This is a genomic window from Streptomyces rhizosphaerihabitans (genome assembly GCF_025399795.1).
Lineage (GTDB): Bacteria > Actinomycetota > Actinomycetes > Streptomycetales > Streptomycetaceae > Streptomyces > Streptomyces rhizosphaerihabitans.
Genome location: NZ_JAODTZ010000008.1, coordinates 57,672 through 114,898, shown reverse-complemented (window position 1 = coordinate 114,898; position 57,227 = coordinate 57,672). Strand labels below are relative to the sequence as shown.

The 57,227-nt window shown below is 67.6% G+C and carries 52 protein-coding genes (1 of these 52 only partly in view); 25 read left to right on the top strand and 27 right to left on the bottom strand.

All coding sequences use genetic code 11. The features are described 5' to 3' along the window. Positions 1-1,800, bottom strand: partial view of a phosphomethylpyrimidine synthase ThiC gene (gene thiC / locus N4G66_RS10640; protein WP_261703769.1) — the 5' portion only. Its footprint begins 21 nt before the window's first position; 1,800 of the gene's 1,821 nt are visible here — the first part of the coding sequence; its start codon is at positions 1,798-1,800; its stop codon lies beyond the left edge, outside the window. Between the two features lie 220 nt (positions 1,801-2,020). Between thiC and N4G66_RS10635 the strand changes: the two genes are divergently transcribed. Then, positions 2,021-3,532 (top strand): YibE/F family protein, encoded by a 1,512-nt coding sequence (locus N4G66_RS10635; protein ID WP_261703768.1) that lies wholly within the window; start codon positions 2,021-2,023, stop codon positions 3,530-3,532. Between the two features lie 82 nt (positions 3,533-3,614). Here the strand turns inward: N4G66_RS10635 and N4G66_RS10630 are convergent, their stop codons facing one another. The 4 genes from N4G66_RS10630 to N4G66_RS10615 all read right to left on the bottom strand — a co-directional run bounded on the left by N4G66_RS10630 (position 3,615) and on the right by N4G66_RS10615 (position 6,128). After that, positions 3,615-4,052, bottom strand: coding sequence for an SsgA family sporulation/cell division regulator (locus tag N4G66_RS10630; RefSeq protein ID WP_261703767.1), 438 nt, complete (start codon positions 4,050-4,052; stop codon positions 3,615-3,617). Between the two features lie 100 nt (positions 4,053-4,152). Next, positions 4,153-4,890, bottom strand: a complete 738-nt coding sequence (locus N4G66_RS10625; RefSeq protein ID WP_391858796.1) for an IclR family transcriptional regulator — start codon at positions 4,888-4,890, stop codon at positions 4,153-4,155. Between the two features lie 544 nt (positions 4,891-5,434). Continuing rightward, positions 5,435-5,647, bottom strand: coding sequence for a DUF5326 family protein (locus N4G66_RS10620; protein WP_261703766.1), 213 nt, complete (start codon positions 5,645-5,647; stop codon positions 5,435-5,437). A gap of 163 nt (positions 5,648-5,810) precedes the next feature. Next, complete coding sequence (locus N4G66_RS10615; protein WP_261703765.1) at positions 5,811-6,128, bottom strand: cupin domain-containing protein; 318 nt, start codon at positions 6,126-6,128, stop codon at positions 5,811-5,813. A gap of 81 nt (positions 6,129-6,209) precedes the next feature. Here N4G66_RS10615 and N4G66_RS10610 point away from each other — a divergent pair, with 81 nt between their 5' ends. The 5 genes from N4G66_RS10610 (at position 6,210) to N4G66_RS10590 (ending at position 10,073) form a co-directional block, all read left to right on the top strand. After that, complete coding sequence (locus tag N4G66_RS10610) at positions 6,210-6,587, top strand: phage holin family protein (RefSeq protein WP_261703764.1); 378 nt, start codon at positions 6,210-6,212, stop codon at positions 6,585-6,587. Between the two features lie 9 nt (positions 6,588-6,596). Continuing rightward, positions 6,597-7,088, top strand: coding sequence for a low molecular weight protein-tyrosine-phosphatase (locus N4G66_RS10605; RefSeq protein WP_261703763.1), 492 nt, complete (start codon positions 6,597-6,599; stop codon positions 7,086-7,088). Continuing rightward, positions 7,085-8,284, top strand: a complete 1,200-nt coding sequence (locus N4G66_RS10600; RefSeq protein ID WP_261703762.1) for a cystathionine gamma-lyase — start codon at positions 7,085-7,087, stop codon at positions 8,282-8,284. The genes N4G66_RS10605 and N4G66_RS10600 overlap by 4 nt, the downstream gene beginning before the upstream one ends. Positions 8,285-8,501: 217 nt before the next feature. Then, positions 8,502-9,407 (top strand): LysR family transcriptional regulator, encoded by a 906-nt coding sequence (locus N4G66_RS10595; protein WP_261703761.1) that lies wholly within the window; start codon positions 8,502-8,504, stop codon positions 9,405-9,407. A 183-nt stretch (positions 9,408-9,590) separates the two neighbouring features. Next, positions 9,591-10,073: an NUDIX domain-containing protein gene (locus N4G66_RS10590; protein WP_261703760.1), complete on the top strand. Its 483-nt coding sequence runs from the start codon at positions 9,591-9,593 to the stop codon at positions 10,071-10,073. A gap of 22 nt (positions 10,074-10,095) precedes the next feature. On the opposite strand, the gene N4G66_RS10585 is transcribed toward N4G66_RS10590, so the two are convergent. Both N4G66_RS10585 and N4G66_RS10580 read right to left on the bottom strand, forming a co-directional pair. After that, the gene (locus N4G66_RS10585; protein ID WP_315903630.1) at positions 10,096-11,883 is read right to left on the bottom strand and encodes a globin domain-containing protein; all 1,788 of its coding nucleotides are present in this window, start codon (positions 11,881-11,883) and stop codon (positions 10,096-10,098) included. 429 nt (positions 11,884-12,312) lie between these two features. Then, positions 12,313-12,945, bottom strand: a complete 633-nt coding sequence (locus N4G66_RS10580; RefSeq protein WP_261703758.1) for an HAD family hydrolase — start codon at positions 12,943-12,945, stop codon at positions 12,313-12,315. Positions 12,946-13,103: 158 nt separating this feature from the next. Between N4G66_RS10580 and N4G66_RS10575 the strand changes: the two genes are divergently transcribed. Beyond that, the gene (locus N4G66_RS10575) at positions 13,104-13,970 is read left to right on the top strand and encodes a GNAT family N-acetyltransferase (protein ID WP_261703757.1); all 867 of its coding nucleotides are present in this window, start codon (positions 13,104-13,106) and stop codon (positions 13,968-13,970) included. Between the two features lie 105 nt (positions 13,971-14,075). Here the strand turns inward: N4G66_RS10575 and N4G66_RS10570 are convergent, their stop codons facing one another. Continuing rightward, positions 14,076-14,498 carry a GlcG/HbpS family heme-binding protein gene (locus N4G66_RS10570; RefSeq protein WP_261703756.1) on the bottom strand — a complete coding sequence of 141 codons (423 nt, stop codon included), beginning with the start codon at positions 14,496-14,498 and terminating at the stop codon, positions 14,076-14,078. Between the two features lie 104 nt (positions 14,499-14,602). Then, positions 14,603-15,811: an MFS transporter gene (locus N4G66_RS10565; protein WP_261703755.1), complete on the bottom strand. Its 1,209-nt coding sequence runs from the start codon at positions 15,809-15,811 to the stop codon at positions 14,603-14,605. A 142-nt stretch (positions 15,812-15,953) separates the two neighbouring features. Between N4G66_RS10565 and N4G66_RS10560 the strand changes: the two genes are divergently transcribed. Next, complete coding sequence (locus N4G66_RS10560) at positions 15,954-16,442, top strand: MarR family winged helix-turn-helix transcriptional regulator (RefSeq protein WP_261703754.1); 489 nt, start codon at positions 15,954-15,956, stop codon at positions 16,440-16,442. Between the two features lie 9 nt (positions 16,443-16,451). Then, positions 16,452-16,904: a GNAT family N-acetyltransferase gene (locus N4G66_RS10555; RefSeq protein WP_261703753.1), complete on the top strand. Its 453-nt coding sequence runs from the start codon at positions 16,452-16,454 to the stop codon at positions 16,902-16,904. An 82-nt stretch (positions 16,905-16,986) separates the two neighbouring features. Here the strand turns inward: N4G66_RS10555 and N4G66_RS10550 are convergent, their stop codons facing one another. Then, positions 16,987-18,372, bottom strand: coding sequence for a serine hydrolase domain-containing protein (locus N4G66_RS10550; RefSeq protein ID WP_261703752.1), 1,386 nt, complete (start codon positions 18,370-18,372; stop codon positions 16,987-16,989). Positions 18,373-18,444: 72 nt separating this feature from the next. Beyond that, positions 18,445-19,914: a replicative DNA helicase gene (gene dnaB / locus N4G66_RS10545; RefSeq protein ID WP_261703751.1), complete on the bottom strand. Its 1,470-nt coding sequence runs from the start codon at positions 19,912-19,914 to the stop codon at positions 18,445-18,447. Positions 19,915-20,373: 459 nt separating this feature from the next. On the opposite strand from dnaB, the gene N4G66_RS10540 reads away from it, so the two are divergent. Continuing rightward, on the top strand, positions 20,374-21,711 hold the full coding sequence (locus tag N4G66_RS10540; protein ID WP_261703750.1) for an MATE family efflux transporter: 1,338 nt from the start codon (positions 20,374-20,376) through the stop codon (positions 21,709-21,711). Positions 21,712-21,916: 205 nt separating this feature from the next. On the opposite strand, the gene rplI is transcribed toward N4G66_RS10540, so the two are convergent. From rplI to rpsF, 4 genes are all read right to left on the bottom strand, one after another. Continuing rightward, positions 21,917-22,363: a 50S ribosomal protein L9 gene (gene rplI, locus N4G66_RS10535; protein WP_261703749.1), complete on the bottom strand. Its 447-nt coding sequence runs from the start codon at positions 22,361-22,363 to the stop codon at positions 21,917-21,919. Positions 22,364-22,381: 18 nt separating this feature from the next. Beyond that, positions 22,382-22,618 (bottom strand): 30S ribosomal protein S18, encoded by a 237-nt coding sequence (gene rpsR, locus N4G66_RS10530; RefSeq protein ID WP_003949403.1) that lies wholly within the window; start codon positions 22,616-22,618, stop codon positions 22,382-22,384. A gap of 57 nt (positions 22,619-22,675) precedes the next feature. Further along, positions 22,676-23,284 carry a single-stranded DNA-binding protein gene (locus tag N4G66_RS10525; protein ID WP_261703748.1) on the bottom strand — a complete coding sequence of 203 codons (609 nt, stop codon included), beginning with the start codon at positions 23,282-23,284 and terminating at the stop codon, positions 22,676-22,678. A 77-nt stretch (positions 23,285-23,361) separates the two neighbouring features. Further along, positions 23,362-23,652 carry a 30S ribosomal protein S6 gene (gene rpsF, locus N4G66_RS10520; protein ID WP_261703747.1) on the bottom strand — a complete coding sequence of 97 codons (291 nt, stop codon included), beginning with the start codon at positions 23,650-23,652 and terminating at the stop codon, positions 23,362-23,364. Between the two features lie 286 nt (positions 23,653-23,938). On the opposite strand from rpsF, the gene N4G66_RS10515 reads away from it, so the two are divergent. The 3 genes from N4G66_RS10515 (at position 23,939) to N4G66_RS10505 (ending at position 26,695) form a co-directional block, all read left to right on the top strand. Continuing rightward, entirely contained in the window at positions 23,939-24,250 is a 312-nt protein-coding gene (locus tag N4G66_RS10515; protein WP_261703746.1) for a hypothetical protein, read from the top strand. 163 nt (positions 24,251-24,413) lie between these two features. After that, entirely contained in the window at positions 24,414-25,535 is a 1,122-nt protein-coding gene (gene femX, locus N4G66_RS10510) for a peptidoglycan bridge formation glycyltransferase FemX (RefSeq protein WP_261703745.1), read from the top strand. A gap of 128 nt (positions 25,536-25,663) precedes the next feature. After that, positions 25,664-26,695, top strand: coding sequence for an alanine racemase (locus N4G66_RS10505; protein WP_261703744.1), 1,032 nt, complete (start codon positions 25,664-25,666; stop codon positions 26,693-26,695). Between the two features lie 90 nt (positions 26,696-26,785). Here the strand turns inward: N4G66_RS10505 and N4G66_RS10500 are convergent, their stop codons facing one another. Both N4G66_RS10500 and N4G66_RS10495 read right to left on the bottom strand, forming a co-directional pair. Further along, on the bottom strand, positions 26,786-28,291 hold the full coding sequence (locus tag N4G66_RS10500; protein WP_261703743.1) for a glycosyltransferase family 87 protein: 1,506 nt from the start codon (positions 28,289-28,291) through the stop codon (positions 26,786-26,788). 118 nt (positions 28,292-28,409) lie between these two features. Continuing rightward, positions 28,410-31,136, bottom strand: coding sequence for a transglycosylase domain-containing protein (locus N4G66_RS10495; RefSeq protein ID WP_261703742.1), 2,727 nt, complete (start codon positions 31,134-31,136; stop codon positions 28,410-28,412). 374 nt (positions 31,137-31,510) lie between these two features. Between N4G66_RS10495 and N4G66_RS10490 the strand changes: the two genes are divergently transcribed. The 4 genes from N4G66_RS10490 (at position 31,511) to N4G66_RS10475 (ending at position 35,266) form a co-directional block, all read left to right on the top strand. Further along, complete coding sequence (locus N4G66_RS10490; protein WP_261703741.1) at positions 31,511-32,194, top strand: PadR family transcriptional regulator; 684 nt, start codon at positions 31,511-31,513, stop codon at positions 32,192-32,194. 43 nt (positions 32,195-32,237) lie between these two features. Beyond that, a complete protein-coding gene (locus tag N4G66_RS10485; protein ID WP_261703740.1) occupies positions 32,238-33,320 on the top strand; it encodes an inositol-3-phosphate synthase in 1,083 nt (360 codons plus the stop codon). 78 nt (positions 33,321-33,398) lie between these two features. Further along, entirely contained in the window at positions 33,399-34,661 is a 1,263-nt protein-coding gene (locus tag N4G66_RS10480) for an MFS transporter (protein ID WP_261703739.1), read from the top strand. 119 nt (positions 34,662-34,780) lie between these two features. Next, positions 34,781-35,266 carry an LppU/SCO3897 family protein gene (locus N4G66_RS10475; RefSeq protein WP_261703738.1) on the top strand — a complete coding sequence of 162 codons (486 nt, stop codon included), beginning with the start codon at positions 34,781-34,783 and terminating at the stop codon, positions 35,264-35,266. 101 nt (positions 35,267-35,367) lie between these two features. On the opposite strand, the gene N4G66_RS10470 is transcribed toward N4G66_RS10475, so the two are convergent. Further along, positions 35,368-36,834 (bottom strand): CCA tRNA nucleotidyltransferase, encoded by a 1,467-nt coding sequence (locus tag N4G66_RS10470; protein WP_261703737.1) that lies wholly within the window; start codon positions 36,832-36,834, stop codon positions 35,368-35,370. A 222-nt stretch (positions 36,835-37,056) separates the two neighbouring features. Between N4G66_RS10470 and N4G66_RS10465 the strand changes: the two genes are divergently transcribed. From N4G66_RS10465 to trxA, 7 genes are all read left to right on the top strand, one after another. Then, positions 37,057-39,477 (top strand): DUF6049 family protein, encoded by a 2,421-nt coding sequence (locus tag N4G66_RS10465; RefSeq protein WP_261703736.1) that lies wholly within the window; start codon positions 37,057-37,059, stop codon positions 39,475-39,477. A gap of 46 nt (positions 39,478-39,523) precedes the next feature. Further along, positions 39,524-41,758, top strand: a complete 2,235-nt coding sequence (gene murJ, locus N4G66_RS10460) for a murein biosynthesis integral membrane protein MurJ (RefSeq protein ID WP_261703735.1) — start codon at positions 39,524-39,526, stop codon at positions 41,756-41,758. 118 nt (positions 41,759-41,876) lie between these two features. Continuing rightward, on the top strand, positions 41,877-43,565 hold the full coding sequence (locus N4G66_RS10455; RefSeq protein ID WP_261703734.1) for a protein kinase family protein: 1,689 nt from the start codon (positions 41,877-41,879) through the stop codon (positions 43,563-43,565). 67 nt (positions 43,566-43,632) lie between these two features. Further along, positions 43,633-44,364 carry an RNA polymerase sigma factor SigM gene (sigM, locus tag N4G66_RS10450; protein ID WP_261703733.1) on the top strand — a complete coding sequence of 244 codons (732 nt, stop codon included), beginning with the start codon at positions 43,633-43,635 and terminating at the stop codon, positions 44,362-44,364. Further along, positions 44,361-45,269 (top strand): hypothetical protein, encoded by a 909-nt coding sequence (locus N4G66_RS10445; protein WP_261703732.1) that lies wholly within the window; start codon positions 44,361-44,363, stop codon positions 45,267-45,269. Before sigM ends, N4G66_RS10445 begins: the two co-directional genes overlap by 4 nt. A gap of 249 nt (positions 45,270-45,518) precedes the next feature. Next, complete coding sequence (gene trxB / locus N4G66_RS10440; protein ID WP_261703731.1) at positions 45,519-46,484, top strand: thioredoxin-disulfide reductase; 966 nt, start codon at positions 45,519-45,521, stop codon at positions 46,482-46,484. A gap of 43 nt (positions 46,485-46,527) precedes the next feature. Next, positions 46,528-46,860 carry a thioredoxin gene (trxA, locus tag N4G66_RS10435; RefSeq protein ID WP_007383275.1) on the top strand — a complete coding sequence of 111 codons (333 nt, stop codon included), beginning with the start codon at positions 46,528-46,530 and terminating at the stop codon, positions 46,858-46,860. A gap of 127 nt (positions 46,861-46,987) precedes the next feature. On the opposite strand, the gene N4G66_RS10430 is transcribed toward trxA, so the two are convergent. The 9 genes from N4G66_RS10430 to rpmH form a co-directional block, all read right to left on the bottom strand. Further along, on the bottom strand, positions 46,988-47,605 hold the full coding sequence (locus N4G66_RS10430; RefSeq protein ID WP_261703730.1) for a GNAT family N-acetyltransferase: 618 nt from the start codon (positions 47,603-47,605) through the stop codon (positions 46,988-46,990). Between the two features lie 329 nt (positions 47,606-47,934). Then, positions 47,935-49,029, bottom strand: a complete 1,095-nt coding sequence (locus N4G66_RS10425; RefSeq protein WP_261703729.1) for a ParB/RepB/Spo0J family partition protein — start codon at positions 49,027-49,029, stop codon at positions 47,935-47,937. Next, on the bottom strand, positions 49,026-50,099 hold the full coding sequence (locus N4G66_RS10420; RefSeq protein ID WP_261703871.1) for a ParA family protein: 1,074 nt from the start codon (positions 50,097-50,099) through the stop codon (positions 49,026-49,028). The genes N4G66_RS10425 and N4G66_RS10420 overlap by 4 nt, the downstream gene beginning before the upstream one ends. 362 nt (positions 50,100-50,461) lie before the next feature. Further along, positions 50,462-51,178, bottom strand: a complete 717-nt coding sequence (rsmG, locus tag N4G66_RS10415; protein WP_261703728.1) for a 16S rRNA (guanine(527)-N(7))-methyltransferase RsmG — start codon at positions 51,176-51,178, stop codon at positions 50,462-50,464. A 128-nt stretch (positions 51,179-51,306) separates the two neighbouring features. Continuing rightward, positions 51,307-51,816 (bottom strand): Jag family protein, encoded by a 510-nt coding sequence (locus N4G66_RS10410; protein WP_261703727.1) that lies wholly within the window; start codon positions 51,814-51,816, stop codon positions 51,307-51,309. 15 nt (positions 51,817-51,831) lie between these two features. Then, positions 51,832-53,136, bottom strand: coding sequence for a membrane protein insertase YidC (gene yidC, locus N4G66_RS10405; RefSeq protein ID WP_261703726.1), 1,305 nt, complete (start codon positions 53,134-53,136; stop codon positions 51,832-51,834). 3 nt (positions 53,137-53,139) lie between these two features. Then, positions 53,140-53,493, bottom strand: a complete 354-nt coding sequence (yidD, locus tag N4G66_RS10400) for a membrane protein insertion efficiency factor YidD (RefSeq protein WP_261703725.1) — start codon at positions 53,491-53,493, stop codon at positions 53,140-53,142. Next, complete coding sequence (gene rnpA / locus N4G66_RS10395; protein WP_078942937.1) at positions 53,490-53,861, bottom strand: ribonuclease P protein component; 372 nt, start codon at positions 53,859-53,861, stop codon at positions 53,490-53,492. Before rnpA ends, yidD begins: the two co-directional genes overlap by 4 nt. Positions 53,862-53,882: 21 nt before the next feature. Then, positions 53,883-54,020, bottom strand: coding sequence for a 50S ribosomal protein L34 (gene rpmH / locus N4G66_RS10390; RefSeq protein WP_006381191.1), 138 nt, complete (start codon positions 54,018-54,020; stop codon positions 53,883-53,885). A gap of 398 nt (positions 54,021-54,418) precedes the next feature. Between rpmH and dnaA the strand changes: the two genes are divergently transcribed. After that, positions 54,419-56,422 (top strand): chromosomal replication initiator protein DnaA, encoded by a 2,004-nt coding sequence (gene dnaA, locus N4G66_RS45630; protein WP_315903629.1) that lies wholly within the window; start codon positions 54,419-54,421, stop codon positions 56,420-56,422. Positions 56,423-57,227: the final 805 nt, after the last annotated feature.

Genomic DNA, 57,227 nt, shown 5'->3' with positions numbered 1-57,227 from the left:
CACGCGGTTGCCCGCCTCGGCGAACTCCCGGGACTTCTGAAGCATGCCTTCGGAGATCTCCTCGGCGGAGGCGCCGTCGGACACGTCACCGCCGAACCGCTCGTTGATGCTCTGGCTGATCTTCATCGAGCAGAACTTCGGCCCGCACATGGAGCAGAAGTGGGCCGTCTTGGCGGGTTCGGCCGGCAGCGTCTGGTCGTGGAACTCCCGTGCTGTGTCCGGATCGAGAGCCAGGTTGAACTGGTCCTCCCACCGGAACTCGAAGCGGGCGTCGGAGAGGGCGTCATCCCAGTCCTGTGCACCCGGGTGCCCCTTGGCGAGGTCGGCTGCGTGGGCTGCGATCTTGTAGGTGATGACGCCGGTCTTGACGTCGTCACGATCGGGCAGGCCCAAGTGTTCCTTGGGCGTGACGTAGCAGAGCATGGCCGTGCCCCACCAGGCGATCATCGCGGCACCGATGCCGGAAGTGATGTGGTCGTACGCCGGCGCGACGTCCGTCGTCAGCGGGCCGAGCGTATAGAACGGAGCTTCATCACAGATCTCCTGCTGAAGGTCGATGTTCTCCTTGATCTTGTGCATCGGGACATGTCCCGGGCCTTCGATCATCGTCTGTACTTGAAAACGCTTCGCGATCGTGTTGAGTTCCCCGAGCGTCCTCAACTCCGCGAATTGTGCAGCGTCGTTGGCGTCCGCGATGGAGCCGGGCCGCAGACCGTCGCCGAGCGAGTAGGTGACGTCGTACGCGGCGAGGATCTCGCAGAGCTCCTCGAAGTTCTCGTACAGGAACGACTCCTTGTGGTGCGCGAGGCACCAGGCCGCCATGATCGAGCCGCCACGCGAGACGATGCCCGTCTTGCGGTTCGCGGTGAGCGGCACGTAGGCCAGGCGGACGCCCGCGTGGACCGTCATGTAGTCCACGCCCTGCTCGGCCTGCTCGATGACCGTGTCCTTGTAGATCTCCCAGGTCAGCTCCTCGGCACGGCCGTCGACCTTCTCCAGCGCCTGATAGAGCGGCACCGTGCCGATGGGGACGGGGGAGTTGCGCAGCACCCATTCGCGCGTGGTGTGGATGTTGCGTCCGGTCGACAGGTCCATGACCGTGTCGGCGCCCCAGCGGGTCGCCCAGGTCATCTTCTCGACCTCCTCCTCGATGGAGGAAGTGACCGCGGAATTGCCGATGTTGGCGTTGACCTTCACCAGGAACCGCTTGCCGATGATCATCGGCTCGATCTCCGGGTGGTTGACGTTCACGGGCAGCACCGCCCGGCCTGCGGCGATCTCCTCCCGTACGACCTCGGGGTCGACGTTCTCTCGGATCGCCACGAACTCCATCTCGGGTGTGATCTCGCCGCGTCGCGCGTACGCGAGCTGGGTGACCGCCTGCCCGGCGCGCCCCCGGCGCGGCTGGCGCGGCCGCCCGGGAAAGACAGCGTCGAGGTTGCGCAACCCCCCGCGCGGGGATGTGTGCTTGATCCCGTCGTCCTCGGGGCGGACGGGACGGCCCGCGTACTCCTCGGTGTCTCCGCGGGCGATGATCCAGCTCTCGCGCAGCGGGGCCAGCCCCCTGCGCACCTCGGTGTCGATGGTCGGATCGGTGTACGGGCCGGAGGTGTCGTACAGCGTCACGGACTGACCGTTGGTGAGGTGCACCTGGCGAACCGGCACCCGCAGATCGGGACGCGTACCCCCGACGTACGCCTTGTGCCAGCCGATGGACTTCCCGGCCTCGCCGTTGGGGGACGGCGACGAAGCCCCGTCCGTCTGGCTGGAGGCAGGCGTGCGTACGTCCTTGTTGGTCATGAGACCTACTCCCTACGCCGGCATTACCCGGTAACAGGTTCAGCGGTCGACGCAGCGGCTTCCGTTCGTCGACGTTTCATGTGAAACATCGCGAAGACGGAGGTCAGCGCCCTCTCAGCCCGGTGCTCCGAGCTCCCGCGTGTGCAAAGGTGCCTCCACGCTAGCGTCATATTTGGCGCGGTGAACAGAGGGCCCTTGCCGTTCTTGCGATGATCGGGCGGTGACAACCACCCAGCAGCACCCGTTCCCGCCGCCCGAGCCGCCGCGCCGCCCGGGCTCCGACGACGGCCACGGGCATGGCTCCGGCAACGGACACGGCCATGGGCCGGGTGGCGGTGCCGGTCCCGGACCGGGCAGTGATCACCACCGTCCCGGCGGCGGACACGGGCCGGATCCCGCCGGTGGACCCGGCGAGGGTCCGAGCGTCGGACACGGGCACTCGCACAGCCACGGTCCCGCCGCGCCGGTCTCCAAGCATCTGCGCAAGGTCATCGCCGCGGTACTCATCCCCTTCGCGGCCGCGGTCGCGGTGGGTCTCGTGGTGCTGTGGCCCGGCGGCGCGCCTTCCCACCAGCGCACCGGTGTCGGATTCGACCGGCAGACCCAGCAGGCGACGGTCACCAGGATCGACCAGGTGGACTGCAAGTCCGTGAACGCCTCGGCGGAGACCCCGACAGGCGACACCTCCACCGCCGAGGGCTCCTCCGCCCAGCAGCAGGCGGCGGGTGAATGCAAGAAGGCGACGGTCCGGATCGACACCGGTAAGGACAAGGGCCGTACGTTCATCGAGATCGTTCAGCCGGATCAGTCACGGCAGTTGCACCGGAGCGAGAAGGTCGTCGTCGCGTACGAGCCCTCCGCCCCCAAGGACCTCCAGTACTCGGTCACGGACGCGAACCGGAAGCTGCCCCTGGCACTGCTGGCCCTGATCTTCGCCGTGGTCGTCGTGGTGATCGGCCGGATGCGCGGCGTCATGGCGCTGGTCGCCCTGGCCATCAGTTTCATGATCCTGAACTTCTTCATCCTGCCCGCGATCCTGCAGGGCTCGAACCCGCTGCTCGTGGCCGTTGTCGGGTCCAGCGCGATCATGCTGATCGCGCTCTACATGTGCCATGGCCTGTCGGCCCGGACATCCGTGGCGGTGGTCGGCACCCTGCTCTCACTGGTGCTGATCGGCCTCCTCGGCTCGGTCTTCATCGACTGGGCCGTACTGACCGGCAACACCGACGACAGCACCGGCCTGATCCACGGTCTGTACCCGTCCATCGACATGAGCGGTCTGCTGCTGGCCGGAGTCATCATCGGCTCGCTCGGCGTCCTCGACGACGTGACGGTGACGCAGACGTCCGCGGTCTGGGAACTGCACGAGGCCAATCCCACGATGGGCTGGCGTGGCCTGTACCGCGCGGGCATCCGTATCGGCCGCGACCACATCGCGTCGGTCGTCAACACGCTCGTCCTGGCCTACGCGGGCGCCGCGCTGCCGCTGCTGCTGCTCTTCTCGATCGCGCAGAGCAGCGTGGGCACCGTTGCCAACAGCGAACTGGTCGCCGAGGAGATCGTGCGCACCCTGGTCGGATCGATCGGTCTGGTCGCCGCGGTGCCGGTGACGACCGCGCTGGCCGCCCTGGTGGTCGCCGCGGACCGTGACGGGGCCGAACCCCTCCCCGTGGAGCCCGCGGCTGCCAGGACGCCGGCACGGAGCGGGAAGGGACGCCGGCGCAAGCACTGAGCCACCCGCCGAAAGAGCTGAAACCATCCTGCAACGACGCCCCTTGTGAGGAAGCGTTACTCCGCTCTGGGCTGCCGGGGCTTCAGCCCGCGCTCTGCTCCTCCGCGAGGATGCGGTCGAGCGCTTCGTCGAGGGATGTGTCGAAACCCGCGAGGGAGCGCTCCTGCCCGAGCGGCACCAACTTGTCCGTCCGGTCGAGAAACGCGACGAGCGGCGCGGCCCCGGACCGGAACAGCGCGTGATCGCCACCGACCTGAAGCCGGATCAGCACCTCGCCGAAGGCCTCCGGGTCGGCCGGAGCGATGTGCACATCGCCGTCACCGCACGGCCTGCCGACTCCGTCGATCAGCAGCTCCCGCCCGAACACCCAGGTCACAGGTGCGTCGCCGGGCAAGTGGAAGGTCAGGCGCACGGCATACGGATCACCGGTCTCGTATCGCAGCTCGACCGGAATGCGGAAGGACAGCTCCTCGGACACGAGGAAGCTCATCATGACCTCTGCCTGCACCGACTCGCGCATCGCCTACCCCGTCGTTTGCCATCGACTGGCCAGGAATCATCCCCCTGACGCTGCTGGAAATCTTGCTCAACGTGCATGCCGCATTACAAGGAGTGAGTTTTCAGATACTGATAGAGATGGCGAGTGTTCCTAGCAGCCTGCCGACTTCACTCTGCAACTTCCGTGCCGCGGGCAGCAGTCGGTCGGCCTGGTGGGAAGGGAGGGAGAGCGCCACGGCCGCTGCCGAACTGCCCGCGGTGATCGGGATCGCGGCACAGACCGTGCCCAGCGCGTACTCCTGCCGCTCGGTCACCGGTTCCATCCGCCCCGCCCGTTCCAGGCGCCGCAGCAGACGGTCCTTGTCACGTACCGTGTACGGAGTGATCGGCTGCACCGGGTAGCGGTCGAGGTGGTCGCGCCGGGACTCGTCGTCCAGCTGAGCCAGCAGACACTGGCCGATCGCGTGGGCGTGCCCGGTCTCACGGAAGTCGGCCCACTCCTCGGCCGCGGGGTTCGCCGGGGTGTCGGCGACACACATGACCTCGATCTCGCCGTCACGGTAGACCGCGTAGTACACGGGTGCTCCCAGCGCATCGCGCCAGTGCACGAGTGTGTCCCTCACCGTGCTGCGACGTTTCTGCTGGGCGCCGCTGCTGCTCAGCCGCTCGGCGGCCTCTCCGAGGAAGAACAGCCCTCTGTCCCGGCGCAGATAGCCCTCGTGAACCAGGGTGCGCAGCAGGTGATAGGCGGTCGGCAACGCGAGTCCCGCCTCCCGGGCGAGCTGCTTGGCGGGCGCGCCCTGCTCACGCGAGGCGACGGCCTCCAGCAGACGCATCGCCCGCTGGACCGAGCCGATCAGAGTGGTGGGGTGAGAGCCCAGAGGGGCGGCCTCGGGCTCCGCGGGAGGGGTGCGGGCTAGCCGTGCCCTCCCCGCGACCGGGGAGGCCGAACCGCGGGCGACCGACGGCCTGGTGTGCCCATCCGCCGGCGAGGTGCGCCGAGTGGGCGCCTCCGCCGTCGGAGTACGCGGGGGCGTCGGCTCCCTGAGTGGAGCCGGCGAGGTGCGTGGAAGGGACGGCTCCCCCGGCGAGGTGCGCGGCTGGACCGGTGGAACGCGTGCCGCCGCGGGCGTGCCCGATCTCCGGAAGGGTGGAGCGACTGATGGTGCGGGTGCGGTGTCAACCGTGGCCAAGGAGCACTCCGAAGCGCGAGGAGGACCGCCCGTGCGGGGAAACACGGGAGGGGGCTGTGCGCTGCCCGCGGGGTCGACCCCGCGTCGAGTTCCGGACTCTAACCGCCAGTCACCGCTCGCATACGGCCTCGCCGGAAAACTTCCCCCGGCCGAGGGAACCTTGGGTTCCCTTTCCCCCTTCGCCGTTACCTGTCGCTCACCCTCTCGCGCCTCACCAGTCGCTGCGCGAGGAGGAACTCGACATGAACTTCCGCACGATGTAGATCAGCCCGCCGACCAGCGCGACGAAGATGAGCAGCTTGAAGAGCAGGCCGATGAGGAAGCCGACGACGCTCGCTATCAGAGTGCCGAACACCACCAGGGCGATGACCGGCACCGCGACCCACTTCACCCACCACGGCATACCGTTGAAGATCTCTCGCATCGCCCTGTCCTTACCTCTCCTCGCCCGTGGCCCCGACACCGGGACACTGATTCCGGGTTCTCTGATGTCTCGCATCCGATGCTAGGCCGGAGAGGGACAGTGCGGTGGCCTCGCATCCCTTGTCCTCCCCTGACCGTCCCCCTAGGGAACCCTGAGACGCGGGTCAGCTCTCGGGCGGAGAGAACACCACCAGGACCCGCAGATCCTCCGTGATGTGGTGGAACTTGTGGGCGACCCCTGCGGGTACGTAGACGACGCTGCCCCGTGCCACCTGAGTGGTCTCCAGGCCGACCGTGATCGACGCACGCCCGCTCACCACGAAGTACACCTCGTCCTGGGCGTGCGGCTTCTGCGGGTCGAGGCCGCCCGCGTCGAGCGCGTACAGCCCGACCGACATGTTCCGCTCACGCAGAAACTGCAGGTAGGCGCCGTCGTTGGCGGCGCGTTCCGCCTCCAGTTCGTCCAGCCGGAATGCCTTCATCGCCCTCGTCCGCTCTTGTGCACCACAGGCTGTGTCCACAGCCCCTTCTTGCCAGTCGATCTCTCTGCCACGATCAGACACATGAAGAATTTCGTAGTCAAGACACTCGCCAACGCGGGGGCCCTGGCCGTCGCCGTCTGGCTGCTCGACAAGATCACCCTGACGGGCGACAGCACGGGCAAGAAGATAGGCACGCTCCTCCTCGTCGCACTGGTCTTCGGACTGGTGAACGTCCTGGTCAAGCCGGTCGTGAAGGTACTGACCTTCCCGCTCTTCATCCTCACGCTCGGCCTGGTCACCCTTTTGGTGAACGCCTTGATGCTGCTGCTCACCTCGTGGCTCGCCGACAAACTCGACCTGAGCTTCCACGTGGAGGGCTTCTGGACCGCCGTCCTGGGGGGCCTGATCATCTCCGTCGTCTCCTGGGCGCTCAATGTCGTCCTGCCCGACAACGACTGAGAGAGTCCCATGACCTACCGCGTCTGCTTCGTCTGCACCGGCAACATCTGCCGCTCGCCGATGGCCGAGTCCGTGTTCCGTGCCCAGGTGGCGGAGGCCGGACTCGGCGAACTGGTCGAGGTCGACAGCGCGGGCACGGACGGCTGGCACGAGGGCGACGGCGCCGACGAGCGCACCGTCGCCGTGCTGGAAGCGGGCGGCTACGAAAGCCACCACGCGGCCCGGCGGTTCCAGGCCGCGTGGTTCTCCCGTCTCGATCTCGTCATCGCCCTCGACACCGGACACCTCAAGGCCCTGCGTCGCCTCGCGACCAGTGCCGAGGACGCGGGGAAGGTCCGGCTGTTGCGCTCGTACGACCCGGCCGCGGGCGACGCCCTGGACGTCCCCGATCCGTATTACGGACATATGGACGGCTTCGAGGAATGTCTTGAGATGGTGGAGGCGGCGAGCCCCGGTCTGCTCGCCGCGGTACGAGAGCAAGTGGGAGGAAGAGCGGCATGACGTCAGGGGATTTCGTCACGGCGAGCGGTGCGGGCACGGGCCCCGCGGGAGAGAGTGAGGGCACGCGGGCGACGGTGCCGGGCGACGGCACACGGGCGGTGCGTGCCGGGCTGCCCGAGCCCGTCAAGTACGAGCCGACTCTTCCCGGCCCGGTCTTCGCCGCGCACTTCCATCTGCCCGGTGAGCCCACCGGTCCGTACACCTACGGCCGCGACGAGAACCCGACCTGGACGCTCCTGGAGCGCGCCATCGGCGAGCTGGAGGCACCCGGGCAGGACTCGGTCGAAACGCTCTCCTTCCCCTCCGGCATGGCCGCCATCTCCGCGGTGCTCTTCTCGCAGTTGCGGGCCGGCGACATCGTCGTCCTGCCCGACGACGGCTATCAGGTGCTGCCGCTGGTGCGCGAGCAGCTGACCGCGTACGGCATCGAAGTGCGCACCGCCCCCACCGCCGGCGATGCCCAGCTGGAGGTTCTCGACGGCGCGAAGCTGTTGTGGATCGAGACGCCGTCCAACCCGGGTCTCGACGTCTGCGACCTGCGACGCCTCGTCGCCGCCGCACACGCGCAGGGCACGCTCGTCGCCGTGGACAACACGCTGGCCACCCCGCTCGGACAGCGACCGCTGGAGCTGGGTGCCGACTTCTCCGTGGCCAGCGGTACCAAGATGCTCACCGGACACGGCGACATCCTCCTGGGGTACGTCACCGGGCGGGACGCCGCTCTGATGGCTCCCGTACGACGTTGGCGCAAGGTCGTCGGCGCCATCCCCGGCCCGATGGAGGCCTGGCTCGCCCACCGCTCGCTCGCCACGCTCCAGCTGAGGGCCGACCGGCAGACCGCCACCGCGAGGACGATCGCCGAGGCCCTGCGGGAGCGGCCCGAGGTGACCGGGCTGCGCTACCCGGGACTGCCCGACGATCCCTCGTACAAGATCGCCTCGCAGCAGATGCGTCGCTTCGGATGCGTTGTCTCCTTCACGCTGCCCACACGCGCGCGTGCCGAGCGTTTTCTCGACGCGCTGCGTCTGGTGGACGACGCCACCAGTTTCGGCGGGGTACGGTCCACGGCCGAGCGGCGCGGCCGGTGGGGTGGGGACTCGGTGCCGGAAGGCTTCATCCGCTTCTCCGCCGGCGCCGAGGACCCCGAGGACCTGGTGGCGGACGTGCTGCGGGCCCTCGACGTATCCGCGGAGTGAAGTGGTCGTGGCTCCGGGATCAGTACCCCCAGCTACGTATTACGGACGGTCCGAGCCTCCCCCCTCGTGGCTCGGACCGTCCCGGTTCCGCGCGCAAAGAACCGCGCGAACAAGGCTAGTTGACTCTGTGTCAGTGTCCAATCACAGTAGCGACAGAGACCTATCGACTTATTTATAGTTAGGGCTCGCGCGGGGGTGCTGAAAGGGGAGGGGCAGCATGGACTTGGCCTTGCTGCGCACTTTTGTGACGGTGCACCGGGCCGGTTCCTTCACTCGTGCCGCCGCGCTGCTCGGCCTGTCCCAGCCGGCCGTCACCTCACAGATACGCACGCTGGAGCGCCAGTTGGGGCGGCCTCTGTTTCTGCGCCAGGCGCGCGGGGTGACCCCCACGACCATCGGTGACGAGCTCGCCCACAAGGCGGCGCCGCATCTCGACGCCTTGGTGGAAATAGCCGAGACCGGTCTCGACGAGGACTCGTCCGTTCGCACCCTGCATCTAGCGGGTCCGCCGGAGTTCACTGCGGAACGCGCGTTGCCCGCTCTCACGGAGCTGACCGGTGACGACGGCCAGGGCTTCGCGCTGCGGGCCTCCTTCGGCAACGCGGAGGAGACGATGGAGGGGCTCGCCGCCGGACATCATGATCTGGCCATGACGACGGCCCAACCACGCGGTGCGCTGCTCACCGCGACTCCGCTCTGCGACGAGGAACATGTCCTGGTCGCCGCTCCACGCTGGGCCGCCGAAATCGGTCCGGGCAAACTCCGCCGCAAGGGCGCCCACGCTCTCGAGGACTTCCCCATCGTCGAGGTCCACGAGTCGCTGCCGCTCGTAGCCCGCTACTGGGCCTCGGTCTTCGACTGCCGCCCGGCCACCTCCGGCACGGTTGTCGTCCCGGATCTGCGGGCGGTCCTCGCCTGCGCCTCCGCCGGCGCCGGCCTGGCCGTCCTGCCCAGATATCTCTGCTCCGACGCCATCGAACGCGGAGACGTCGTGGCGCTCCTCGACCCCGCGGTGCCACCGCTGCGTACGTACTTCCTCGTCGTCCGGACCGGAACGCTGGCGATGCCGCACATCGCCCGAGCGCACGAATGGCTGCTGCGCGCGGCCGTCGGCTGGAGCTGAGACCCGCGCGGACCGGGAACGGGCACACCAGGCAGAAGCACCCGCTGCCGAGGACCGAACGGCGGCGGTTCGGGCGAAGTCCGTCCCTCATTTATCGGGGTCCAGGACGGGCTTCGGGAGCTTTCGCGCGGAATCGCGGCCGCGCGATGTTTCACGTGGAACCAGCCGGGCCACATTTCTCCCATGACCGTCCGACCCGTGGTCAAGCGCACCGCCCGCGCCGTTCTGCTCGATGGTGACGACCTGATCTTGATCAAGCGCACCAAGCCCGGCGTCGATCCCTACTGGCTCACACCGGGTGGCGGGGTCGAACCGGAGGACACGACTGTCGTCGAAGCACTCCATCGCGAGGTACATGAAGAGCTCGGCGCCAAGATCGTCGATGTGGTGCCCTGCTTCGTCGACACGGTCGAGCACATCGGCGACGACGGCGGCGCGACCGGCGTGAAGGTCCAGCACTTCTTCGTCTGCCGGCTGGAGTCCATGGATCCTGCCCTGCGGCACGGTCCGGAGGTGGACAAGCCGTGCGGTGAGTACGAGATCGTCCGCGTCCCGTTCACCCGGGTCGGGATCGCCTCCGTACATCTCGTACCGCTGTCACTGAGGCACTACCTCGACGGGAACATCGAGGGCGTACGGGCCATGCACGCACCCGACCTGGGCTGACGCGGACAGCAGCCGCCGCAGGTCAGTCGCCTGTCGTGACGAGTTCTTCCACCGAGTCGTGGCGGATGCGGTCCGACGGAATGCCTATGTCCCTGAGTGCGTCGACAGCGCTGCGGATCATGCCGGGCGGCCCCGAGAGATATGCGTCGTACTCGTTCCACGGCCCGTACTCGCGTACGGCGTCCGGCAGCTGGAGATGGGCCCGCCGGTCGACGACGGGGCGCACCGAGAGCCAGGGGTGGCTCCGCTGGAGCCGCAGCATGGTGTCGATGTCGTAGAGGTCGTGGTCGGTACGCGCTCCGTAGAAGACCTCGACGGGGCGGCGCTCTCCGTGTTCGGCGACGTCCTCGACCAGTGCCTTGATGGGGGCGATGCCGGTGCCGCCGCCCAGACAGAGCAGGCCGCTGTCGGTGGTGTGGTCGACGGTCATCGAGCCGGACGGCGGCCCGAGCCGGATGACATCGCCGGGCCGAGCGCGGTGCACCAGCGCGTTGGAGACCCAGCCCGCCGGAACCGCCTTCACGTGGAGCGTCAGCAGCCCGTCCGAGCGGGGCGCCGAGGCGAAGGAGTAGTGCCGCCAGATCCGTGGCCACCATGGCGTCTCCAGACTTGTGTACTGCCCGGCGAGAAACGGGTACGGCTGGTCGGGCCGGAGCGTGACGACCGCGACGTCCGGCGTCCTCAGGTCGTGGGACACCACCTCGGCGAACCACCAGGCCGGAGCACGCAGCTCGTCGGCGGCAGCCGCGTCGATCATGACCTGGGAGATCGTCGTGTACGTGCGGACCCAGGCCGCTTCCGTCTCGGCGTCCCAGACCGCCGAGGCATACCGGCCGAGCGAGCCGATGAGGCACTCGCCGACGGCCGGGTAGTGCTCGGGCCGGGTGCCGTACTTGCGGTGTCCCCGGCCGAGGTTCTGCAGATACGCGACGAGGACCTCGGTGTTGTCGATGTGTTCGGCCGCGGTCAGCAGTGCCTTGAGCAGCCGGTCCCGCTGGGCGTCCATCGCGGCGGGGAAAAGCGGGCGCAGTTCCGGGTGGCGCACGAAGAGCAGAGCGTAGAAGTAGGAGGTGACCTTGTCGGCGATGTGAGCGACCTCGGCCATGGTCCGACGGATCAGCACGGCGTCGGGGGACGCCTCGGGGGCGGGAACGGGCTGGCGGCCCGTCACAAGCGGCTCAGGGCCGACGTCAGGCCGCGGAGGACCGTGGTGGGACTGCGGGGACCTGTACTCGGGCGCGGAGGCCCCTGAGAGCCGCAGAGAGCCGAACTCCGTCTGTCCGGGGCTCGATCGAGGCCGTACGGCCTCGTGGGCGGGCTCCGGCTCGAAGTGCCGCATCTCGGACGGCGCCGGCGGAAGAAAACGAGTCACGGGCAGTACCGGCTCGTTCGGCAGGGGCTCGGGAGGCCGCATTCCAGGGGGCGCGGCCTCGTACGGGCGTATCTCCCTGGATGTTGTCCCGCGAGTACCCGTCTCCGTGGGGGCTGTCCCGTGCGGCACCGGTACCGCCCCGCGAGGAGCCATGGGTGCTTCGGCGACCGGAGATATTCGTTCCTGCTGGGATGTTCGCTGTCCGGCCTGCTCGGGGGTTCCCTGTCCGGAGGCCGCTCGCTCAGGGACGGCTTGGCCCGGTTGCCCCTGCGCCGTGACCGACCGGCCCACCGGCCGCATCGCGGCCAGTCTCCGACCGTCCGACGGCCCTTGGTCTCCGACAGAAGTCGGCGGCTCATTGTGCGGCGTGAACCAGCCGCCCCCGTCGTTGCCGCCTGAAGTGCCGTTGTCGGCCGACGTGGTGGTCGGAGCGTCCATGGTCTGCCTCGCCTCGAACATCTTTCGGTCGGTCTGCGCACCTCCTCGGTCGGAAGATGCCTGCTTTCCCCCGCAGCCGGTTTGCCCCTCTTCCCGGTTCAGTCCTCGTCGGCCCCAATGCGGCCACGTTGAAGCCGGAAACACACCCCGTACGAACATGTGAGGCGAGAACGTGGCATTGGCCGCAGCGCCCTCATCGAGCATCGCACTCCGGGCCAACGCTCAGCCGCATACCGGAAAATGCGGGTTTTCGATCTTCCCGTCCCGTTAGGCTGCTATGGCCTGCGTTGCCATTCGCCCGTACGGGCGGGACCTATCCGCATCTCGGCCGACGCGAACCGGAGTCGACCGTACCGGCAGCAGCTCTCGGCACAAGTGCTCTCTTCCCTCAACGCGAAAGAGTGAAAGACCAGCTCAGCGAATCCTCAATTACCGCGTGCGACATGCCAATCGATAGGCAGCACACAGGTCCCGTCCCACGTAGGAGTGAGTGGCGAGGCTGCGCAGATGCCGGTCCGCATTGACCGCGACGGACACCGGCACAACGCCGAAAAGATCCTTGTCCGAGAGGGAGTCACCATAGGCGACACAGTCGGCTCGACTCACTCCGAACTCTTCACAGAGCCGGTCCGCGATCTGCACCTTTGCCGCGGCGCTGAGAACGCCCGCCGGGTCCAACGGCTCCGCGAACGGGACGGCGGGAAAGAGCGAGCCATGGGCCGCATGCGCTCCCCACGACATCAGGCGCTCCACAAAGAACGAGGGCGACAGCGAGACGACGGCGCAGTAGTCGCCGTTTCGCCGTATCTCCCGCCAGACGTCTTCGATCCCTGACATCCATGGCGCTCCGTCGAAAGCCGCCGTCACATGCGCCTCGGTGAGTTCCGTCCAGAGGGCATGCACCTGCGCCGCATACTCCGGAGGTCCTATGCGCCCTCCGGAGATGGCCTTTTCGAGCGCCATGGTTTCGGCTTCCAGCCCAAGCTGCCGGGAAAGCTCCAACGGCGCGGTACTGCCGTGGATCAACGTCCCGTCGAGATCGAAGAGATGAAGTCTCGCCATGTCCGTCGAGGCTACTGGGAGGACCGACGCTCAGGGCCGAGGTTTCACGTGAAACAGCTGTCCGCTCAATGCTGCCGGCGCAGAACATGGCCAAAAGCCGACAGCACTGCCGGGAAAGCGGTGGACGGCAGGGGCCCGTGTCGGACAGCCTGACCTCCGTGTCGACACCTTCCCTCACCGCTCTGCCCGTTCGTCGTCTGACGCCTCGCGACCTCGCCGCCTGCGCCGACTTGTCCCAGGACCGGGGCTGGCCCCGCGAGGAGCACAAGTGGGGTCTACTGCTCGCCGCGGGGACCGGATACGGGATCGACGACCCCGCCGGCGGTCTCGTCACCGCGTGCGTGGTGACCGAATACGGACCGCGCGAGCGCCCCGAACTGGGTGCGATCGGCATGGTCCTCGTCGCCGAGCGGCACGCCCGCCAGGGTGTCGGCCGCCGTCTGATGCGGCACGTCGTCGAGGAGATGGGCACCACCCCGCTGACCCTGCACGCGACCGTGTACGGGCGCCCGCTCTACGAGGAGTTGGGATTCAAGGTCACCGGCCGGGCCGAGATGGTCCGGGGCGTGTTCGCTCCCGGCGGCCCTGAGCCCGAGGTCCTCACCCGGCCGGCGACGGCGGAGGACCTCGCCCCCATCCTCCGGTTGGACGAAGAGATCTTCGGCGCTGACCGCACACACATGATCACGCGGCTGCCCGCCTTCGCGGACCAACTGCGTGTGGCCGAGGAGAACGGCCGGCTCATCGGCTACGCGGCCGCCTGGCCCAACATGACCAACCAGGTCGTGGGCCCACTGATCGCCCAGGACACAAGGACGGCGAAGGCTCTCGTCTCCTCGCTCGCCGCCCGCACCGACCGTCCACTGCGCACCGACGTCGACGTGCGCCACGAAGAACTGCTGATCTGGCTGAAGGAACGTGGGCTGACCTCCGTCGGCTTCAACACGGTCATGACGTATGGGGTCCCTGAACTGCCCGGCGACTGGACCCGCCGCTTCGCGCCGCTGACCGTGGCCGCCGGTTAGCTAAGGTTCCGACGTCTTCCACAGAGAAGTGCCGGCCCCCCGAGACACAGGGGGTCGACACTTCTGGACTGTCGTACGTCGGGCAGGGGCCGCGACTGCCGAGCGTCAGACGAGCGATTCGACAGCGGCGACGGCGAAGCCGTGGTCCTGGTCGGGCATACCGCCACCGACCCCGATCGCACCGATCAGACGGCCGTCGCGGTGGACCGGAACGCCGCCCGCGATGAACAGCAGGGGGCGGTCGAGTGCGGTCGGCAGGGTGTGGAAGAGGCCGCCTGGCTGCACGGCGTCGACGAGATCGGCAGTGGCCGAGTTCAGCTGGAGTGCCGTGTACGCCTTGCGCGTGCTGGTCTCTCCCGATATCAGCACCGCCTGGTCGTCGCGCCGGAAGGCGAGCAGGTGGCCGCCCGCGTCGAGGACGGTGGCGCTGATCCGAACGCCGGCGGCTTCGGCGGCCCGACGGGCCGCGGTGACGAGAACCTCGGCGTCCTCGATGGTCAGGGGGGCAACGGCGGTGGTGCTGCTCATCAGAGCTTCTCCTTGTGGGGGGGGTGTGCTGTGTCGAAGTGGGGACGTGCTGGATTGGGGCGCTGCGGGAACAGCCCTTGGTCCCGCAGCGGACCTGATCCCGTTCAGTGGTGGACGGCGGTCCGCTGTTGGGCGGGGACACTCCCGGCGACCACGGCACTGGGCTGAGCCGTGCGGCGCTCCAGAGCGGCCGAGAGGACGGCCAGGACGAGTGCGCTCGCGGCGAGAGCCGCACCGACCCAGTTGGGAGCGGTGTAGCCGAGACCGGCCGCGATGACGACGCCACCGAGCCAGGCCGAGAGGGCATTGCCGAGGTTGAAGGCGCCGATGTTCACGGCCGAGGCCAGAGTGGGGGCGCCATGCGCCTGGTCGAGAACACGCTTCTGCAGAGGAGGCACGGTCGCGAAGCCCAGACCGCCGATCAGGGCGATCGTGGCGGCCGCCAGGATCTTGTTGTGCGCGGTGACGGTGAAGAGGGCGAGCACGACGGCGAGGCCGCCCAGAGACACGTACAGCATCGGCATCAGCGCGCGGTCGGCGAACTTGCCGCCGATCAGGTTCCCGCCCACCATGCCGAGGCCGAAGAGGACCAGCAGCCACGTGACGGATCCGTCGGCGAAACCGGCAACGTGCGTCATCATCGGCGCGATGTACGTGACGGCCGCGAAGACACCGCCGAAACCGAGCACGGTCATCCCCATCGCGAGCAGGACCTGGACGTTCTTGAAGACGGCCAGTTCGTGGCGCAGATGCACTCCCTCGGGCTTCGGCATCTCCGGGACCAGCTTGGCGATGCCCAGCAGCCCGATGACTCCGAGCGCGGCGACTCCCGCGAACGTGACGCGCCAGCCCGCGGACTGTCCGATCAGCGTGCCCAGCGGGACACCGACGACATTGGCGATCGTGAGCCCGCTGAACATCATCGCGATGGCGCTGGCCTTCTTCTCCGGTGCGACCAGCTCGGCGGCGGCCACCGACCCGATGCCGAAGAAGGCACCGTGCGCGAGGGAGGCGACCACCCGGCCCGCGAACATCAGCCAGAAGACCGGAGCGACGGCGGAGATCAGATTGCCGAGGACGAACAGACCCATCAGCACCATGAGCATCCTCTTGCGGGACACCTTCGTGCCGAGCGCGGTCATGATCGGCGCTCCGATCACCACACCGAGGGCATAGCCGGTCACCAGCAGTCCGGCCGTGGGGATGGAGACCCCGAAGTCGCCGGCGACCTCGGGCAGGACGCCCATGATCACGAACTCGGTCGTTCCGATTCCGAAGGCCCCGATCGCGAGGGCCAGAAGCGCGAGAGGCATGGTGGGGTACACCTTCCAGAAGATTGCAAGAGCGCTTTGCCTGCGTTCACAATAGTTGCAGACGCGGGTTATATGCAACAGCGGGCTATTGCGTCCGTGCTCTATCCTGGTTCTCAGCCGCTCCGGGACGGAGGAAGACGCCATGACAGCCACGGACCCCGCGCTCACCGCCCTCGCTCAGGGCTGGTGCGCCCTCTCCTTGCTGCACGGGAGGATCGAGGCCCATATCGAGCGGGCCCTGCAGGCCGAGCACGGGCTCAGCGTGCGCGAGTACTCCCTGCTCGACGTGCTCAGCCGACAGCACGACGGCGACGGCGGTCATCTCCAGATGAAGCAGGTCGCCGACGCGGTCGTACTCAGCCAGAGCGCCACCACGCGGCTGGTCACCCGCCTCGAGGACCGAGGCCTGCTCGCCCGCTATCTCTGCCCGACCGACCGACGCGGCATCTACACGAATGTCAGCGAGGCAGGACTGAAGCTCCTCGCCGAGGCGCGGCCCACCAATGACGCCGCTCTGCGCGAGGCACTCGACGACGCGGCCGAGAACCCTGAACTGGCACCGCTGGTCCGGGTCGTGGAGTCGGCGAGTGTGCCCGTGCACGCCATACCCTCGGTGGGCGCTCCCTCGTAGAGTGCGCTCATGGCAGATCTTGAGATACGAGCCGCGGTCGCCGACGACGTGTCCGCCATTGTCGCGATGCTGGCCGACGACCCGCTGGGTGCCCAACGGGAATCGCCCGACGATCTGACCCCGTACCTGGGCGCCCTGGACCGTCTCAGCCGTGACCCGAACCAGCACCTGGTCGTCGCCGTACGCGAAGGCCGCGTTGTCGGCACCCTGCAGCTCACCGTGATTCCCGGACTGTCCCGCAGAGGAGCGACGCGCTCCGTCATCGAGGGCGTACGCGTCCACGCCGACGAGCGCGGCGGTGGTCTCGGGACGGAGCTCATCGAGTGGGCGGTCGCGGAATCCCGCCGCCAGGGCTGCCAGTTGGTCCAGTTGACCTCCGACGCCTCCCGCACCGACGCCCATCGCTTCTACGAGCGGCTCGGCTTCCAGGCCTCACACGTCGGCTTCAAGCTCCCGCTCTGACACAGGCCACGTTCACCCCGCGCGGCGGGTACAGCCTGCCTGCGGCCTGTTTCACGTGAAACAGGCCGCCTTCCGTTGGCTCCTACTGAACTCCTCGCCAGCCTTCAGGGTCCACCCCACCGGGCACAGGAGCCTGCTCGCCGTACGGCTGCCGCGTGAACACGAACGACCCGAGGTCCAGATGGCTCACCGCGCCGTCAGGCCGTCGTACGGGCCGCAGAAGCTCGCCTGCGTAGTAACCGTCGAGCCCCGTCCACGTCCCGTCGCCGTTCGCCCGGAAGCGGGCACCGCGGCCGACACCCGAGAGCGGGCCCAGCACCAGCCCCCCACCGGCCGGCAACCGCAGCCCAAAGGCCTGAGTCCCCCAGTACCACTGACCCGCCAACTCCAAGACGTCCTGGTCGACTTCAGCCATCGGGCGCCAGGGTTCGGGGATCCGCGGCTCCGCCTCCGCGACGATCCGCACCAGATCGGCGGCCACGGTGAACACCGGCGGCCCCGAGGTGCAGTTGGACAGCACCACCGCCGCCACGTCGTCCTCCACACTGATCACCAATCCGGCGAGGAAGCCCGGCAGGGAACCGGAGTGACCTACGAGGGTTCGGCCGTCACGGTGCACGATCTGCAGGGCGAGCCCGTAAGAGGAGCCCGAGGCCAGTTCCGCGGCTTCGGGAGGCGCGGCAGGGGCGCGCATCTCCCTGACGGACTCCGCACTCAGCACCCGATCGTCACCCTGGGCGAGAAAGACGGCGAAGCGGGCCAAGTCCCCCGAGGTGGACCAGAGCTGCCCTGCCGGAGCCATCCGCCCGAGGTCCTCTGCGGGCTCGGGCATCATCGCGTCCGCCCATGGATGGACCGCCCATCCCCCCGCGTGGGGCGCCTGCGCGCGACCGCTCGTACGGTGCAGGCCGAGCGGCTCGAGGACCTCGCGGCGCAGCACTTCCTCCCAAGGTGCGCCTCGCAGTTCCTCGACGAGTGCTCCGAGCAATGTGTAGCCGGGGTTCGAGTAGTGGTGACGGCGTCCGACCGGATGCCGGAAGGGCTGCTCGCCCAGCACGTCGGCCAGTTCGGGACGCAGCGAGCCTGGTGTGCGCTCCCACCACGGCGCGGGTGACTCGGCGGCCAACCCTCCGGTGTGGGCGAGCAGTTGGGAGATGGTGACCTCCCCCGCGCCGGTGCCGGGCACATACTTCTCCAGCGGGTCGCCGAGGTCCAGGATGCCCTCGTCGCGCAGCCGCAGCACGAGAACGGCGGTGAAGGTCTTGGTGATGGAGCCGATCCGGTACTGGACGTTCTCGTCCGGTCCGTGACCGTCGACCGAGGTCCGCGCCCCGTTCCATACCGCTTTCCCGCCCCGGACCACCGCCGCCACGAGAGACGGCGCCCGCCCCTCGCTCTGCGCGACGGCAATGCGGTGCAGCAGGGCCCGGCGCGTGCCGGGAAGCAGATCAGCGTGGGGTGTCGTCATGGCACCAGTCCACCCGCCCTGGCACCGAACGTCGAGCGGATTGATCCGAAGCGTGCCCCGCAGGACGCCGGATCAGGTCTGTGCCATGTCCACGAAGCGCGAGTAATGACCCTGGAAGGCCACCGTGATCGTGGCCGTCGGGCCGTTACGGTGCTTGCCGACGATGATGTCGGCCTCGCCGGCGCGGGGGGACTCCTTCTCGTACGCGTCCTCGCGGTGGAGCAGGATGACCATGTCCGCGTCCTGCTCGATCGACCCGGACTCACGCAGGTCGGAGACCATGGGCTTCTTGTCCGTGCGCTGCTCGGGGCCACGGTTGAGCTGTGACAGCGCGATCACCGGCAGTTCCAGCTCCTTGGCCAGCAGCTTCAGGTTTCGCGACATGTCGGAGACCTCCTGCTGACGGCTCTCGGACCGCTTGCCGCCCGACTGCATCAGCTGCAGATAGTCGATGATGACGAGCTTCAGATCGGCGCGCTGCTTGAGGCGGCGGCACTTGGCACGGATCTCCATCATCGACAGGTTCGGGGAGTCGTCGATGTAGAGCGGGGCGGCCGAGACGTCCGGCATACGGCGGGCGAGCCGGGTCCAGTCCTCGTCGGTCATGGTGCCGGACCGCATGTGGTGCAGAGCCACGCGCGCCTCGGCGGACAGCAGGCGCATCGCGATCTCGTTGCGGCCCATTTCGAGCGAGAAGATCACGCTGGGCATGTTGTGCTTGATCGAGCAGGCACGGGCGAAGTCCAGCGCCAGCGTCGACTTACCCATGGCGGGACGAGCCGCGATAATGATCATCTGCCCGGGATGCAGGCCGTTGGTCAGCGAGTCGAGGTCGGTGAAGCCGGTCGGTACGCCGGTCATCTCCCCCGAACGCGATCCGATCGCCTCGATCTCGTCGAGCGCGCCCTCCATGATGTCGCCGAGCGGCAGATAGTCCTCGGTGGTCCGCTGCTCGGTGACCGCGTAGATCTCCGCCTGGGCGCTGTTGACGATCTCATCGACGTCGCCGTCGGCCGCGTACCCCATCTGTGTGATCCGCGTGCCCGCCTCGACCAGGCGGCGCAGGACCGCGCGCTCGTGCACGATCTCCGCGTAGTACTCGGCGTTCGCCGCGGTCGGGACCGTCTGGACCAGCGTGTGCAGATACGGTGGGCCGCCGACCTTGGTGATCTCGCCACGCTTGGTGAGCTCGGCCGCGACCGTGATCGGGTCGGCCGGCTCGCCCTTCGCGTACAGGTCGAGGATCGCGCCGTAGATGGTCTCGTGCGCAGGCCGGTAGAAATCGTGGCCCTTGAGCACCTCGACGACGTCGGCGATGGCGTCCTTCGACAGGAGCATGCCACCGAGGACGGACTGCTCGGCGTCGAGGTCCTGCGGCGGTACCCGTTCGAAGGACGAACCGCCGCTTTCCCATGACCCGTTGTCCCGGTCGTGCTGCTCGTCGCGGCCTCGGCCACCGTTCCCACGCCGGCGGGACGAGGGCAGACGATCACTGGGACCACTGTCCGCCCAGGGGTCGTCCAAGGGCTCGGAAATAGTCACCGAGCCACCTCCTCCCGTCCGCAGAGCGGACCTAGCAGTGCCTTCAATTTCTACGGCACGGCACTGACATGTGAGCTGCCCAACTCCGGTTCTCACACGTCGGTTTTGCGTGTTTTCCGAGGACGGAGGAGAGAACGGGCGCCGCACCACGTTAGGCCCGCGGGCACCGTCAGCCAATCCGGTTATCCACAGGCCATGTGGACGACGGCCCCGATGCTGTGGAGAACTCCGCGAAACCTGTGCACGACCCGGTGGACAGCCCTGTGAACAAGCCCTCAGCCCTTCAGGCGAACACGCTCTGACCTGGCATTTCCCCATCCACCGGCTGTGCAGAAGAAAAACTTCCCCAGTCGGATCAAGATCGCAGCAAACAGTGCGCCACGACACACCCCGCACGACAGAGAGTAAGGGTCCTTCGCGCTTTGCATCTCTTACCTGTGGAAGATTAGATTGATGCTCATGACACAGGCTTCCGCGGCGCCCAGGGCCGTCCGCCGCCGGCACGACCGAGAGATCGTCGCGCTGGCCGTTCCGGCGTTCGGCGCACTCGTCGCCGAGCCTCTCTTCGTGCTGGCCGACAGCGCCATCGTCGGCCATCTCGGCACCGCGCAACTGGCTGGACTCGGCGTCGCCTCAGCCCTTCTCATGACAGCCGTCGGCGTCTTCGTCTTCCTCGCCTATGCCACTACGGCCGCAGTCGCCCGCCGAGTCGGCGCCGGCGATCTGCGAGCCGCGATCCGCCAGGGCATGGACGGCATCTGGCTCGCCCTGCTCATCGGCGCGGCCGTGATCGCCGTCGCCCTGCCCACCGCACCCTCCCTCATGGAGTTGTTCGGCGCCTCCGACACCGCGGCCCCGTACGCGACGACCTATCTGCGGATCTCGGTACTCGGCATCCCCGCCATGCTCGTCGTGCTGGCCTCCACCGGAATACTGCGCGGGCTCCAGGACACGAAGACCCCGCTGTACGTCGCCGTCGGAGGCTTCGTCGCCAACGCGGTCCTCAACCTTGTCCTTGTCTACGGCGTCGGCCTCGGTATCGCCGGCTCCGCCTGGGGCACGGTCATCGCTCAGTGCGGTATGGCCGCCGTCTATCTGTACGTCGTCGTCCGCGGAGCCCGGGAGTACGGCGCTTCCCTGCGGCCGGACGTCACCGGCATCCGGGCCTGCGCTCAGGCCGGCACCCCGCTGCTCGTCCGTACGTTGTCGCTCCGCGCGATCCTCCTGATCGCCACGGCTGTCGCCGCCCGGCTCGGGGACGCCGACATGGCGGCACACCAGATCATCCTGTCGCTGTGGAGTCTGCTCGCCTTCGCGCTCGATGCCATCGCCATCGCGGGACAGGCCATCATCGGGCGCTGTCTCGGCGCGGACGACGCCCAGGGTGCCCGTGAGGCGTGCCGTCGCATAGTGCAGTGGGGTCTCGTCACCGGAGTCGCACTCGGTCTGCTGGTCATCGCGGCTCGCCCCCTGTTCCTTCCGCTGTTCAGCGGCGACTCGGGTGTGCAGAACGCGGCGCTGCCCGCTCTGGTGATGGTCGCTGCCTCCCAGCCGATCTGCGGGATCGTCTTCGTCCTGGACGGCGTGCTGATGGGCGCGGGAGACGGACCGTACCTGGCCTGGGCCATGCTGCTCACGCTGGCGGTCTTCACCCCCGTCGCCCTGCTCGTTCCCTTTCTCGGTGGCGGGCTGACCGCGCTCTGGGGAGCGATGACGCTGATGATGACGATGCGGATGCTGACCCTGTGGGTGCGCTCCCGCTCGGGCCGCTGGATCGTCACAGGGGCGACGCGCTGAAATGATCCGACCGTTCCGCGGAGACTAGGTTTCACGTGAAACGACGAGACGACGATCCCTGGCATCCACGGAGAACCGACGCGGACGCGCCCTGGAGAAGCAGCCTCAGGGAAGCGGCCCCGCTCGGGAGAAGCAGCCTCAGGGAAAGCGAAAGGGCCGTACCCGAGGGGTACGGCCCTTCTCTCAGCTATGCCGAGCGCTGCACTCAGGCAGCAACAACCTCGATGTTGACCTTGGCGGCAACCTCGGGGTGCAGACGCACGGACGTCTCGTGGGCGCCCAGGGTCTTGATGGGCGAGCCCAGCTCGATGCGGCGCTTGTCGACGTCGGGGCCACCGGAAGCCTTGATCGCCGAAGCGACGTCGGCCTGGGTGACGGAACCGAAGAGACGACCGGCGTCGCCGGAGCGAACGGCCAGACGAACCTTGACACCCTCGAGGCGGGCCTTGATCTCGTTGGCCTGCTCGATGGTCGCGATCTCGTGGATCTTGCGAGCGCGACGGATCTGCTCGACGTCCTTCTCGCCACCCTTGGTCCAGCGGATCGCAAAGTTCCGCGGGATCAGGTAGTTGCGAGCGTAACCGTCCTTGACGTCAACGACGTCGCCCGCGGCACCGAGGCCGGAGACCTCGTGGGTAAGGATGATCTTCATGTGTCGGTCACCCTTCCTTTATCGCGCGGTGGACGTGTAGGGCAGCAGTGCCATCTCACGGCTGTTCTTCACAGCCGTGGCGACGTCACGCTGGTGCTGCGTGCAGTTGCCGGTCACGCGGCGGGCACGGATCTTGCCGCGGTCGGAAATGAACTTCCGCAGCATGTTCGTGTCCTTGTAGTCCACGTACGTGACCTTGTCCTTGCAGAACGCGCAGACCTTCTTCTTAGGCTTGCGCACAGGCGGCTTCGCCATGGTGTATCTCCTGTGTGATCAAGAAGTGGGAGTACGGCCCACCCTCGGCCCTGAGGCCTAGAAGGGGGGCTCGTCCGAGTAGCCGCCGCCAGAACCGCCAGAACCGCCGGAACCGCCGGAGCTTCCGCCCCAGCCGCCACCGCCACCGCCGCCGCCCTGGTTGCCACCGGCGGGAGCGCTGGTGGCCCAGGGGTCGTCGCCAGGAGCGCCGCCGCCCTGCGGAGCGCCGCCGGAGCCACCGCCCCAGCCGCCGCCCTGCTGGCCGCCGCCACCGCCGCCGTAACCGGCCTGGCCACCTCGGCCCGTGGTCTTGGTGACCTTGGCCGTGGCGCTCTTCAGGCTGGCACCGACTTCCTCTACGTCCAGTTCGTAGACCGTGCGCTTGACGCCCTCACGGTCCTCGTAGGACCGCTGCTTCAGCCGGCCCTGCACAATGACGCGCATGCCTCGCTGGAGCGACTCGGCGGCGTTCTCCGCCGCCTGACGCCAGACCGAGCAGGTCAGGAACAGGCTCTCGCCGTCCTTCCACTCATTGGTCTGACGGTCGAAGGTGCGGGGGGTGGACGCGACACGGAACTTCGCGACCGCCGCACCGGAAGGGGTGAAGCGCAGCTCGGGGTCGTCGACAAGATTGCCGACGACCGTGATGACGGTCTCGCCTGCCATGGGGGAACCTCTCGGCGGGTTTGCTGCTGGCTGCTGGTGCTGCTACTCGATGCCCGAGATCAGCTGAGCTGGAGAGCTCAGTGGGTCTCGGGACGGAGGACCTTGGTCCGGAGGACCGACTCGTTCAGGTTCATCTGGCGGTCGAGCTCCTTGACGACCGCAGGCTCGGCCTGCAGGTCGATGACCGAGTAGATGCCCTCGGGCTTCTTCTTGATCTCGTACGAGAGACGACGACGGCCCCAGGTGTCGACCTTTTCGACCTTTCCGCTGCCCTCACGGACGACGGAGAGGAAGTTCTCGATCAGGGGGGCGACGGCGCGCTCTTCCAGATCGGGGTCGAGGATGACCATCACTTCGTAGTGACGCATGTGGAACCCACCTCCTTTGGACTCAACGGCCACGGTCGTTCCGTGGCAGGAGGGTTGTGATGCGTACGCAACGGTATCGGCCGCCACTGACAATCGGTTCGCCGATCGGCGAACCGAGCGGCAATCCCTGTCGTGACCTGGCCTGAGCCTGGGCAGACACCGGTGCAGAGGTTACAGAGTACCTGCACACCTGCTTCCGGTTGAAATCCGACCGGGTTGGCCGTCAATCTGTACACATCGGGTGTGTATGGCGCTACGATGCGCCGCCTTCCGCAGGAGGTGCCCTATGGCACAGGTATTGCGACCCAGCACCACCGGCTCACTCTTCGCCACGGACGGCAAGCCTCATCCGCTCCAGGACACCTTGCTCGTGGTGACTCTGGTGTGCGGAATCCTGGCCTTCGTCACGTCGATGTTCCACAGTCTCCATCTGCTCAGCTCCTGGGCCGGCCTCGTCGGGATCCTCGCCGGCGCCTATGGCCAGTTCATCTCCGAGACGACCCGAGAGCGCTTCGGACTGATCGTAGGACTCGGTCTCTCGGGCGTCGGCTTCTACCTCGGCCTGGCCCACGGCGGCCTCTTCGGTGGTCTGATCTGAGTCGAACGTCCGTTTTCCCCTGACCTCGGGACGCTTCACGCCGCGTCCCCGGGGTCCAGGTTCCATACGGCCAGTCGGGGCGCTCGCAGGGCGCAGTAGGCTTCGGCGCGAGAGCCGGAGCCCCTGTACCCATGGGGACACACCAGCCCGAGGAGCGCCCCGAATGAGCCTGACCCTGAGGACCATCAGCCGAGAGCAGCATCTGGCATACATCCAGAGCCTGCCCGCGGCCAGTCACATGCAGGTCCCCGCCTGGGCAGACGTAAAGGCCGAGTGGCGCTCCGAGAACCTCGGATGGTTCGACGACAGGACCGGTCAGATGGTCGGCGCGGGCCTGGTGCTGTACCGCCAGCTGCCCAAGATCAAGCGCTATCTCGCCTATCTGCCCGAAGGCCCGGTCATCAACTGGTTCGCGCCGAACCTCGACGACTGGCTGCAGCCGATGCTCGCGCACCTCAAGCACCAGGGCGCCTTCTCGGTGAAGATGGGTCCGCCGGTGATCATCCGGCGCTGGGAAGCCACGTCCATCAAGGGCGGCATCCAGAACCCGGACGTGAAGCGCCTGCGCGACATCGAGGCCGACTTCATCGAACCGCGCGCCTTCGAGGTCGCCGACAAGCTGCGCCGCATGGGCTGGCAGCAGGGTGAGGACGGCGGTGCCGGCTTCGGCGACGTCCAGCCCCGCTATGTCTTCCAGGTGCCGCTGGCCAACCGTTCCCTCGAAGAGGTCCACAGGAACTTCAACCAGCTGTGGCGCCGCAACATCAAGAAGGCCGAGAAGGCGGGCGTCGAGGTCGTCCAGGGCGGCTACCAGGACCTGGAGGAGTGGCAGCGGCTGTACGAGATCACCGCGCTGCGCGACCACTTCAGGCCCCGCCCGCTGTCGTACTTCCAGCGCATGTGGACGGCCCTCAACACCGAGGACCCCAACCGCATGCGGCTCTACTTCGCGCGTCACGACGGGGTGAACCTGTCGGCCGCGACGATGCTCGTCGTCGGCGGACACGTCTGGTACTCCTACGGCGCCTCGGACAACATCGGACGCGAGGTCCGGCCCTCGAACGCGATGCAGTGGCGCATGCTGCGCGACTCGTACGCCCTGGGAGCCACGGTCTACGACCTGCGCGGCATCTCCGACTCGCTGGACGAGACCGATCACCTCTTCGGCCTGATCCAGTTCAAGGTGGGCACGGGCGGAGAGGCTGCCGAGTACCTCGGCGAGTGGGACTTCCCGCTCAACAAGCTGCTCCACAAGGCGCTCGACATCTACATGTCACGCCGCTGAGCGGCCCCGGATCGCATGCCGGGCCGCTGAACCAGCCCGGCATCGCCCCATCGGCCCTGCGAATCAGCGACAATTCCTTTTCATACCCCTGATACACCGCAGCCACAAGAAAGGTTCCGGGACCGGCCATGGCGCTCACGCTCTACGTCGACACCGCGCGCTGGCGGGCACACCACAAGCAGGTGTCCGAGCAGTTTCCGGGACTCGTCCCCGTCTGCAAGGGCAACGGCTACGGCTTCGGCCACGAACGGCTCGCGGACGAGGCCACCCGTCTGGGATCGGACATCCTCGCCGTCGGCACCACGTACGAGGCCGCCCGGATCAAGGACTGGTTCGGCGGCGATCTGCTGGTCCTGACGCCGTTCAGGCGCGGCGAGGAGCCCGTTCCGCTGCCCGACCGTGTCATTCGCTCCGTGTCGTCCATCGACGGCGTGTACGGCCTTGTGGGCGCCCGAGTCGTCATCGAGGTGATGTCCTCGATGAAGCGGCACGGCGTGAGCGAGCAGGATCTTCCGCATCTGCACTCCGCCATCGAGAACATCCGGCTGGAGGGCTTCGCGATCCACCTGCCGCTGGACCGCACCGACGGTTCGGACGCCGTCGAGGAGGTCATCGGCTGGATGGACCGCCTCCGTGCGGCCCGCCTGCCCCTGCACACGATGTTCGTCAGCCACCTCAAGGCCGAGGAACTCGCGCGACTTCAGCGGCAGTTCCCGCAGACCCACTTCCGCGCCCGTATCGGCACGCGGTTGTGGCTGGGGGACCACGAGGCCACCGAATACCGCGGGGCCGTCCTGGACGTCACACGCGTCTCCAAGGGCGACCGTTTCGGCTACCGGCAACAGAAGGCGGCCTCGGACGGCTGGCTCGTGGTCGTGGCGGGCGGCACCTCGCACGGAGTGGGCCTGGAAGCCCCCAAGGCACTGCACGGCGTCATGCCGCGTGCCAAAGGCGTCGCACGCGCCGGCCTCGCGACTGTCAACCGGAACCTTTCTCCGTTCGTCTGGGCGGGCAAGCAGCGCTGGTTCGCCGAGCCCCCGCACATGCAGGTCTCGATCCTCTTCGTGCCCCACGACGCCACTGAGCCGAAGGTCGGCGACGAACTGGTGGCCCATCTGCGGCACACCACCACGCAGTTCGACCGCGTCGTCGAGCACTGACCCCGCCCTTCACGCGCTCAGGCCCAGCAGAAAGGCCGTACACGGACACCGTGTACGGCCTTTTGCGTGACTCTTCCGCGTCCTGTTCGCTCAGAGCGAACGGTCTTCGGGTGCCGTGTTCCCGCCCCATTCGACCTGGGGGAGCCCGTCGAAGTGCGCGGCATGCCGGGGCGGATGTGCGGCCGGACCGAGAACGAAGACGTCCTCGGCACCGTCCAGCAGTCCGCCCGATGGATCGTCGTCCCCTTCTCGGCGCACCACGTCGCGCTCCGGCATGAAGATGTCCCGTACGACCACCGCGCACAGGTACAGCGTCCCCAACAGATGGACAGCGATGGCGACTTGATACCCGTCGGTCGGCAGGCCCTTATGGGCGTCCCCGCTGGTCGTGTACGCGAGGTACATCCAGATACCCAGGAAGTACGCGACCTCGCACGCCTGCCAGATCAGGAAGTCCCGCCAGCGCGGCCGGGCCAGCACCGCGAGCGGGACGAGCCACAGCACGTACTGGGGCGAGTAGACCTTGTTCGTGAGGATGAATGCCGCGACGATCAGGAACGCGAGCTGAGCGAAGCGGGGGCGACGGGGGGCGGTGAGCGTGACGGCGCTCAGACCAGCGCAGATGATCAGCATCATGATCAGCGCCCAGGTATTGGCCGTGTCGGGCGTGATCGCGATCTTCAACCACTGCGAGATGAACAGGAAGACCGAACCGAAGTCGACGCCGCGGTCATGGCTGAAGCTGTAGAACTTCGCCCAGCCCTCGGGTGCGAGGTACATGACCGGAAGGTTCACGGCCAGCCAGGCACCGACGGCACCGAGCAGCGCCGTACCGAACTCACGCCACTTGCCGGCCCGCCAGCACAGCAGGAAAAGCGGCCCGAGAATCAGGAACGGGTAGAACTTGGCAGCTGTGGCGAGCCCGATCAGGACACCGAAGGCCAGGACGCGACCCCGCGACCACATGAGCATCGCGGCGGCCAGCAGAGCCACGGCGAGGAGATCCCAGTTGATCGTGGCGGTGAGGGCGAAGGCGGGCGCCAGGGCGACCAGGAGGCCGTCCCAGGGGCGACGACGGTGGGTACGCGCGGTGCATACGGCGATGACCGCCGCGCACACCATCAGCATCCCCGCATTGACCATCCAGTAGACCTGCTCCTGGTGCTGGATGCTCCCGCTGCCCGGAGTGAGCCAGGCCGCAACCTCCATGAACACACCGGTCAACACCGGGTACTCGAGGTAGTCCATGTCGCCGGGGATCTTGTCGAAGTACGGCACAAGGCCGTCGGCGAAACCCCGCCCCTGGTAGAGGTGCGGGATGTCCGAATAGCACGCGTGCGTGTACTGCGAGCTGGCTCCGAAGAACCAACCACCGTCGTAGCACGGCAGCTTCTGGACCATACCGAGGACGAACATGCCGATCGCCACCAGCGCGACGACCCGCACGGGCGTCCACCAGGACGTCCCGAGCAGGGCCCGCCGCCCGATGGGGCCGCCGATCAGCTCACTGCCGCTGGCGGCGACCTCGTCATCCTTGGTCGGCCGCACCAGCTCCGGCTCGTGCACGCTCACTCGCGTCGTCTCTGCACTGGGCATGCCGCACATCCTGCCGTACGCGTCTAGGAATAGGCCGAGGGCCGCCCCACCTTGTCGGTGCGGCGGCCCTCGTTTCACATGAAACGGTGTGTTTCACGTGAAACACACACGGAGGCGGCTATCCGTTCGACCCTCCGAAGAGGCCTCCGCTGCCGTTGCCATTGCCTCTACTGGTCGAGCTGGTGGTGGATTCCGACGGGGAGGCGCTCACCCCGCCGTCGGTGCCACCTGTACTGGTGCCTCCGGTATCGGTCCCACCCGTGGTGCTGCAGGTCCAGTCGAACTTCTTGCAGGTCTCGCTCGCCGAGGGCGAAGGAGACGTCAGGGTCTCACTGGGGGTCGGAGTCGGTGTCGGGCTCGGCGACTCGCTCACCGTGGCCGACGGGGTCGGCGTCGGGCTCGGAGTGTCGTTGAGGACTTCACCGATGTCCTCGGGCACCGGGAAGGACTCCGCCTTCTGCCCCTTGAGCGCGACCTCCATGTAGTCCCGCCAGATCTGAGACGGGAACGATGCACCGTGGATGGTCTTCTCGCCACCCGTGCCGTACATCTGCAGGAACTCGCGATTCTTATTGGTCTCGTCATCGTCCAGGCGGTACATGCCGATCGCCGTGGACAGCTGCGGGGTGTACCCGACGAACCAAGCGGACTTGTTGCCGTCGGTGGTACCGGTCTTGCCGGCCACCTCACGGCCCTTCAGCTGGGCGTTGGTACCGGTGCCCTTCTCGACCACGGTCTTCAGAACGTCCGTGACGTTGTCGGCAACCGCCGGGGTGAAGGCCTCCACGGTCTTCGCGACACGGTCGTGCTGGAAGACGTTGCCATCCGCGTTGGTCACGCTCTCGACCGAGTACGGATCCCGCTGCTTTCCGCTGGCCGCAAAGGTGGCGTACGCGCCGGCCATGCGAATCGCACTCGGGGAGGAGGTACCCAGGGAGAACGACGGGAACCTGGAACTGGCGAGGCTCGACTCCTTGATGCCGGCGCTCAGGACGGCGTCCTTCACCTTGTCCAGGCCGACGTCCATGCCCAGCTGGACATAAGCGGAGTTGACGGACTCGCGCATCGCCTCACGCAGGTCGATCTTGTAGGAGGGCGGGTTGAGGGACTGATGGCCGTCGTTCTGCTGCAGCCACTCCTTGCCCTTGTCGTCCGTCCAGTCGGTTCCGTTGTAGTCCTTGATCTTGAGCCCGTTCTTGCCGCTGTACAGGCTCTTCGGCGAGACGATGGTGCGTTCGTCCTGTGCCTGGGACGGGCCGCCCTCGGGATCCCTGGCACCCCAGGACATCGCGGCCGCCAGCACGAAGGGCTTGAACGTCGAACCCACCTGGGCACCGGTCTGGTCGGCGTTGTCGGTGAAGTGCCTGGTCGCGTCCACACCGCCGTAGATGGCCTCGATCGCACCGCTGTCCGGATTGACGGACGCTCCGCCGAACTGGACGTACTTGTCGTTCTTCGGGCGCAGCTTGGGCTTGATATTGGCCTTCTGCACCTTCTTCACCGCGGCCTCGAGCGCGTTGACCTTCGTCTGGTCGAAGGTCGTGTGGATCTGATACCCACCCTGCCGAAGCTTGGTCTCGGTGATCTTCGTCTTGTCGCTGTTCTTGATCAGGTACGTGTTGGCCAGGTCGACCAGATAGCCGACCTGCCCGCTCAGCGCGGCGTTGGACCGCGGAGACTGGATCTTGGGGAACGTCTTGAACTCGTTCCGCCGCGTCTGGCTCAGACGGCCGTCCTTGACCTCTTCGTCGAGAATCCAACCCCAGCGGGCCTCGGCGCGCTTGCGGTTGGCCTCCTGCGTGGCGGCCGGGTCGATCGACGGGGCACCCGCGGGGTCGTAGTACGTGGCGCCCTTGAGCACCGCCGCCAGGAAGGCGCACTGACTCGGGTCCAGCTTCGTGGCGTCCTTGTTGAAGTAGGCATGCGCCGCGGCCTGGATGCCGTAGGCGTTACGCCCGTAGTACGCGGAGTTCAGATAGCCGGCCATGATCTGGTCCTTGGGCAGTTTGGCCCCGACCTTGATGGAGACGAACAACTCCCTGAGCTTGCGGGAGACCGTCTGTGACTGGTCCTGAAGCATCGCGTTCTTCACGTACTGCTGGGTGATGGTGGAGCCACCCTGCGTCTGGCCGCCCTTGGCCATGTTCACGAAGGCGCGGGCGATACCCATCGGGTCGACGCCGCTGTCGGTCTCGAACGTCTTGTTCTCGGCCGACATGACCGCCCATCGCATCTCCTTGGGGATCTGCGCGTAGCCGATGATCTGGCGGTTGGCCTCACCACCCGTGGCGACCATCTCGCTGCCGTCGGCCCAGAAGTAGACGTTGTTCTGCGCCTTGGCGGTCTTGCCGATGTCCGGGATGCCCACCAGGGCGTACGCGACGCCCGCGGCCGCGACCATACTGCCGCAGAAGCCGATGAACAGGCCCGTCACAAGCTTCCAGGACGGCACCCAGCGCGCGGCGCCGTACTTACCGGCGCGCGGGTAGTCGATGATTCGCTTTCGGGCAGGCTCGGGTGCGCGGCCTCGGCCGCGGCCCGGCCCGCCCGGACCCGGGGGACCACCGCGTCGGCCTCCCCCTCCTCCGGGGCCACCGTGTCCCGCGCCGTCGGCGGCTCTGCGCCGGCCTCCGCCGCTTCCTCGCTGTGTGGCTCGCCGTGCCTCGGCACGGCTGCCGAACGGGCTCTCTTCACCCCCCGAGTCATAAGAATCGGAAGGAGAGCCGGTGGCGTCTCGCGGTGCCTCGCGGCGGCCTGCGGACGGCCCGGTCTGTGGCTGGCCGCGCCGGGCCGCGGCACGTCCGCCGCCCTGCGGCTGCGGCGGTTTGCGACGGTGCTCGCTCATCGAACGATTACTCCTCGGGCAGGCGCACCTTTGCGCGCCTGGAAACGGCGGCTGGTTTCCGGTCCCCCCGAAGTACGGATGCGGTCGATCGTGCATTCACCCGTACTGCACCAAAGACGTTGACGTTCTCAGACGTCACTCGGTTCCCGGTGGTGTCCATGCCGCACAGACTACGCACCGTCAAAACCCACCTAGCACCGAAGTTCACCCCAAATCTGGCAACTTGCTTCGTATGAATCAGTGATGTGACGCCGTTCACTCCGGTTCCTCTTGTCGCATCCTCAAGGTCGTTCTATCGTGCTGATGTATCGAGTCGATACATCAGCACGGCATAAAGACCGTGCCGACGAGGCAGCGACAGGGAGGAGGCGACGATGAGCCGGCGTTCCGGGATTCTCGAGTTCGCTGTACTCGGCCTGCTCCGCGAGTCCCCGATGCACGGCTATGAGCTGCGCAAACGACTCAATACGTCACTGGGTGTGTTCCGTGCCTTCAGCTACGGAACGCTCTACCCCTGCCTCAAGACGCTGGTCGCCAACGGCTGGTTGATCGAGGAATCAGGATCCACACCCGAAGACGCCCTGACGGCAACGCTCGCAGGACGTCGCGCCAAGATCGTCTACCGATTGACGGCGGAAGGTAAGGATCACTTCGAGGAACTTCTCGCGCAGACGGGTCCCGACGCGTACGAGGACGAGCACTTCGCCGCTCGCTTCGCCTTCTTCGGGCAGACGTCACGCGACGTACGCATGCGCGTACTGGAGGGCCGCCGCAGCCGTCTGGAGGAGCGCCTCGAGAAGATGCGCGCCTCGCTGGCGCGCACCCGGGAGCGCCTCGACGACTACACGCTTGAGCTCCAGCGCCACGGAATGGAGTCCGTGGAGCGCGAAGTGCGCTGGCTGAACGAGCTCATCGAGAGTGAGCGGGCCGGACGGGACGTCAAACGTCTCGCCACCGACGGCTCCGCTCAGCAGGACAACACATCTGGAGAGACGGGCGGCCTGCCCCGGCACCGGGACAGTCCCCGGCCGGATCCGTCCGACGACACCGCCACGTGAGACCCATTCGGGGTTTCACCGATATACACAGGGAGCAACCGGAATGGGTTCGGTTCGCGTAGCCATCGTCGGCGTGGGCAACTGCGCCGCCTCGCTGGTTCAGGGCGTCGAGTACTACAAGGACGCCGACCCGGCGGCCAAGGTACCCGGCCTGATGCACGTCCAGTTCGGCGACTACCACGTCCGTGACATCGAGTTCGTCGCCGCGTTCGACGTCGACGCGAAGAAGGTCGGCCTCGACCTCTCCGACGCCATCGGTGCCAGCGAGAACAACACCATCAAGATCTGCGACGTCCCGAACAAGGGCGTCACGGTCCAGCGCGGTCACACCCTGGACGGTCTCGGTAAGTACTACCGCATGACCATCGAGGAGTCCGCCGAGACCCCGGTCGACGTGGTCCAGGTCCTGAAGGACAAGCAGGTCGACGTCCTGATCTGCTACCTGCCCGTCGGTTCCGAGGCCGCGGCGAAGTTCTACGCCCAGTGCGCCATCGACGCCAAGGTCGCCTTCGTCAACGCCCTCCCGGTCTTCATCGCCGGCACCAAGGAGTGGGCGGACAAGTTCACCGAGGCCGGCGTCCCGATCGTCGGCGACGACATCAAGTCGCAGGTCGGCGCGACCATCACGCACCGTGTGATGGCGAAGCTGTTCGAGGACCGCGGTGTCCGTCTTGAGCGCACCATGCAGCTCAACGTCGGCGGCAACATGGACTTCAAGAACATGCTGGAGCGCGACCGCCTCGAGTCCAAGAAGATCTCGAAGACGCAGGCCGTCACCTCGCAGATCCCCGACCGCGACATGGGCGAGAAGAACGTCCACATCGGTCCCTCGGACTACGTGGCCTGGCTCGACGACCGCAAGTGGGCGTACGTCCGCCTCGAGGGCCGCGCCTTCGGCGACGTCCCGCTGAACCTGGAGTACAAGCTCGAGGTCTGGGACTCCCCGAACTCGGCCGGTGTCATCATCGACGCCCTGCGCGCCGCGAAGATCGCCAAGGACCGCGGTATCGGCGGCCCGATCCTCTCCGCGTCGAGCTACTTCATGAAGTCCCCGCCGGTCCAGTACTTCGACGACGAGGCCTTCGCCAACGTCGAGAAGTTCATCAAGGGCGAGGTCGAGCGCTAAAGCACGGTTTCGTGCTTGCTGTTGAGGGTCCCCGGGCTTGTTGCCCGGGGACCCTCCTCGTATGTGAGGCTGTGCCCCATGGCCGTCGTGCGTGACCTGCGCGTCCTCCTGCGCTTCCAGGAATTCAGACGCCTGCTCGGTGTACGGCTGCTGTCCCAGGGCGCCGACGGCGTCTATCAGGTCGCGCTGGCCACCTATGTGGTCTTCTCACCGGAGAAACAGACCTCGGCGGCCTCGGTCGCCTCCGCGATGGCGGTGCTGCTGCTCCCGTACTCCCTGATCGGCCCCTTCGCGGGGGTCCTGCTGGACCGATGGCGGCGTCGACAGGTTCTTCTGTACGGCAATCTGCTGCGCACGGCGCTGGCATGTGTGACAGCTGTCCTGATGCTGAGCCATGTACCCGACTGGCTCTTCTACGCCTCCGCCCTCTCCGTCACCGCGGTCAACCGCTTCGTCCTGGCCGGGCTGTCGGCCGCGTTGCCCCGTGTCGTCGACCCGGACCGTCTGGTGCTGGCCAACTCGCTTTCACCGACCGCCGGAACGCTCGCGGCGACCATGGGCGGAGCTCTCGCGTTCGCCGTACGGCTGGTCGTCGCGGACTCCGACGCTGCGGTGGTCCTCGTAGGAGCGGCGCTGTATCTGTGCGCGGCCCTCGCCTCGCTGCGCATCGCCCCGGACCTCCTCGGGCCCGACCAGGAACTGGTCCACCCCCACTTGGCCACGGCTCTCGCCGGCACCGCGCGAGGCCTTGCCGCGGGTGTACGTCATCTTGCGGAACGCCCACGGCGGGAGGCGGCCTGGGCTCTGATGACGATGACGCTGATGCGCTTCTGCTACGGCGCCCTGACCGTCATGGTGCTGATGCTCTGCCGCTACGCGTGGGCATCCGGCTCGGACGACGGACTCGCGCTTCTGGGCCTGGCCGTGGGTGTCTCAGGGGCCGGCTTCTTCGTCGCCGCCGTGGTGACACCCTGGGCTGCCGGACAACTGGGCCCGGGCCGTTGGATCGCTGTCTGCGCCGGTGCCGCCGCGGTCCTGACACCCGCGCTCTGTCTCCCGTTCGCCCCCACACTCACACTGGTCGCCGCGTTCACGCTGGGCGTGACCACGCAAGGGGCGAAGATCGCCACGGACACGATCGTGCAGTCCTCCGTCGATGACGGCTTCCGTGGCCGGATCTTCTCCGTTTACGACGTCCTGTTCAACGTCGCCTTCGTCGGAGCGGCCGCGGTAGCCGCCCTGATGCTTCCTTCTGACGGACGGTCGGCTTCCCTCGTCGTGACCGTGGCAGCGGTCTACGCATCAATTGCGGTCACTATGGCCCGCTTTGAGCTCCAGTAAGTGTCACATCAGTGCCACAGAGCCACTTCGGGCTACTGCATTGTCAGAGGGCACCGATAGCTTACGTGCGTCTTATTTCACGTCACGCGTCACGCGTCTACGTTCCAGGGGGATCCCCAGTGACAACTCCGCCACCCCAGGGCCAAAACCCGTTCGCTCAGGGCCAGCCGCCCCAGGGTCAGGCCCCGTACGGCCAGCAGCCCCCGCAGGGATACCCGCAGCAGCCGGGTCAGCCCGGGTTCCCGCAGCAGCCGACCGCCGGGTACGCCCCCGTCCCGCCGCAGCGCCCGAAGCGTGGCATCAAGCAGTACCTGCGCATCGGCATCGTGGTCTGTGCCGTCATAGCCGCCGGCGTCGGCTACCTGACGAGCCGACACGACCCGGACACCGCGAAGGTCGGCGACTGCATGAGCATCGGCAACCCGGACAGCGCCACGAACCCGGACCTGAAGGTCGTGGACTGCGGCAACTCCAAGGCAAAGTTCAAGGTTGAGCAGAAGAAGAGCGACAACTCTGGTTGCGACCGCACCAAGTACGCCGAGTACACCCAGACGGGCGGCAGCAAGGACTTCACCCTCTGCCTGTCGGAGATCGCCGCCAAGTAGCACCGGGCTGTGACGCGAAGGGCCGGTGTTTCACGTGAAACACCGGCCCTTCGCGTCACCGGGGCAATGTTTCACGTGAAACATGACCGGCTGACCACTCCTCAGCCCTGCTCGGCCCACCACTCCTTGAGCGCCGCCACCGCCGCGTCATGCTCCATCGGGCCGTTCTCCAGCCGCAGTTCCAGCAGGAACTTGTACGCCTGACCGATCGCAGGGCCCGGGCCGATACCCAGAACCTCCATGATCTCGTTGCCATCGAGGTCAGGACGGATCGCGTCGAGTTCCTCCTGCTCCTTGAGCTCAGCGATGCGATCCTCCAGCCCGTCGTAGGCCCGGGAGAGCGCGGCCGCCTTGCGCTTGTTGCGCGTGGTGCAGTCGGATCGGGTCAGTTTGTGAAGACGGTCGAGGAGCGGGCCGGCGTCACGGACGTAGCGGCGGACAGCGGAGTCAGTCCACTCGCCGGTGCCGTACCCGTGGAAGCGCAGATGCAGTTCGACCAGACGTGAGACATCCTTCACGAGATCATTCGAGTATTTGAGCGCCGTCATCCGCTTCTTGGTCATCTTGGCGCCCACCATCTCGTGGTGGTGGAACGAGACCCGCCCGTCCTGCTCGAAGCGACGCGTTCGCGGCTTGCCGATGTCGTGGAGCAGCGCGGCAAGCCTGAGAATCAGATCAGGCCCGTCCTCTTCCAACGCCATCGCCTGTTCCAGAACGATCAGCGTGTGTTCGTAGACGTCCTTGTGCCGGTGGTGCTCGTCACTCTCCAGCCGCAGCGCGGGAAGCTCGGGGAGCACGTGGTCGGCGATCCCGGTGTCCACGAGCAGCGTCAGGCCCTTGCGCGGGTGGGCGGACTGGATCAGCTTGTTCAGCTCGTCCCGCACCCGCTCCGCCGAGACGATCTCGATACGCCCGGCCATGTCCGTCATGGCGGCAACGACCTCGGGTGCCACCTCGAAATCGAGCTGCGCGGCGAACCGTGCGGCGCGCATCATCCGCAGCGGATCGTCGGAGAAGGACGCCTCCGGGGTGCCCGGGGTACGCAGAACGCGAGCGGACAGGTCGTCCAGACCACCGTACGGGTCGATGAAGTCCTTCTCCGGCAGCGCGACAGCCATCGCGTTCACCGTGAAGTCACGACGCACGAGGTCTTCCTCGATGGAGTCACCGTAGGACACCTCCGGCTTGCGCGAGGTCCGGTCGTACGCCTCGGAGCGGTAGGTCGTGATCTCGATCTGGAACGACTGCTCCGCATCGCCCACGCGGGCGTCCTTCTGTGCCCCCACCGTGCCGAAGGCGATCCCGACCTCCCACACCGCGTCCGCCCAGGGCCGGACGATCTTCAGTACGTCCTCGGGTCGGGCGTCGGTCGTGAAGTCCAGGTCATTGCCGAGCCGACCGAGGAGCGCGTCCCGGACCGAGCCGCCGACCAGGGCGAGTGAGAACCCGGCCTCCTGGAAACGGCGGGCGAGCTCGTCGGCGACAGGAGACACCCGCAGCAGTTCACTCACCGCGCGGCGCTGCACCTGGCTCAGGGCACTGGAATTGTCTTCATTGGCGTTCGGCACAACAGAAAAGGGTACGTGGCCGAGCCCCCCGGGAGCGCCCGGATAAATCCCACACTCGTACCCACAACTTTTTCGCGGGCAGAATACGCGCACATACAGGACAGTCGCACCCTTCCCCGATCTTGTGGACCACTCCGCGGCACTTACTCTCAGCGCACCTCGTTACGATGCCTGGACGCACATTCCGACGACCACTGACGACGACGAGGGACGGGCGAGCGCGTGGCCGAGGCGGCAGACTTCCAAGGGACGAGTCCCTCACCTGCCCGCCGGTGGCTCCGGCGCAGCGGTGCACTGCTGGCCGGGGCGCCGCTGCTGGCCGGGCTGCTCCAGCTGCCCTTCAGCACGCCCTCCCAGGCCGCGGAGAAGGCTGCTGCGGCCGCTGCGACAGGGTCGTCCGGCCCTGTCGACGTCAGCCTCGACTCACTGAGCCCCAGCGTCCCCACCGACGGCGACACGATCACGGTCTCGGGCTCGGTCACCAACACGAGCAAGCAGACGGTCACGGACGGCCATGTGGGCATCCGCGTGGGACCGTCCCTGAACACCCGCTCCGCCATCGACACCGCCTCGAAGCGCACCAGCTTCCAGCCGGGCCTCGACGCGCTGGAGGTCGGGGGCAAGTACGTCACGAAGGTCACCAAGCTCGCCGCGGGCAGCTCGCAGCACTTCAGCATCTCGGTGCCCGTCAAGGACCTCGACCTCGGCTCCGACGGCGTCTACCAGCTCGGCGTATCGCTGACGGGCCGGACGACCGCACAGCCGTGGGACCAGGTCCTCGGTATCGAGCGGACGTTCCTGCCCTGGCAGCCCGCGGCGGCGGACACGAAGACGAAGACGACGTACCTCTGGCCGCTCATCTCCACCGTCCACCTCACGGCGGAGACCGGTTCGGACGCGCAGCAGACGCCCGTCTTCAAGAACGACGACCTGGCCAAGGAGATCTCCCCGGGCGGGCGCCTGGACCAGCTCCTGTCGCTGGGCAGCCAGCTCGATGTCACCTGGGTGCTCGACCCGGACCTGCTGGCCTCCGTCGACGCGATGAGGGGCGGCTACCGGATCCAGCAGGCGGACCGCACGACCATCGCCGGGAGGAACCAGGCGGTGGCCAACAGCTGGCTCGACAAGCTCGAGAAGACGGTCCGAGGCCAGAGCGTCGTCGCGCTCCCCTTCGCCGACCCCGACCTCGCGTCGCTGGCCCACCACGGCAAGGACATCACCGGATCCCTGAGCCACCTCAAGGACGCCACCGATGTAGCGGCCGGCACGGTGGAGACGATCGTCCACGTGAAGCCGAGCACGGAGTTCGCCTGGCCCGCGAGCGGCGCGGTGGACCCGTCGATCGTCAAGGTGGCCACGTCGGCCGGAGCGGACAAGGTGATCGCCCGCAGCGACAGCCTGCGCGAGACGGGCGGCCTGCCCTACACGCCCAGCGCCGCTCGCCCCATCGGCGGCGGAACGACGGCGGTGGTAGCGGACCAGCGGCTGTCGACCGCGTTCCAGGGCGACATGATGAAGGCGGACAACTCCACGCTCGCCGTCCAGAAGTTCCTCGCGCAGAGCCTGATGATCAACCTGCAGGAATCGAAGGATCCGCGCAGCATCGTCGTCGCTCCGCAGCGCATGCCCACCGCGAGCCAGGCACAGTCGATGGCCGAGGGGCTGCGGGCGCTCCAGCAGGGGAACTGGTCGGAGTCCCAGGGGCTGATCGAGGCCGCCAAGGCCAAGCCGGACCCCGGCGCCACCACGAAGGTGCCCCCGACATCCTCGTACCCCTCGGCACTGCGCCACCGGGAGCTGCCGCGCGCGGCCTTCGAGCGGATCCAGGCGACACAGGCCAAGCTCGACAAATTCCGGATGATCCTGACCGACGAGTCCCGTGTGGTCACGCCGTTCGGGCGGGCCATAGACCGGGGGATGTCAGCGTCCTGGCGCGGCCGGACCACTGAGGCCGCAGCGTTCCGGCACGGTGTCGAGACGTATCTCGACGGGCTCATGGGCCTGGTGCACCTCATCAAGAAGTCGGACGCGAAGCTCTCCGGGCGCAGCGCCACTATCCCCGTGACCGTCCAGAACAACCTCGTGCAGGGCGTCGGCCATCTGGTCCTGCGGCTCACCTCGCAGCAGCCCACCCGCCTCAAGATCGGCAATGGCCCGTACTACGAGCAGCCGATCCAGGTCGCGGGCGAGCACAGCCAGTCGGTCAAGTTCACGACATCCACCAAGGCCAACGGCCCGGTGCAGGTCGTCGCCCAGCTCTACACGGAGGACGGGCAGCCGTACGGAGACCCGGTTTCCTTCGAGGTGAAGGTCACCGAGATCACCTCCACGGTGATGCTCGTCATCGGCGGCGGAGTCCTGCTTCTCGTGCTCGCCGGTTTCCGGATGTACACGCAGCGTAAGCGTGCGGCGGCCCGGCAGGCCGAGGAGGATACGGAGAACGGTCCCGAGGCAGGGGGCGGGAGCGAGGACACGGACGGCACCGTGGACACTGACACCACCGAAGACTCCGAGGCCGGTCCCGAACGGGCCTGCGACTCGGAGTCCGGGGCAGACGACCCGGAGCACCCGAGTGACCCAACACCGGACACCGCACCGGAAAGCGCCGACCCGTCCGGCACGGGTGAGAGAGTGGACCGTTGAGCGATGTCGTGGCCGGTGGGCCCGGGGACGATGAGGTGGGGCAACCATGAACGCGCCGTACGACGGTGACCGCGGCCAGGGCGCGGGCTCCTCGGGCTTCCCCGAGGACCACCCGGACCAGGACGCGGGCCGCTCCGGCTACCCCGAGGGCACTCCGGAAGCCGGTCAGATGCCGCCGGGGTCTCCCGCGGACATGTACCTCCAGGACGCCTACGACCAGGATCCCTACCGGGCGCAGGACCTCTCCGCCCAGGACCCGGTGGCGGAGGCGCTCTACGACCGTGCCGCGCATCCTCCGCCAGCGCCCGGAACGTACGCCCCCCAGCAGTCGCTCTATGCCCAGCCACCCGCGTCGCAGTACGCCCCCGACCCTCGGATGTGGGCTCAGACGCCTCCTCCGGAACCGGCCGGACCGACGCGCCACCTGCCGTACGGGGACGATGCCCGGACCACCCAGTACGTGGGGGTGGACGACCTGGTCACCCAGGCCGGCGGGGAGCAGCATGAGCCCGACGCCTTCGCTCATCTCTTCCGCGATCAGCAGCAGGGCGGCGTCCGTCATGCCTATGCCTCCCCCGCGGTCCCGGCCCCGGCTCCCGAGCCGGCTCCGGCCGCCGCTCAGCCGCCCGCGGCCGCTCCGGCGAAGTCCGGCGGCCGCGCCTCCGGCTTGCTGAAGTCGAGCGCCGTGATGGCGGCGGGCACGCTCGTGTCCCGTCTCACCGGCTTCGTACGCACCATGATCATCACGGCCGCTCTGGGGGCTGCGACACTCGGTGACGCCTGGACCGTCGCGTACACCCTGCCGACGATGATCTACATCCTGACCGTCGGCGGCGGACTCAACTCGGTCTTCGTGCCCCAGCTGGTGCGGTCCATGAAGGAGGACGAGGACGGCGGTGAGGCGTACGCCAACCGTCTGCTGACAGTCGTCATGGTCGCCCTCGGTGTGATCGTCACCGCCGCGGTCTTCATCGCGCCGCTGCTGATCCAGCTGATGTCGGACTCCATCGCGAGCGACCCCGCGGCCAACAACGTGGCCGTCTCCTTCGCCCGGTACTGCCTGCCCACGATCTTCTTCATGGGCGTGCACGTGGTGATGGGCCAGATCCTCAACGCCCGCGGGAAGTTCGGCGCGATGATGTGGACTCCGGTCCTGAACAACATCGTCATGATCTTCACGTTCGGCATGTTCCTCTGGGTCTACGGCACCGCCCGGCACTCCGGTATGAAGGTGGACAGCATCCCGCCGGACGGCATCCGTCTGCTGGGCATCGGCACCCTGCTCGGTCTGGTCGTGCAGGCCGCGGCGATGGTCCCGTATCTGCGCGAGGCAGGGTTCCGGTTCCGTCCGCGCTTCGACTGGAGGGGCCACGGTCTCGGCAAGGCCGTCAAGCTCGCCAAGTGGACCGTGCTCTTCGTTCTCGCCAACCAGGCCGGCGTACTCGTCGTCACACAGCTGGCCACGGCTGCGGGCAAGGCCTCGGGCAAGGGCGGAGCGGGCATCCTGGCGTACGCCAACGCCCAGCTGATCTGGGGCATGCCGCAGGCGATCATCACGGTCTCCGTCATGGCGGCCATGCTCCCGCGGATCTCGCGAGCGGCTCACGACGGTGACCCGGGAGCCGTCCGTGACGACATCTCGCAGGGGCTGCGGACCTCCGCGGTGGCGATCGTCCCGGTGGCCTTCATGTTCGTCGCCCTGGGCATCCCCATGTGCACCCTGCTCTTCGGCTCCAGCGGCATCCAGCCCGCCCAGTCCCAGGGCTATGTCCTCATGGCCTTCGCGCTCGGTCTGATCCCGTTCTCGGTGCAGTACGTGGTCCTGCGTGGCTTCTACGCCTACGAGGACACCCGCACCCCCTTCTACAACACGGTCATCGTGGCCGCCGTCAACGCTGCCGGGTCAGCTGTCTGTTACGTGGTGCTGCCCGCGCAGTGGGCGGTCGTCGGCATGGCCGGCGCGTACGGACTGGCGTACGCCGTGGGCGTCGGAGTGGCCTGGCAGCGACTGCGCAGGCGGCTCGGCGGCGACCTGGACGGTGCGCGCGTGCTGCGCACGTACGCGCGCCTCTGCCTGGCCTCCATCCCTGGCGCCGTGGTGGGCGGCGCCGTAGGCTTCGCGATCACCCAGGCTCTCGGATACGGCGCGATCGGTTCGATCGTGGCGCTCGTCGCCGGTTCGATCGCCCTGCTCGGTGTCTTCTACGTCGCCGCGCGCAAGATGCGCATCGAAGAACTCAATTCAATGGTCGGAATGGTCCGCGGGCGCCTGGGGCGCTGAGTCGGGGGTACGCGCACAACCATCGTCCGTCGCCGTGTGTCGTGCATAGCGTCGGACTGTGGGCACAATTGGTTTCTGCGTCGGACAGCGCGCAATGGATGGGGAGGCAGGGACGACGGTGGCGGAACGGAGCACGGCTGCCGTCGACGTGGCAGACAACAGCGGTGACGAGCCGCTGACCGCCAAGGCGGACCAGACCACGTCCGACGGGGTGGCCCACAACCGGGAGCGGGAAACGGACAGCGAAGAGGCACAGGGGAGCGGCGGGACCGAGAGTCCCGGAAAGGCCTCACCGCCCGAACTTCACAGTGGTCACAAACTCGCCAGGCGCTACCGCCTCGAAGAGTGCGTCACCCGTCTGGACGGTTTCAGCAGTTGGCGCGCGATGGACGAGAAGCTCCGCCGTGCCGTCGGTGTACACCTGCTGCCCGCCGATCATCCGCGGGCCCGCTCAGTACTGGCGGCGGCCCGTTCCTCCGCCCTGCTCGGCGATCCCCGGTTCGTCCAGGTCCTGGACGCGGTCGAGGAGAACGACCTCGTCTACGTGGTGCACGAGTGGCTGCCGGACGCAACCGAGCTCACCGCGCTTCTCGCCTCGGGTCCCCTCGAGGTGCACGAGGCCTACCAGATGGTCAGCCAGGTCTCCCAGGCCATGGCCGCCGCGCACCGCGAGGGCCTCGCCCATCTGAAGCTGACCCCGGGCGCCGTGCTGCGCACATCGTCCGGCCAGTGGCGCATCCGCGGGCTCGCCGTGAACGCGGCGCTTCGCGGCATCAGTTCGGACACTCCGCAGCGCACCGACACGGAAGCGATCGGCGCCCTCCTGTACGCCGTCCTCACACAGCGCTGGCCGTACGAGAACGACGCCTACGGCCTGTCAGGGCTGCCCAAGGGCGTCGGTCTCATCGCGCCCGACCAGGTACGTGCCGGTGTACACCGGGGCCTGTCGGAGCTCGCCATGCGCGCGCTCGCCAACGACGGTGCGACCGCCTCCCGCCACGAGTCCCCGTGCACCACGCCGGAGGAGCTCGTGAAGGCGATCAGCGAGATGCCCCGCATCCGCCCGCCGGAGCCCGCGTTCACCGCACCGCCCGAGTACCAGCGCACGACGTACCAGCAGGGCACATACGGCCGCCAGTCGCCGCGTCCGGGCGTCCCCCAGCCCGTGCCGGCTCCGCCGCCCCCGCTGCAGAGCCGTACCGGCACAGCCCTCAAGTGGGCCGTCTCGGCTCTTCTCATCGCCGCACTGGGCCTGGGGAGTTGGCAGTTGGCGGACGCGCTGATGGACCACAGCAACTCCGACGACACCAAGAAGACCCAGACGACGGACGGCAACGAGAAGGGCCCGACGAGGACGGCCAGCAAGTCGATCGCTATCAGCGGTGCGCGCGATTTCGACCCGTTCGGCGACGGTTCCGAAAAGCCTTCCGACATAGACAAGGTCTACGACAGCGCTTCGGGTACGTACTGGCAGACGGACTTCTACAAGAGCGCAGACTTCGGACGGTTGAAGCAAGGGCTCGGCGTCATCCTCGATCTCGGCAAGGTCCAGCAGGTCGGGAAGGTGACCGTCTCGTTCGTGGGGGCCACTTCCGTTGAACTCCGCGCCGCCTCAGGTGACACGGCTACGCAGCCGCTCTCCTTCAACAGCTACACCAAGGTCGCCAACGGCTCGGGCACGGCCGTGTCACTCAAGCCCGTCAAACCCCTCAAGACACGGTACTTGCTGGTCTGGCTGACACAGCTGCCGCAAACGGATGACGGCACCTACCGGGGCAGAGTGATGGACATCAAGGTGACCAGCTAGAACACCCTGGCCATCACGGATGGCAAGTTCACCGGCTGACGTTCGTCGACGGAGGGGAGGGGGTCCGATGGCCGATGAAGTCGCGTACGGCGAAGCAAGCGATCAGGACCTCCTGGCCCGCCACGTCGAGGGCGATCCTGACGCCTTCGGCGAGCTTGTGCGGCGCCATCGCGACCGCCTGTGGGCGGTGGCGCTGCGTACGCTGGGAGACCGCGAGGAGGCCGCTGACGCGGTCCAGGACGCGCTCGTCTCGGCCTACCGGGCCGCCCACACCTTCCGGGGCCAGTCGGCCGTCACGACCTGGCTGCACCGCATCACGGTGAACGCCTGCCTGGACCGAGCCCGCAAGGCGGCTTCCAGGAAGACATCCCCCGTTGATGACACCCAGCGCCTGGAACAGCTCCTCGAACCGCACGAGTCCGCCTCCGCTCCGGCCGAGCGCAATGACCTCCACCGCGAGCTCATCGGCGCGCTGGGCACCCTCCCGGCCGACCAGCGAGCCGCTCTCGTCCTCGTGGACATGCAGGGCTACCCCGTGGCCGAGGCGGCCCGCATCCTCGATGTCCCGACCGGCACGGTGAAGAGCCGCTGTGCGCGCGGCAGAGCCAGACTGCTTCCCCTGCTCACCCATCTCCGCTCGGAGAACTCGGGTGACGAGGAGCCCAAGAAGTCGGGCCGCGGACGGAACCGGACGCAGGGGACATCCGTCCCACCCGCAGCGGGACCGCAGGAATCGGGACCCCGGGGCGCAGAGCCAGGCGATTCAGCTGCTGTGAAGGGCGGAGGTGGGCGAGCGTGACATCCACGACGGACAAGGCCGGGCACCCGGACGTCGCGGAGATCTCCGACCTCACCGAGGGTCTGCTCTCGCCATCCCGCACCGAGGACGTACGACAGCACCTCGATGGGTGCGTGCTCTGCACCGACGTGTACGACTCCCTGGAGGAGATCCGCGGCCTGCTGGGTACCCTGCCGGGTCCCCAGCACATGCCCGACGATGTGGCCGGACGTATTGATGCCGCCCTCGCCGCGGAAGCCCTGCTGAGTGCCACAGCTCCCGATGAGGCATCTGACACGGACGACGACCGCGCTCACGTTTCACGTGAAACGTCGAATGCCGGCGGCCCTTCGGGACATCCCCGTGCGGCCACCGGACCCGGTCGTCCTCATCGAGCGCGCCATGGACGCCGCAGGGCGGTCCTCCTCACCACCGCCTTCGCGGTCGTCGCCCTGGGCCTGGGCGCGATCCTCGTGCAGTCGTTGGGCGACGACAGCTCCGGCAGCACCCACCAGACGGCGACCCAGCAGGAGTCGGGGTCGCGGAGCACCTTCTCCGAGAAGACTCTGAGGAGCGAGGTCTCGGACCTTCTCGCGAAGAACAAGAAGTCGGGTGACAGCTCGGCCAGTGCGAAGCCCTGGGGTGTCGAGTCGCAGGACGGCGGAACCGACTCGGGCGGGGTCAAGACCTTGATCACCCCCACACCCGCCGTGCCCCAGTGTGTCCAGCAGGGGACCGGAGACCCCGGGGTACTCCTCGCCGCCAAGGAGGGCTCGTACCAGGGGACAGGCGTCTACCTCCTCGTGGTGTCCGATGTCGCCGACAAAGCCAGGGTCACGGCCTACATCGTCGACTCCTCCTGCTCGAAGCAGACCTCTCCGTCGCCGGGCCGGCTGCTGCTGACACGGTCGTACACGCGGTCCTGAACGCCTCGGTTTCAGGTTCCTGGGCACATCCACCGGCACGCTCCAGAGCGTCTCGTTCGCACGCCCTGACGCTTCGAAGCCCAGCGGTGTGCTTCCCAGACGTCGCTTGGCATCTCCGTCCGACAGCCGGTCTCCGTGTGCCCTGACACAGCGGGAATTGAAGCCCCTTAGGATCCGTTGGGTGGGGTGAGAGTACTGAGAGAGGCTCCCACCGGTACGCAGCAGTCTCCAGAGACGAGGAATCAAGTCGTGAGCGACGTCCGTAACGTGATCATCATCGGGTCTGGGCCCGCCGGCTACACGGCGGCGCTCTACACCGCGCGCGCGTCGCTGAAGCCGCTGGTCTTCGAAGGCGCCGTCACCGCAGGCGGTGCGCTGATGAACACCACCGAGGTGGAGAACTTCCCCGGCTTCCAGGACGGCATCATGGGCCCCGAGCTCATGGACAACATGCGCGCCCAGGCCGAGCGCTTCGGTGCCGAGCTGGTCCCGGACGATGTCGTCGCCGTCGACCTGGCGGGCGAGATCAAGACCGTCACGGACACCGCCGGCACGGTGCACCGCGCCAAGGCCGTGATCGTCACGACGGGCTCGCAGCACCGCAAGCTCGGCCTGCCCAACGAGGACACGCTCTCCGGGCGTGGCGTCTCCTGGTGCGCGACCTGTGACGGCTTCTTCTTCAAGGACCATGACATCGCCGTGATCGGCGGTGGCGACACCGCGATGGAGGAGGCCACCTTCCTCTCGCGCTTCGCCAAGTCCGTGACCATCGTCCACCGCCGGGACAGCCTGCGCGCCTCCAAGGCCATGCAGGAGCGCGCCTTCGCCGACCCGAAGATCAAGTTCATCTGGGACAGCGAGGTCGCCGAGATCAAGGGCGACCCGAAGCTGGCCGGTCTGACGCTGCGCAACCTCAAGAGCGGCGAGACCTCGGAGCTGCCGGTGACCGGTCTGTTCATCGCGATCGGTCACGACCCGCGCACCGAGCTCTTCAAGGGCCAGCTCGACCTGGACAGCGAGGGCTACCTGAAGGTCGCCGCGCCTTCGACCCGCACGAACCTCACCGGTGTCTTCGGCGCCGGTGACGTCGTCGACCACACGTACCGCCAGGCGATCACCGCGGCCGGTACCGGTTGCTCCGCCGCCCTCGACGCCGAGCGCTACCTGGCCGCCCTTGCGGACAGTGAGACCGCCGCCGCGGCCGCCACCGTCTGATCCCCCGTCCGCCCCACCGCACCACCAAGTTAAGGAGCCCGCCGTGGCCGGCACCCTCAAGAACGTGACCGACGACTCCTTCGAGCAGGACGTCCTCAAGAGCGACAAGCCCGTCCTGGTGGACTTCTGGGCCGCCTGGTGCGGTCCCTGCCGCCAGATCGCCCCGTCGCTGGAGGCGATCGCCGCCGAGTACGGCGACAAGATCGAGATCGTCAAGCTCAACATCGACGAGAACCCGGGCACGGCCGCCAAGTACGGCGTCATGTCGATCCCGACCCTGAACGTCTACCAGGGTGGCGAGGTCGCCAAGACCATCGTCGGTGCGAAGCCGAAGGCCGCGATCGTGCGCGACCTCGAGGACTTCATCGCCGAGTAGTCGATAACGGCCGCACGCGCGGCGTGTGTTTCACGTGAAACACGAATGGGCCAGCCCGTCGGGGCTGGCCCATTCGCTTTACCTGGGGGACGCCGGTCGCAGATGGACGAGCTCGATCAGCCGGCCGTCACAGAGGACGAAGCGCCGGCTCCTTCTGTACCGCTCCAAGAAGACGGTCCAGCGCCATCTCCACGTCTTCCTTCCAGGAGAGCGTCGTCCGCAGTTCCAGCCTCAGACGGGGATACCTGGGGTGAGGGCGCACGGTCTTGAAGCCCACCGCGAGCAGATGGTCGGCGGGAAGCACACAGGCCGGTTCCTTCCACCGGGCGTCCCCGAAAGCCTCGATCGCCTTGAAGCCCCGACGGAGCAGATCCTTGGCCACCGTCTGGACCATCACCCGGCCCAGACCCTGTCCCTGATAGCCCGGCATGATGAACGAGGTCATGAGCTGAACCGCGTCCGCTGCCACAGGGCTTGTGGGGAACGCCGTGGAGCGGGGGACGTAGGCGGGCGGCGCGTAGAGCACGAAGCCCACCGGTACATCGTCCACGTAGGCAACCCGGCCGCAGGATCCCCAGTCCAGCAGGACCGAGGAGATCCACGCCTCCTTCTCCAGACCGGGTGTGCCCGCCTTTACCGCGGCTTCACTGCTGACGGGATCCAGTTCCCAGAAGACACACGCACGACAGCGCTGGGGAAGGTCCGGAAGGTTGTCCAGCGTGAGCGGTACGAGCCGACGCCCCATGAAGGATGTTCCTCGCTTCCTTCGCCCGCGGCGTCACGGGCGGCTGTCAGATGGCTCCGCTCTCTGAGCAGGCTGCCGACGAATCCGCCGATCGCTCCCAGGCCCAGGCCTGCGGTCACCAGTCCGGTACGGCTCACGGTTTGCATGGCCCCCGCCTCCCCGATGAAGGTGCTGCCAGGTGGATGCGCCATACCCAATCGCATCGTATCCACGATGCGATTCCATCGATACCGCCAGAACGCAAAGAGCGGGCCGTGTTCCGGTGGGCACCCGAACACGGCCCGCTCTCGCGGTGAACCGATCGAACATCGATCGGCCGGGAAGCCGACTCAGTCTTCCGCGTCGTCGGAGTCGTCGTCCAGAAGGCTCTTCTGAAGGACCGGTCCCTCGCCCGGGGCGAGGGAGCCGAGAATGCGCTCAAGGTCTTCCATCGAAGCGAACTCGACAGTGATCTTGCCCTTCTTCTGCCCCAGGTCGACCTTCACGCGGGTCTCGAAGCGGTCAGAGAGACGTGTCGCCAGATCGCTCAGCGCCGGAGAGACCCGGCTTCCGGCCCGCGGCCCCTTGGAACGCTGAGCCGTCTGGGGACGCGATCCCATGAGGGTGACAATCTCCTCCACGGCCCGCACCGAGAGTCCCTCGGCGACGATGCGGTGAGCCAGACGGTCCTGCTCCTCCGAGTCGTCGACGGCGAGGAGCGCCCGCGCATGCCCCGCGGAGAGAACCCCGGCGGCAACACGGCGCTGAACCGACGGCGAGAGCTTCAGCAGACGCAGGGTGTTGGAGACCTGCGGACGCGACCGTCCGATCCGGTCCGCCAGCTGGTCGTGCGTGCAGTTGAAGTCCTTGAGCAGCTGGTCGTAGGCCGCCGCCTCTTCCAGCGGGTTCAGCTGAGCCCGGTGAAGGTTCTCAAGGAGCGCGTCCAGGAGAAGCTTCTCGTCCTCCGTGGCCCGCACGATCGCCGGAATGGCCTCAAGGCCTGCCTCACGACAGGCCCGGAAGCGGCGCTCTCCCATGATGAGCTCGTAGCGCGTCGGACCCACCTGGCGCACGACGACAGGCTGGAGGAGCCCGACCTCCTTGATGGAGGTGACGAGCTCGGAGAGAGCGTCCTCGTCGAAGACCTCACGCGGCTGTCGCGGGTTCGGCGTGATGTAGTCGAGGGGCAGTTCGGCGAAGTGAGCACCGACAGGCGCCTGAAGCGTCTCCAGGACTCCGTCCGACGACAGCTCCTCCGTTTCATGTGAAACAGGCGGCAACGTGGTCACCTTGGCCGCCGCCACCCCGCGCTCCGCCGTGAGTACGGGTCCGGCAGCCGGCGAGGAGGATGCCCCACTCGCCGAAACACCCGGACGCTCACCTGTCGGAGCCGCAGGGATCAGTGCGCCAAGGCCCCGCCCCAGACCCCGTCGTCGCTCACTCACTGGATCCCCTCCACCATGTTCTGATCGTTCTGTCCGCCCACATGGGCATGCTGCGCGTCGTACGCCATTCCGACTCCTCGGAGGGCGATTTCGCGGGCGGCCTCAAGATACGAGAGAGCACCGCTCGAACCCGGATCGTAGGTCAGAACCGTCTGCCCATAGCTCGGAGCCTCCGAAATACGGACCGAGCGCGGAATGCTCGTCCGCAGTACCTCCTCGCCGAAGTGGCTGCGCACCTCCTCCGCGACCTGGGACGCGAGGCGCGTCCGGCCGTCGTACATGGTGAGCAGAATCGTCGAGACGTGGAGGTCGGGGTTGAGATGCCCTCGTACCAGGTCGACGTTGCGCAGGAGCTGCCCCAGGCCTTCCAGTGCGTAGTACTCGCACTGGATGGGAATGAGGACTTCCGCGCCGGCGACCAGCGCGTTGACCGTCAGCAGGCCGAGCGACGGCGGGCAGTCGATGAGGATGTAGTCCAGCGGCTGCTCGTACGCCAGGATCGCTCGCTCCAGCCGGCTCTCACGGGCCACCAGAGACACCAGCTCGATCTCCGCACCAGCGAGATCGATCGTGGCGGGGGCACAGAAGAGGCCCTCGACATCAGCAACCGGCTGAACGACCTCGGAGAGCGGCTTGCTGTCGATCAGCACGTCATAGATCGATGGGACCTCGGCGTGGTGGTCGATACCCAGCGCGGTGGAGGCATTGCCCTGAGGGTCGAGGTCGATCACCAGAACCCGGGCACCGTGCAGGGCCAGCGAGGCAGCAAGGTTGACCGTGGTCGTGGTCTTACCCACCCCGCCCTTCTGGTTGGCGACCACCATGACTCGGGTCTGCTCGGGCCGTGGCAGGCCCTCACCGGCGCGACCTAGCGCCTCCACAGCCAGCTGGGCAGCACGACCGATGGGAGTGTCGTCCATTGGGGGCGGTGTTTCACGTGAAACATCCTCCCCCATCGACTCGGTACGGGGACCGGGGACCGGATCGGTCATCGGTCCCGCGATGTTGGCGTCGGACCGCAAGGATTCACTCTCCTCGACTTCAGGCTCGCAATGAACAGAGCCTCCCATGCCATCGGGGTCGTGAACCAGCGAGGCCCGTTGTTCTGTGGAGAAATCCACCTCTGTGGACAACTCCACACCCTCTCCGAGTGAACCGAGGGGCCTCCGATCGCGAGGTTCGGCCGCGGCGCGGCCTCGACTGATGATGCCGTGCAACAGTGAGCGACGTTTCACGTGAAACACGATGCCCAGCCACTCGGGCCATCACGGCGCGACACTCCGATACATATGGGTTTGGCAGTATTTATGGAGACTGTCCTCCCGTCAGGGCCGATCCAACGGAAGTGACAAATAACTCCCGGCCCTGAACACAGAAACTCCCGGCCCCGTCATGCGGGAACCGGGAGTAGCGATACTCACATCGTCCAGGATCAGCGCCGACGGCGCGTCCGGCCCGTCCTCGCGGCCTTGGCCCTCTTCGCCGCGAAGCGCACACCGCCGGGGCTCTCGCCCACCTCCACCCGCACCACGGTGGACAGCGGGTCCACGATGCCCTCACCGACATGCAGGATGGATGTCTCGACAGCGCCGAGCTTGCTCAGCGCCGTGGCAGAGGCCTTCAGCTCCTCCTCGGCGGTGTCGCCCTTGAGAGCCAGCATCTCGCCGTACGGGCGCAGCAGAGGAATACCCCAGGCCGCCAGCCGGTCGAGCGGGGCAACCGCCCTGGCCGTCACCACATGAACCGGCTGCAGCTTCCCCATGACCTCCTCGGCGCGGCCGCGCACGACGGTCACATGATCGAGACCGAGCAGCTCCACGACCTCGGTGAGGAAGGTGGTCCGGCGAAGCAGAGGCTCAAGCAGCGTGATCTTGATGTCCTCCCGGACGAGCGCCAGCGGGATACCGGGCAGCCCCGCACCGGAACCGACGTCGCACACGGTCACACCCTCGGGCACGACCTCGGAGAGCACCGCGCAGTTCAGCAGGTGCCGCTCCCACAGCCGGGGCACTTCACGGGGGCCGATCAGCCCGCGCTGCACGCCCGCCTCGGCCAGCAGTTCCGCGTACCGGACCGCGTCCGCGAAGCGATCACCGAATACCTCGCGCGCCTGCTCGGGCGCGGGGGGAAGCTCCGCTGCCTCCGTCACGGGGGACCGTCCTTCCGTACCGCATAAGCGCACTGGGCGCTGATCACCAGGACTATCAGGGACTAACAGGCTGACAAAATTCGGCCCCGCCTGCGCAACAGACGGGGCCGAAAGAATGTACGTACCGATCAGGCGGGAAGCACGACGACGAAGCGCTGCGGCTCCTCGCCCTCGGACTCGCTGCGCAGGCCCGCGGCCTTGACCGCGTCGTGCACGACCTTGCGCTCGAAGGGCGTCATCGGGTCCATCTTCACCGGCTCACCAGAGCTCTTGACCTCGGCGGCAGCCTTGGCACCCAGCTCGGAGAGTTCCTCGCGCTTCTTGGCCCGGAACCCCGCGATGTCCAGCATCAGCCGGCTGCGGTCCCCGGTCTCCCGGTGCACAGCCAGGCGCGTGAGTTCCTGGAGCGCCTCCAGCACCTCGCCGTCCCGGCCGACCAGCTTGTGCAGGTCTCGGCCGCCCGAGTCGCTGATGATCGAGACAGCGGCGCGGTCGGCCTCGACGTCCATGTCGATGTCGCCGTCGAGATCGGCGATGTCGAGCAGACCCTCAAGGTAGTCCGCCGCGATCTCGCCTTCCTGCTCCAGGCGGGTCAGGGTGTCGCCCTCAGCGGCGGCGGAGGTGGTGCCTTCCGTCACGGGATGGACTCCTTCTTACTTCTTGGACGGGGACTTGGGCCGCTGCGGGCCCTTGCGCTGTCCGGACTGGGCCTTGCTGCGGGTACCGGCGCCGGGCTTGTTCCCGCTTCCGGGAGCCTGCTGTGCGGCGGAGGGCTTGTCGTCCTGCGGCTCGTCGGACTTGCTCAGCGAGGTCTTCGGCTCGGACTCGTCCGCCGGCTTGGGCGCGCCGGCTGCGGTCGGGCCCGACTGGCGCTGCGACTTGGACTGCCGCTTCGGCTGCTGCCGCTTGGGCGCGGCAGCTGCGGTGGTCGTCGTGGTGCCGTCCTCGGACTCGACGACCGTCGTGCTCTCGCCCTTCGCCACGACACCGTCCGGCTGGGCCACGAGGCCCGCCTTGGTCAGGCCGTTGATGAACTTGCGCTCGAACTCGTTGCGGTCGCGGCCCTTGGCGACGATGGCCTTGACGATGGCCTTCTCACTGCGGCGGCGCGTCTTGCCGTGGAGCGTGACGTGCTTCTGCAGGCGCTCAAGGTAAGCGGCCTGAGCCTTCGATCCCGGAGTCGGGTTGTTGCGGATGACGTACATCTGCTGGCCCATGGTCCACACGTTGGTGGTCAGCCAGTAGACGAGCACACCGACCGGGAAGTTGATGCCGAAGACGGCGAACATCACCGGGAACACGTACATCAGCATCTTCTGCTGCTGCATGAAGGGCGTCTTCACCGTGGTGTCGACGTTCTTCGTCATCAGCTGACGCTGCGTGTAGAACTGCGAACCCGACATCATCACGATCATGATCGCGGTGACGACGCGGACATCGGTCAGCGTGGCCCCGAGCTGGGCGACCTTCTCGGCACTGTCCGTGAACTTCGCCGCGAGCGGGGCACCGAAGATGTGCGCCTGACGAGCACTGGCGAGCAGCTGATCGTCGATGACGCCGATCGTCTTGCCCGTCGCGATGGCGTTGAGCACGTGGTACAGAGCGAAGAAGAACGGCGACTGGGCCAGGATGGGAAGGCACGAGGAGAGCGGGTTGGTACCCGTCTCCTTGTACAGCTTCATCATCTCTTCGGACTGACGCTGCTTGTCGTTCTTGTAGCGTTCCTGGATCTTCTTCATCTCGGGCTGCAGCGTCTGCATGGCCCGGGTGGCCTTGATCTGCTTCACAAAGAGCGGGATCAGGCAGATACGGATCAGGATCACCAGGGAAACGATGGACAAGCCCCAGGCCCAGCCCGTATCGGGACCGAAGATCTTCCCGTACACGGCGTGGAACTGGACGATGACCCAGGAAACGGGTGTCGTGATGAAGCTGAAAAGGCCGGCAATCGTGTCCACTAATCAAGCTCCTTGAGCATGGGACGGGGTCTCGGCGGCCGGACCCGGGGCAGTGGTGTCCCCGGTGGCCGGTTCGGCGGCGGAGGTCCCGCCCTTGCGTGCACGCCAGGCGTTACGCAGCAATTCGTGCCACCGCGGACGCTTGCGTTGCGGAACATGGTCCACACCGCCCAGCGACCACGGATTGCACCGGAGGATGCGCCAGGCGGTAAGTGCCGTTCCCTTGATCGCACCGTGCCGGTCGATGGCTGTGTAGCCGTAACGGGAGCACGACGGGTAGTACTTGCAGACCGGCCCGAGCAACGGGCTGATCGTCCACTGGTACAGCTTGATGAGAGCAAGCAGTGGGTACTTCATCGCGCGCCCCCTCCCAGCAGCCGCTGCAAGGCGGCATCCAGGTCTCGGGCCAGCTGTTCATGGTCGGCGTCACCCGCACCGGGCAGCGCTCGTACGACTACCAGGCTACCGGGGGGCAACAGGGCGACTCGGTCGCGCATCAGATGGCGAAGCCTGCGCTTCACCTTGTTGCGAACGACCGCTCCGCCCACGGCTTTGCTCACGACGAAACCCGCACGCGTCGAGGGAGCGCTCTCCCCAGGCGCGTGCGGGTCCGGTGCACCGCTACGTAGATGGACGACGAGAAGCGGGCGTCCGGCCCGGCGTCCTCGGCGTACCGCGGTCGCGAAGTCTTCGCGCCGCCTCAGCCGATGCTCGGTAGGCAGCACGAGATCATGACCTGTAAGTAATCAGGCGGACAGGCTGGCGCGACCCTTGCCACGGCGGTTCGCGAGAATCGCGCGGCCGGCACGGGTACGCATCCGCAGGCGGAAGCCGTGGGTCTTGGCGCGACGACGGTTGTTCGGCTGGAAGGTGCGCTTGCTCACTAGGGGGCTCCAGAAAGAATCGGTGGTGGCGGGGTGCCGCCCTGGCTGTCACCGTGCGCCCACGAGGAAACTCGCATTACGCCCGAGTGCACCGCTTCCCGATCACTCTTCGCGATCTGTGCCCATCGGAGGCAGGCGGCAGCAGCCATCGACAACTCGACCTGGTTACGGTACGCGCGGCTGCGCCATCCGGTCAAACCAGTCCCTGACAGGAGACACTATCCACAGGCTGGGGACAACAACTTGAACCGCACCGGTCGCCCTGACTACCGTGGCTGAACTCCGATTCGTTCCCTTCTCACCGCCCCAGCGGTTTTGTTCCCCCCGCCCCAAGCGACTGACTTCCCAACCTGTTCCCAGAACCACACGTTCGTGGGACCCGTGAGAGAGCGTGCCCCGTGGCTGACGTACCTGCCGATCTTGCCGCAGTGTGGCCACGCGTACTGGAACAACTTCTGGGCGAGGGCCGCGGGCAGGGTGTCGAGGCGAAGGACGAACACTGGATCAAGCGCTGCCAGCCCCTGGCGCTGGTCGCGGACACCGCCCTGCTCGCCGTCCCCAACGAGTTCGCGAAAAACGTACTGGAGGGCCGTCTCGCGCCGATCGTCAGCGAGACGCTGAGCCGCGAGTGCGGCCGCCCCATCCGTATCGCCATCACCGTGGACGACTCCGTCGGCGAGCCCTCCTCGCCCGCCCCGCCCCGCTACGAGGAGCCCGAGCTCCCGACCGGAGCGGGCCAGGGCCGTGACTCGTACGAGAACCAGGGACGCGACGACCGGGGCGCCTACGACGGCGGCCAGGGACGCGACGACCGCGGCGCCTATGACAGCCAGGGCCGAGACGACCGCGGCGGTTACGACAACGGCGGTCAGGGCCGTGACGACCGCGGCGGCGCGTACGAGCCGCAGGGGCGCGACGACCGCGGTCCGTACGACTCCCGCCGCGACGGATACGAGGGATACGGCCGCCACCGCGCCGACGACCACCGCGGCGGACGCGCCGAACCGCTGCCCGGCGCCCCGGGCGACCAGCTGCCGACCGCCCGCCCCGCGTACCCCGACTACCAGCGCCCCGAGCCGGGCGCCTGGCCGCGCCACTCCCAGGACGACTACGGCTGGCAGCAGCAGCGACTCGGCTTCCCGGAGCGGGACCCCTACGCCTCGCCGCCCCAGGACTACCGGCCGCAGTCGATGGACCGCTCGCCCTACGAGCAGCGCCAGGACTACGACCAGCGTTCCGACCGCCGCGATCTGCAGGACCCCTCCGGAGGCGGTCAGGGGCGCAGGGGCGGCCCCTCGCTGCCGTCCACCGGCGGTACCCCGGGGTCGAAGTCCGCGCAGCCCGCGCCGGCGTCGGGTCCGGGCGAGCCCACCGCGCGGCTGAACCCGAAGTACCTCTTCGACACGTTCGTGATCGGCGCCTCGAACCGCTTCGCGCACGCCGCCGCCGTGGCCGTCGCCGAGGCACCGGCGAAGGCGTACAACCCCCTCTTCATCTATGGGGAGTCGGGACTCGGCAAGACGCACCTGCTGCACGCGATCGGGCACTACGCGCGCAGCCTCTACCCGGGCACACGGGTGCGGTACGTGAGCTCGGAGGAGTTCACCAACGAGTTCATCAACTCCATCCGCGACGGCAAGGGCGACAGCTTCCGCAAGCGGTACCGGGAGATGGACATCCTGCTCGTCGACGACATCCAGTTCCTCGCGGACAAGGAGTCGACGCAGGAGGAGTTCTTCCACACCTTCAACACTCTCCACAACGCGAACAAGCAGATCGTGCTCTCCAGCGACCGGCCGCCCAAACAGCTGGTCACTCTGGAGGACCGGCTTCGGAACCGCTTCGAGTGGGGTCTGATCACCGACGTCCAGCCGCCCGAGCTGGAGACCCGTATCGCCATCCTTCGCAAGAAGGCGGTGCAGGAACAGCTCAACGCCCCGCCGGAGGTGCTGGAGTTCATCGCGTCCCGGATCTCGCGCAACATCCGCGAGCTGGAGGGCGCGCTGATCCGGGTGACGGCGTTCGCGTCGCTCAACCGGCAGCCGGTGGACCTCGGTCTGGCGGAGATCGTCCTCAAGGACCTGATCCCCGGCGGCGAGGACTCGGCCCCCGAGATCACCGCGACCGCGATCATGGCGGCCACCGCCGACTACTTCGGGCTCACGGTGGACGACCTGTGCGGGTCCTCGCGCAGCCGCGTCCTGGTGACGGCACGGCAGATCGCCATGTACCTGTGCCGTGAGCTCACCGATCTGTCGCTGCCGAAGATCGGAGCGCAGTTCGGCGGCCGCGACCACACGACGGTGATGCACGCCGACCGCAAGATCCGTGCGCTGATGGCCGAACGCCGCTCCATCTACAACCAGGTCACCGAGCTCACGAACCGCATCAAGAACGGCTGACGGCCCCGACCGCGGCGCGGGCCCCGACGCCCGCCCCGACGTCGCGGTCGGCCGGCTCGGCCAAAGACCGTTCGGCCAGAGGTCGTCCGTCAGAGATCGTCCGTCAGAAGTGGTCGACCAGAGGTCGCCGGTCGGATCCGGAAGCGGCTGTACGTGCCTGAGGGCGCCCCGGGACATCGTCCCGGGGCGCCCTTCGCCGTTTCCGCACGCCCGCGCCCCGAGGCGTCGGCACCCGCCGAAAGACCCAGGACCGGGCGCAGGACCCACCCCAGGACGGCGCTCGGAGCCGACTCGGCCGCACGGGCCGACGGGTCCGGGCACGCGCTCGAAACGGCCCGGCCGCACGCTCGGAGAGGTTCGAAGACGTCCTCCGAGGGCTTCGGACACGCCTCTTGAGGGCTTCGGTCCCGCGTTCCGAGGGTTCCCGCCCCGTTTTCACCGCTACCGACCCGACACCTGCTGTTCGAATCGGAGCCGGGTTACGGCCACTCTCCACAGATGTGGTGACTTTCTTCCGTCCACATCCTGGGGACTGGGAAGTTGTCCAGATAGTTTCCACAGGGAGCACTGTTGAAAGACCATCAGACCAGGTCAACCGCCTGTGGATTCGTGGACAAAGACTCTCCACAGCCTGTGGACAAAGAAAAGATCCACAGGCTGTGCGCGAAGTTGTCCACCGGTGACCCACAGGCCGGAGTCGGTTGTCCCCAGTGATCCCCAGCTTCTCCACACCTCTGTCCACTGTTCGGCAACGCGCCGCGCCATCTCACCGCGTCGAGTGAAAGGCGTCACACCAAGGTGCCGG

What these genes read in the sequence shown, in the direction of transcription:
- N4G66_RS10630 (WP_261703767.1), bottom strand. Translation starts at nt 4,052, where the DNA reads ATGCGCGAGTCGGTGCAGGCAGAGGTCATGATGAGCTTCCTCGTGTCC.
- N4G66_RS10620 (WP_261703766.1), bottom strand. Translation starts at nt 5,647, where the DNA reads ATGCGAGAGATCTTCAACGGTATGCCGTGGTGGGTGAAGTGGGTCGCG.
- N4G66_RS10615 (WP_261703765.1), bottom strand. Translation starts at nt 6,128, where the DNA reads ATGAAGGCATTCCGGCTGGACGAACTGGAGGCGGAACGCGCCGCCAAC.
- N4G66_RS10610 (WP_261703764.1), top strand. Translation starts at nt 6,210, where the DNA reads ATGAAGAATTTCGTAGTCAAGACACTCGCCAACGCGGGGGCCCTGGCC.
- N4G66_RS10605 (WP_261703763.1), top strand. Translation starts at nt 6,597, where the DNA reads ATGACCTACCGCGTCTGCTTCGTCTGCACCGGCAACATCTGCCGCTCG.
- N4G66_RS10600 (WP_261703762.1), top strand. Translation starts at nt 7,085, where the DNA reads ATGACGTCAGGGGATTTCGTCACGGCGAGCGGTGCGGGCACGGGCCCC.
- N4G66_RS10595 (WP_261703761.1), top strand. Translation starts at nt 8,502, where the DNA reads ATGGACTTGGCCTTGCTGCGCACTTTTGTGACGGTGCACCGGGCCGGT.
- N4G66_RS10590 (WP_261703760.1), top strand. Translation starts at nt 9,591, where the DNA reads ATGACCGTCCGACCCGTGGTCAAGCGCACCGCCCGCGCCGTTCTGCTC.
- N4G66_RS10585 (WP_315903630.1), bottom strand. Translation starts at nt 11,883, where the DNA reads ATGGACGCTCCGACCACCACGTCGGCCGACAACGGCACTTCAGGCGGC.
- N4G66_RS10580 (WP_261703758.1), bottom strand. Translation starts at nt 12,945, where the DNA reads ATGGCGAGACTTCATCTCTTCGATCTCGACGGGACGTTGATCCACGGC.
- N4G66_RS10570 (WP_261703756.1), bottom strand. Translation starts at nt 14,498, where the DNA reads ATGAGCAGCACCACCGCCGTTGCCCCCCTGACCATCGAGGACGCCGAG.
- N4G66_RS10565 (WP_261703755.1), bottom strand. Translation starts at nt 15,811, where the DNA reads ATGCCTCTCGCGCTTCTGGCCCTCGCGATCGGGGCCTTCGGAATCGGA.
- N4G66_RS10560 (WP_261703754.1), top strand. Translation starts at nt 15,954, where the DNA reads ATGACAGCCACGGACCCCGCGCTCACCGCCCTCGCTCAGGGCTGGTGC.
- N4G66_RS10555 (WP_261703753.1), top strand. Translation starts at nt 16,452, where the DNA reads ATGGCAGATCTTGAGATACGAGCCGCGGTCGCCGACGACGTGTCCGCC.
- N4G66_RS10550 (WP_261703752.1), bottom strand. Translation starts at nt 18,372, where the DNA reads ATGACGACACCCCACGCTGATCTGCTTCCCGGCACGCGCCGGGCCCTG.
- N4G66_RS10540 (WP_261703750.1), top strand. Translation starts at nt 20,374, where the DNA reads ATGACACAGGCTTCCGCGGCGCCCAGGGCCGTCCGCCGCCGGCACGAC.
- rplI (WP_261703749.1), bottom strand. Translation starts at nt 22,363, where the DNA reads ATGAAGATCATCCTTACCCACGAGGTCTCCGGCCTCGGTGCCGCGGGC.
- rpsR (WP_003949403.1), bottom strand. Translation starts at nt 22,618, where the DNA reads ATGGCGAAGCCGCCTGTGCGCAAGCCTAAGAAGAAGGTCTGCGCGTTC.
- N4G66_RS10525 (WP_261703748.1), bottom strand. Translation starts at nt 23,284, where the DNA reads ATGGCAGGCGAGACCGTCATCACGGTCGTCGGCAATCTTGTCGACGAC.
- rpsF (WP_261703747.1), bottom strand. Translation starts at nt 23,652, where the DNA reads ATGCGTCACTACGAAGTGATGGTCATCCTCGACCCCGATCTGGAAGAG.
- N4G66_RS10515 (WP_261703746.1), top strand. Translation starts at nt 23,939, where the DNA reads ATGGCACAGGTATTGCGACCCAGCACCACCGGCTCACTCTTCGCCACG.
- femX (WP_261703745.1), top strand. Translation starts at nt 24,414, where the DNA reads ATGAGCCTGACCCTGAGGACCATCAGCCGAGAGCAGCATCTGGCATAC.
- N4G66_RS10505 (WP_261703744.1), top strand. Translation starts at nt 25,664, where the DNA reads ATGGCGCTCACGCTCTACGTCGACACCGCGCGCTGGCGGGCACACCAC.
- N4G66_RS10500 (WP_261703743.1), bottom strand. Translation starts at nt 28,291, where the DNA reads ATGCCCAGTGCAGAGACGACGCGAGTGAGCGTGCACGAGCCGGAGCTG.
- N4G66_RS10495 (WP_261703742.1), bottom strand. Translation starts at nt 31,136, where the DNA reads ATGAGCGAGCACCGTCGCAAACCGCCGCAGCCGCAGGGCGGCGGACGT.
- N4G66_RS10490 (WP_261703741.1), top strand. Translation starts at nt 31,511, where the DNA reads ATGAGCCGGCGTTCCGGGATTCTCGAGTTCGCTGTACTCGGCCTGCTC.
- N4G66_RS10485 (WP_261703740.1), top strand. Translation starts at nt 32,238, where the DNA reads ATGGGTTCGGTTCGCGTAGCCATCGTCGGCGTGGGCAACTGCGCCGCC.
- N4G66_RS10480 (WP_261703739.1), top strand. Translation starts at nt 33,399, where the DNA reads ATGGCCGTCGTGCGTGACCTGCGCGTCCTCCTGCGCTTCCAGGAATTC.
- murJ (WP_261703735.1), top strand. Translation starts at nt 39,524, where the DNA reads ATGAACGCGCCGTACGACGGTGACCGCGGCCAGGGCGCGGGCTCCTCG.
- sigM (WP_261703733.1), top strand. Translation starts at nt 43,633, where the DNA reads ATGGCCGATGAAGTCGCGTACGGCGAAGCAAGCGATCAGGACCTCCTG.
- N4G66_RS10430 (WP_261703730.1), bottom strand. Translation starts at nt 47,605, where the DNA reads ATGGGGCGTCGGCTCGTACCGCTCACGCTGGACAACCTTCCGGACCTT.
- N4G66_RS10420 (WP_261703871.1), bottom strand. Translation starts at nt 50,099, where the DNA reads ATGGGAGGCTCTGTTCATTGCGAGCCTGAAGTCGAGGAGAGTGAATCC.
- yidD (WP_261703725.1), bottom strand. Translation starts at nt 53,493, where the DNA reads ATGAAGTACCCACTGCTTGCTCTCATCAAGCTGTACCAGTGGACGATC.